Source organism: Pseudanabaena sp. FACHB-1998, from assembly GCF_014696355.1.
Taxonomy (GTDB): Bacteria; Cyanobacteriota; Cyanobacteriia; order Pseudanabaenales; family Pseudanabaenaceae; genus Pseudanabaena.
On the sequence record NZ_JACJQA010000036.1, the window covers coordinates 1 to 52114 of the forward strand.

Consider the following 52114-nt stretch of genomic DNA (forward strand, 5'->3'; position numbering starts at 1 on the left):
GCGCTCAATCGCATGATTCAACTCGCTAAACCTCTTTCCTATCCTGTTACTCGTTAATTATCTATCCTAATATCCTCTTTCTTTTGCCTTCTTTTGTTTCATGCAACAAAGCCCAAGAAAGCTATAAGTAATATCTTTCTAAGTTGTCAATCTTAATTTACTAAAAATTAATTATGTCTGTTTTGTCTCATTTGCAGAATCTTGCAAGTCGCCTCAACATTGCTGAAATTGAGTCCGACAAAATTGATCGTTCTATCAATACACTTTATAACCGATTAGGAAGTTATTTCGTCAATGGAGACCTTAAAGGGAGGTTTCGGTTTGGTTCTTCAGTTCGCAAAACAATGCTACCAAGAAATGCAGACAATAATTCTGATATTGACTACATGATAGTATTTGAGAATGCGAAGAGTTATAAGCCGCAAGCTTTCATATCTCGCTTGAAAAAATTTGCAGAAATATACTATTCAAGATCTGAAATTTATCAGTCTTTCCCAACAGTTGTACTAGTTTTGGGACATATTAAATTTGATCTAGTGCCAAGTTATCGTAGCCCGTATTGGGGGAATCTGTACATCCCTGCACCGCGAACTTACTATACCGACTGGATGGAAACTGATCCTCTATCATTTAATATAAGGATTGATGAAGCTAATAAAAGAGAAGACTTTTTACTTAAGCCTATGATTAGATTACTAAAATATTGGAATGCTAATAATGGATACATTTATAATTCATACGATCTTGAACAGAAAATAGCAAGTATGAGTTTCTCTAATTGTGCCAATCTCAAAGACTATCTATTCTTGGCAATATACAATCTTAATGCGTTGGACTTGTCTGGCTTATCTGAATATAAGCGTCAAAGAGTTTATATAGCAAAGCAAATTGTTATTGCAATTCGTCAATATGAAATGCTCAACTGTCCTATTATGGCTGTGAAGTCAAAAAACTACTTCCAGAATTACGATAACATATGTTAAAAAATCTATCGCAATGTACAAGTATAACTTGTGGAAAGCGCAAACAATCTACTTAAAGGAATGCGAGTGATTGTTACCTTACTGCTATGCAGACACTCCAAATAACCGTAGATTTATCTCTACCTTTTGAAGCGATCATCGAAATGATGCGATATAAGGATATGTATAATTAAATGGCATCAGTTCCTCCCAGTCCCAAGATTTATCACATTACCCATATCGACAACCTGCCAAATATTGCAGCCAATATGGGATTGGTTTCAGATGCAACCCGCATAGCAAGAGATCTTTCTTGTTCATTAGTGGACATTCCCACTAATGAACAAGAAAGAAGACTCAAAGAGATAGAAGTCCCATGTCATCCAAAAACAATGGTTGGACAGTATGTACCTTTTTATTTCTGCCCACGTTCAATAATGCTTTATATGCTGCACATGGGAAACCATCCAGATATTAGCTATAAAGGCGGTCAGCAACCGATAGTTCATCTGCAAGCCGACTTCCATAAAGTCATTAATTGGGCAAACTCAAACGGCGTAAGTTGGGCTTTTAGTAATGGTAATGCAGGCTCTCGCTTGACTAACTTTTACAATCATCCCTCTAAACTTAACGAGATTGACTGGGGCGCTGTTTCTTCTTCAGATTTTCGGGACGCTAAAATCAAGGAAGGCAAACAAGCAGAGTTTTTGATGTTTAATGTCTTTCCGTGGACATTGATCGAAAAAATTGGGATAATCAATAGTACGATGGCAACAAAGGTTAAGACGACTTTAGCAAATGTCGTACACAAACCAGTTATAGCCGTAGAACCTAATTGGTACTTTGATAGCAGACGCTAAACCCATGATTGAGCTAACTCAAGGCGACATCCTTAAAGCTGACGCTGAAGCGTTGGTTAACACCGTCAATTGTGTTGGCGTTATGGGTCGTGGTATTGCACTACAATTCCGAAAAGCTTTTCCAGAAAATTTCAAAGTTTATGAAGCCGCTTGCAAAGCTAACGAAGTGCAAGCTGGCAAAATGTTTGTATATGACCTTAATCGTTTATATGCTCCTCGCTTCATCATCAACTTTCCCACTAAGCGACACTGGAAAGGCAAAAGCCACATTGAAGATATTAAGGCTGGGCTGAAAGATTTAATAAATGTGATACAGCAACATCAGATTCACTCGATCGCAATTCCTCCATTAGGCTGTGGTTTAGGTGGACTGAACTGGGAAGATGTGCGCCCCCTAATTATTGAAGCTTTTCAGTCCCTACCAGAAGTATCTGTTTTGCTATTTGAGCCTATAGGTGCGCCTCAAGCTAAGTCAATGGTCAAAGAGAGTAAAGTTCCCAATATGACTGTGGGACGGGCTGCTTTATTGGGACTAATGCGCCGCTACTTATCTGCCGTTATGGATCCTAGCGTTACCCTGTTAGAAGTGCATAAGCTCATGTACTTTATGCAGGAAGCTGGCGAATCGCTGCGGTTAAATTACCAAAAGGCTCCCTATGGACCTTATGCTGAAAATTTACGCCATGTTCTCAGTTATATTGAAGGGCATTTTATTAGTGGCTACGGCGACGCTGAAGATCGCCCAGACAAGCCACTAGAGTTAATGCCTAATGCTTTTGAGCAAGCTGAAACCTTTCTTGCAGAGCATGAGTCCACAAGGCTCAGGTTTGATCGTGTTGCAGATTTGATTAAAGGATTTGAAACAACTTTTGGAATGGAGTTACTATCAACGGTGCATTGGGTTGCCACACGAGAGGAAGCGACAACAGCAGAATTAGCTGTCACCAAGATTTATGATTGGAATACTAGAAAACGTATGTTTGAATCCCGTCATATTCATGTAGCGTGGGAACGATTACATGAGGCTGGTTAGCTACCAGAATTCAATACTTTAAATGGGTGATATTTTGATTTATTTGGCGAGCGATCCTACTAGGGCAGTTAAATCAATTAACCGTAAAACAAGACTCCAATAATCTCTTCTAATCACAAATTAAGATGGTGATCGCATAGCGTATATTTTTGCTCAGTAGTCTGTGTCATAGGTTTAGAGGGGCTATTTTCTTCTTTGCTCACCATTACAACTCATCCTTACTTAACTCTACGGAAAGCAGAAAGTTAGTTGCGTCGCAACTAACTTTCTGCTTTCTTAGAGAATTCCTTCCTTTTGAGCCATGGAGATCATCAAATCAACCACACGACAGGAATAACCCCACTCATTGTCGTACCAAGATACGACTTTAAAGAAGTTGGAATTTAACTCAATACCAGCACCCGCATCAAAAATACTAGAGCGCGAATCACCCTTGAAATCCATTGATACGACTTCCTCTTCGGTATAACCCAAAATATCTTTGAGCGCTCCTTCGGAAGCAGCTTTCATCGCCGCACAGATTTCTTTGTAACTAGTAGATTTTTCGGTTTTAAAGGTCAAATCTACCACTGACACATCGGGAGTCGGCACACGAAAAGCCATACCTGTTAGCTTTCCCTTGAGTTCTGGCAAGACAAGCGCCACAGCCTTTGCTGCTCCTGTAGAAGAGGGAATAATATTTTGGCTCGCACCACGTCCACCGCGCCAATCCTTTTTGCTAGGCCCATCCACCGTGGGCTGAGTCGCAGTCATCGCGTGAACTGTGGTCATTAAACCTTCAGCAATCCCAAAGTTATCATTGAGAACCTTGGCGATCGGCGCTAAGCAATTAGTGGTACAGCTTGCGTTAGAGACAATCACATCGGTATCAGGATTGAATTTTTGGTGATTTACTCCCACTAATAAAGTAGGAACCTTTTCAGGCTCTTTAGTGGGCGCAGAAATAATCACCCTCTTTGCGCCAGCGTGAACATGGGCGATCGCCCCTGCATAGTCGGTAAATAAGCCAGTGGATTCCACCACATAGTCTACTTTTAGCTCTGCCCAAGGTAATTCCGAGGGATTGCGAATGGCTGTGCAGGGAACAAATTTGCCATCAATCTCCAGCCCGTCAGCTTTTGCCGCGATCGCACCGTCATAGAGTCCATGGGTAGAGTCATGCTTGAGAAGATAGGCGAGATTATCGGGAGGAACAAGATCATTGATGCCGACAACTTCAATTTCAGGATGCTTAGCAGCAACGCGAACCACTAAGCGTCCAATTCTGCCAAATCCATTAATACCAATTCTGAGCTTAGCCATATTGTGCTTATTTAGCGTATCTATATTGCTTCGCGCTTATGCTAACCTAAGTTATAGGCTCAAAAAGCTGCAAAACCTTGATATGTCAGGGATTGAGCATAAAATCTACAGTAAGTTTTAAACTTTAAACCCACTTCTATTCATAAAAATATGCTAGGAATCAAAACTTTTGGCGCACACTTCGCGTGCGCCAAAAGTTTTAAGAGAGCCTTTCGTTGCTCTAAGTGTTGCGAACCAACACTTAGAAAAAATTTCTTGATTTGGATTTAAGCCTAAAGCGCAGTAGAAAGTCAAAAGCAAAAGGTGGGGCAAAGCCCCACCTTTTGCTTTTGATGGCTAACACTAGTCCTTTGTCTGCTAATCTAAAATTTGGTATCCCTTATACATCCTTTTATACATAAATGCTCTATGTCCGATCGCCAAATCCTGCTTGACTTTGAAAAGCCTATCGTTGAACTAGAAAATCGTATCTCCCAAATTCGCGATCTCGCGAACGAAAATGACGTGGATATGGTTGATCAGATTATCCTTTTGGAACAACGGGCTGAGCTTTTGCGGCGCGAGATTTTTTCGGGCTTAGGGGCAATGCAACGAATGCAAATTGCAAGGCATCCGCGCCGTCCTAGCACCCTTGACTATGTGCAGGCGATTACCGATGAGTGGATGGAGTTACATGGCGATCGCCGAGGCTATGATGATCCTGCCCTTGTTGGCGGTTTAGCGCGAATTAGCGATCGCCCTGTCGTGATTTTAGGGCATCAAAAGGGGCGGGATACGAAGGACAATATGACCCGTAACTTCGGGATGGCTTCTCCGGGGGGCTACCGCAAGGCCGCGAGATTAATGGATCATGCCAATCGTTTTAATTTGCCAATTATTACCCTAATTGATACCCCGGGGGCATATCCGGGGGTATCAGCCGAGGAGCAAGGACAAGGGGAGGCGATCGCCGCAAATTTAAGGCAAATGTTTGGCTTGAGTGTGCCAATTATTTGTACCGTGATTGGTGAAGGCGGATCGGGCGGAGCTTTGGGGATCGGCATCGGCGATCACATCATGATGTTTGAAAATTCAGTTTATACGGTTGCTACTCCCGAAGCTTGCGCGGCAATTCTCTGGCGCGACTCGGCAAAGGCAGGTAAAGCTGCCGAAGCTCTGAAGATCACGGCTCCAGACCTCAAACGACTAGGAATTGTGGACTATGTAATCGAAGAACCCCTCGGTGGGGCGCATCGATTGCCCTTAAAAGCAGCCGAAAATCTCAAGGCGGCTCTAGTCCAAAATCTTGACCGATTAAGTAAGCTAGCCCCTGCGGAACTACAGGAACTGCGCTATCAAAAGTTCCGCAAGATGGGCGTATTTCTCGAAGGATAATCAGAAAAAATGGCGTAGCCATTTTTTCTGATTATGCGGAAACATGCTTTTCCTTGAGACTTTGGAAATAAAGCAATCCTGCTGAAATTAAAAAAGTGAAGTAAGCGATCGCTTGTCCTAGAAATAGGCGATCGCGAAATCCAAACATCGCTTTGAGCAGAATTGCGGGAAATTGATTGTCTGGAAAAATATCATGCACATCCCACACCAAGTTACCAAGTAAACAGGAATGGAACTCGGTGGTTGCGGGAAAACAAATAGAAATTTGTGATAGCTCCGCATAGGCAGCGATCGCTTTATCCAGATGCCCCATCGAACTAATGACTAACCCTGCAACAATGAGTAGCAAAAATATTCCCATTGCTTGAAAGAACACCTTAAGGTTAATCCGAATCCCAAATTGAAAGAGAGCAATCCCAATCGCTACAGCACTCACTAAACCAGCGATCGCGCCCACAATTGGCACAATTCCCGTTTGCAATTTTGCGGAGATAAAAATCACGACTTCAAAGCCTTCGCGTAATACGGCGATCAAAATCAACACAAATACCGCCCAACCTGCATTTTCATTAGCGATCGCCTTACCAATTTGTCCTTCGATTTCTCCCTTAAGCGCCTTAGCATTTTCGGTCATCCAAACCAGCATCCAACTGAGCATGGCGATCGCCGTAATTCCTAAAGCCCCTTGCCACAACTGACCATAAAAAGCCGCTTGCATTGGTTCTGTATTCTCCACCCGTTGAAAGAACCAATTTAATAAAATCCCCACCGCCACACTCGCTAATAGACCAGTGCCAATGCCGCCAAACACCCAAGGATTAAGCACACTGCGATCGGCTTTTTTGAGATATGCCATCACAATTCCCACGACAAGAGCCGCTTCGACTCCCTCCCGTAGGGTAATCGCAAAAATTGGTAAAGCACTACTAAAATCCATATCTAAGTTTTCTCTATAAATATTTAAACCAAGGGAATCAAATTCTTTCTGCATAGCAGAGTCACAAAGAATTTGATTTTTTTAAAATAAGATACCGCGATAAATCTCAGATATTGCTAACTCAATATTTAGAGAATTCAGAGAAATCGAATTCTCTAAACTATCAAAATCACTAAATATCCAACCCTCTGATTGCTTACTATAAAGTTCTACAAAAGGTTTATTTTGTCTAACTAATAGATATTCACAAAAGCTAGGAATAGAACGATACATTCTAAATTTATTAGTACGATCATGTTCTTCAGTGGATGGCGAAAGAACTTCCACAATTAAGATGGGATTAAGAACTTCATCTTGGCGATCGCCATTGAGTTGAATAAATCCATCAAAAACCATTGCATCAGGATATACCCCACGACTATATTCAGGAATCCAAAGCCGTAGATCACTATTTATTGGCTCAAGCTTTGTATTGCGGAGTAGAAATTTAAGAGAAGAAAAAATATTGCCACAAATACGGCTATGGTTAAGCGTTCCGCCTGTCATGGTGATAATTTCTCCATCATGGTATTCACATTTTTCAGTCGAGGTTTCAGCGATCGCTCGATATTCTTCGAGACTGTAGCGGCGCTCAGTGGTGGCAATCATGGGGTTGTACTCTCAATTTCAAGATGACATTCAAGACAACATCTCTATTGTATACTTCCTTCCCCGTCGAGAATGGCAGCGCGAAGCGCTGCCATTCTCGACGAGACGTAGGCTTAATGAATAACAAGAGGCTTAAGCCTCTTGTTATTCATTAAGCCTTGCAAAACATGCGTTCATAGAGTTTAATTTATAGAAGATAGCTCAACCATTAGATCTGCCAATGAAAATCTTTGTTTATCACACACCTGAATTAGTGCCTGAAACTGGAAATCCTGACTGCGCGATCGCTGTGGACATTTTGCGGGCTACTACGACCATTGCCACGGCTTTGGCGGCGGGAGCCGAAGGAATCCAAGTATTTTCCGATCTTGATGAGTTGATGCGTGTCAGTGAGGCACATCCGCCAGAGTTACGGATTAGAGTTGGGGAACGTGGTGGTAAAACTGTCGAGGGTTGTGATCTGGGGAATTCGCCCTTTGACTTTACGCCTGATGTGGTGAAGGGTAAGCGGATTTTTATGAGTACGACTAATGGCACGCGATCACTCCAAAAAATCCAAAATGCGAAGAGTGTATTGGCTTGCGCGATGATTAATTTGGGATCAGTATTGAGCTACCTTCGCGAAACTCAGCCTGAGACGGTATGGATTGTTGGTTCTGGCTGGGAAGGGAGCTATTCTCTCGAAGATACGACCTGTGCGGGGGCGATCGTCGCTAATCTGGAAAATGAGGCTGATTATGGCAATGATGAGGCTGTTGCTGCCGCAACTCTCTACAAGTCTTGGAAAGATGAGGTTGAGGAGCTATTTTATCAAGCAAGTCATGGTAAGCGCCTCTTAAATCTTAATGGGGCTGAAGATATTGCCTACTGTGCGAAGATTGATGTGGTTAAGGTATTACCCAAACAATCCAGTGCGGGCTTACTAGTAGCTGCTTAACATTTAACTGTGAATTAAAAAGCAAACCCAGTAAGGATTTTCAAAACACAAAATGGCTAAGGCATTTTGTGTTTTGGTATCAATGGCAGTAGATTGGATAAGCCTTAGAATTTTTTCTTGCTGTCATGCCATCGATCCTATGCTCCCCTCCGCTAAATCCCTTGGCAAAACAAGTGGTAAATATTTCTGAATCTTTAACTAAGCTAGAGCGTCTTACTCCTCCTCTGAAATGGGCGGGTGGCAAGCGTTGGCTAGTGCCATATTTACAAAAACCTTGGCAAGTTTATAGTAACTATCGTTTAGTAGAGCCTTTTTGTGGTGGGTTAGCGATCGCGTTAGGCTTACAGCCAGAAAAAGCATTGCTCAATGATATTAATCCCCATGTGGTGAACTTCTATCAATGTCTCCAAAAGGGATTGAAGTTAGATATAAAAGTTCAAAATGAGCGAGAGTTTTACTATGCTCAACGACTAGAATTTAATCGGCTAATTCAACTAGGTAAGGCAGACACACCTAAAGCTGCCCAGTTATTTTATTATCTCAATCGTACGGGCTATAATGGTTTGTGTCGCTTCAACCGTAACGGGGGCTTTAATGTTCCTTTTGGCAGACATAGAACTATTAATTACACTAAAGATTTCTCGCCTTATAAATCAGCATTTGCAGAATGGAAGTTTACCAATTTAGATTTTGCCAAGATTCCACTTACTTCCAATGACTTGATCTATGCCGATCCACCTTACGATGTTGAGTTTCGTCAATATGCCAAAAATGGTTTTGAATGGTCAGAACAAGAACGTTTAGCCCATTGGTTAGCTCAACAAAATAATCCTGCGATCGCCTCTAATCAGGCAACTACTCGAATTCTGGAACTCTATCAAGATTTAGGATTTCAAATTCATATTCTCAATGCCCCTCGTCGGATTAGCTGCAATGGCGATCGCGTCCCTGCTAAGGAAATGCTTGCTTATAGAGGATTTGAGAAGGGGCTAGAACTATCATGAGTCTTCGGAATACGGAAACTGGTGCAGTTTTAGAACAGATGGTAGTACATTCTCTAATCTATGGGGGATATCTCTATCAATCACAGCAATATATTGGTAGTCGTCCAGGAGGAGGCAAGCACAAGATTGATGTCATTGCTAATCGTGGCGATCGTAATGTTCTGATATCTCTCAAGTGGCAACAGGTCGGCGGAACCGCCGAACAGAAAGTCCCCTTTGAGGTAATCTGTTTGATGGATGCCATGGAACAAAATCCCAATTATCAAAAAGCCTACTTAGTACTTGGTGGAGAAGGCTGGACATTACGAGACTTTTACATTTCAGGGGACTTGCAACAATATCTACCCTACGGCGATCGCGTAGAGATAGTTACCCTTGAGAGATTTATCATGAAGGCAAATACAGGCAAGCTGTAAGATTCTTATCCCGTATATTTCTCGACTCTGGCTCTATATAACAACTTTTCGCCTTGCATATAGCCCACATAGCGCACGATCGCAATGTCACCCTCCGCCATATTATCCATTCCTTCCATTAACTGATGCCGTTGCGGATCGTAGGCAACTTCTGCACCAACGGAACCAATCATTGTAATCCCCCATTTCTCCAACAGCGCATCTAGCGGACGTAGCAAAGGCAAAATATTTTTGGCAGGCATATTGAGATTATTCTGTGCGGCATGGGCTGCCGATGGTAACTGCAATAGCAAAGATTCCAATTGCTGAATCGTTTCCCTTTCAAACTGCGATCGCAATTCTTGGCTTTGAAGTTCTAACTGTCGCTGTAATCTTTGATATTCTTCCCTAAGAGTAAGAACGGGGGATAAGGGAACCTCTGAATCGCTCGGCTCAATAATACATAGAGAAATCAAATCCATACTCTCAATTTCCAATACTTCCGCAACTTTTGCCAAATCTGTATATCGTAGATTTGCTGCATTGCCTTTCCGAAGGGTATCGATCGCCCTTCGGGATACGCCCGTGCGATCGCTTAGGGATTGAAAGCTAGGAATACCAACTGCTTGCATTTTTTGACGTAATATCTCGGTGCGATCGCTCATAGGTTTCAGTTATCGTGATTTATCTGTAAAGTTTTTCTATTAAAATCAAACCCATCAAGGGTTTTAAAAGCTTGTCTAGCTTCATAATCTAGGAGCTAGATAAACTTAAAAATCCCTGCTCAGCAGGGATTTTTAAGTTTATCTAGCTCCCACATGGAGAGTTTTGCAATTTAATAAAGAATCCGATTTTTGATGGTGCGGCTTCGCCGCACCCTCAAAAATCGACTCTTTAGAGCGTGTTTGAGAAGTTTTTTACCCCCTCTAACTCCCCCTTTCAAGGGGGAGAATTCAGGTTTCCCCCCTTTGAAAGGGGGGATTAAGGGGGGTAAAAGCAGAAATTTATGCTAGATAGGAGACTTCTCAAACACGCTCTTATTAAATTGCAGTGAAGCTCTAAAGGATAGGTGGCGCTTTGCGTCACTCATCCTCAATTGGATTAAAGCAATAAATCGGAATTCAAAGTTACTGCAAGGTCAGTATTAGGATTGACCGAAGACAATGTGACACTATCTCTTCCTAAAAACAGACCAATTAGAGTGCTGATACCAGCACCACCTAAGATTTCCTCAGTAGCGAGGGCGCGATCGCCTGTGACCGCAGCAATGGCGGCGGCAGCAGCAGCACCAAGAGCAGCATTCTGGACGATTTTGCCAACACTTAAGCCTTTATCAACTTTCTCGGTAGTAGTCACTACTCTGGAAGTACCATTGATTGCAATTCTTCGACCATTGGCAAATACTAACTCATTAGCGAAGAACTGAGAACCACCAGATACTGTTCGCAATTCTCCAACCACCTGAGTTCCCGAAGGAATTAAAATCATCCCTTGAGAATTGGAAATATTCTGAGCCACGCTCAAGGACAAAGGAACCTTTTCGTCGGGACCAAGCAGGATTTTCTCCTTAGAATATTGAACCGCGATCGTATTGCCTGCGGGAATACGCACTTGATTTTGGACGGGCGGTGTTACGGACTGTCCAACGATGTAGGGAGAGGCGATCGCTGTTACTTGCCCAGAACTAGCTAGTGCTTGGTAAATAAAAGCAGCTACCTCGGCTCTAGTAGCGGTTTGGTTGGGATTTAAAAACACGGTACTCGGGTAATTAACCACCATCCGATTTTCCGTTGCGGCCGCTACGCTATTTCGGGCATAGTTAGGAATGCTCGCTGAATCGGAATAAGCCTGTAAGATCGTTTCAGGTGCTTGGCTAGGGGCGTAATTGAGTCCATTCGCCAAGGAAACCAGAATTTGCACACGGGGAATATTTTGAGTAGGTTCAAACACATTTCCGGGATAGCCAGACATAAATCCAATGGTGTAGGATTTCTGAATCGCATTAGCCGCCCAATAATTTGAAGCAACGTCAACAAAGTTTACCCCCCCACGAACTGGTGCTTTATTGATTGCTTTGCTAAGCATGGCTGCAAATTGCGCCCTAGTGACGGGATCGTTTGGACGAAATCCTCCATCAGGAAATCCTTTGATAATATCTCTTGCGGCTAGCTCTTGAATAAAAGGCTGCGCCCAGTAGTTTGTGGGTACGTCATTAAATGAGGTCTGAGCAAATACAGAAGCAGTGCTAATGAAGGGAAGCGCAGAGCTACTGACAAAGCTAACGGCGACAAGTAAGGCGGTACTAGAAAATCTAGTTTGATGTGTCATTTTGAGTGTTTCTCCTATATACATTCATGCATATTTCATGAACGACTGTATATCGAAGCGAAAAGTTCCTAGAACTTGAGAGAATATTCCTCAATTAAATTTTCTAATTGGGCATAAATCCTGCTTATTTAAATCCTAAATCAAACAAATCAAACATAAATAGTCATAGTTCATACTTTTACCTCTGAAATCAATCAAATAAGTCAAACAAATCAAGCATTTAGACTTTTTAAATCCCCAGAGAAGAAGGGCAGCCCTTCTCCTCTGGACTACTGTGTGCACGGTAGCTCCTCGGGTGGGCTATGTGCCAACCTTAGTCAAATTGGCAACTTTCCATTTTCCATTTTCAAAACGTAGCGTACAAATATAGCGATCCTTAGAAGCCTGAGACTGAGAGCGATCAATTTTGCCATTGACATAGAGAGTGGGACTTTCGGAAATTTCTACGGTCACACTAGCTTGATTGTCTTGAATCCCAAAGGAACCTGCACGCACCACACTATATTCGCCGAAGCGATAAAACGCATTATTGCTCTGCAACCAATCCATCGATCCTTTGCGCTTTTCGTAGGCTTCCCCCGTCGTTAGCTCTCCTAGCAATTGGCGATCGAAGGGTGGCGCAAATAATTGATTTTTGCTTGCCACCAAATTATTAACGATCGCCACTGCCTCAGACTCAGATAAAGGCGCGATCGGGGATGTTGTTTTTGCGGGAGATGTGGGGGTTGATGTTGGACTAGATAGAGGTGTAGGGCTAGCAGATCCCGTTTCGGAAGGAGATGGGCTGCTAGACGCGGAAGCTACAGCTTTCGGCTCCGCAATTGCTGAAGATTTGGGTGAAGATTTTGGTGCAGGGGATTGGCTGTCATTGGCGATAGGTTGAATCGAGGGGTTGCGGGTTGCCATAACCGCACCGATCGCGATCGCTGTGGCAAATGCGCCAACCCATACCGCAATCCATAAGCCTTTATTACTAGCATTATTACTGCCATTGCTATACCCTTGAGCATTGCTAGGATCGGTCGAGGCTTGCACAGTTCGCTGGGGGAGATTTTCGTAATTAGCTGGTTCACGAGTTACGGCAACGGTCGGCTGTGGCTGGGAAATAGGAGTGGGAAGCGGTGAGACTAGGGGCTGGGGTTGAACAAATTTAGGGGTTGAGACTTGCGTGGGTGGAATTGGCGTGGAATTGCCTCTAGGCAAAACTTCTGTACCTAAATCTCTGCTTAGATCGGAAGAATTACTACTATTTGTACTAACAATCGTGGACTGCAAACCATTTACTAAAGGTTCGTTCTGGGTATTAGGCAATGAATTAGGCAAAGATGGTTTACCTAAATTGGCTAGAACTTGGCGAACTTCGGACGCGGTTTCATAGCGATCCTTGTAGTGGTAGCGAGTCATTTTGGTTAACACATCCACCAAGCCAGAACGGTTCGGCACAAGATGTTGCCAAATTAATTCCCCTGTTTGATAGTCTTCTTGCAATTCGCGAGGTTGCAAACCCGTCAGCGCTTGAAGGCAAATTACGCCGATCGCATAGAGATCGCTACTAGGTCGAGGCTTGCCTTGAGCTTGCTCACTTGGCATATAGCCCACAGTGCCGATCGCTACGGTGGCTTGAGTTTGCGCCTCCTGTAAAATTTGATTTTGAATCTGCTTAATCGCCCCAAAATCAATCAGCACCAATTTTCCATCGGCTTTGCGGCGAATAATATTATCGGGCTTAAGATCACGGTGAATAACCCCGTGACTATGGATATATTCCAGAATGCTTAAGAGGTCATCTAATATTTGAATTACTTGATTTTCTGGGAGGCGATAACCACGTACTAACTCCAGTTCTAGCGATCGCCCCTCGATAAATTCTTCAACCAAATAAAATTCGCCCGCCTGATCGAAATAGGCAAGTAAGCGAGGAAGGCGATCGTGATTGCCCAACTGCGCCAGAATTTGCGCCTCACTCGTAAATAACCGACTAGCTATTTTCAGATATTCGCGATCGCTACTTGCGGGTTTAAGATGCTTAACCACACAAAGGGGTTCGTTAGGAATGCGCGTGTCATGAGCTAAATAGGTATGCCCAAAACCGCCTTCTCCTAGCTTGTTCGCAATGCGATAGCGTCCATCAAGTAATTGACCAATCATGCTTGCCTACTCCAACTTTGCAATAAATATAGCAAACCCCAGAGAGTGGCGGCACAAGCGCCGCTACTCTCTGGCGAAAGAGTAAAGATAAATGGCGGCGCGAAGCGCCGCCATTTATCTTTTTAAGACTGACGATAGCGATAAAGGCTTACTAAACAAGCCTTTATCGAAATTATTTGGGTTTGAGACAGCCCAAATCACAGGATAAGGACTCGTTGGTTTATGATGGTTAAGCTGTGGACTAGTAATCTACTAGCCGTTCCAGTTGTTTTGATGATTTATGGCTAGATACACTCAACATTTCGTAGTTGAAATCGCTCCCGAAAACCTGCACCCAACGATTATCAAAACGTTGGAGTCTTGTAGCTTGGTAATTACCTATGAAACTGATGACTATGTGATTGCTCAAGAAATAGAGACTAATGCGTCATTTGCCAAAATGGTTACGGTAGAGGTCTTGATCCATCGTTCTGAGATTGAGGGCAATCAGGCAAAATTGACTAGCGTTACCAAAAATGCCGAACTGCCACTTCGGATTAATAATTACTGTCATGGAATCTCTGATCGTGTTTCTAAAGCATTCTGTGACAGTCCAGAATGGAAGCTATTAGAAGTTACATCAGGATATTAGACAGTATTAATGGGAATAAATGGCAAATTACTATCGTGTACTCGCCGAAAATCGGCAAGCTAGATTTAATTACGAAATTCTCGAAACCCACGAAGCGGGAATCGAGCTACTTGGCACGGAAGTTAAATCGATCAAGGGGGGTAAGGCTAATTTACGGGATGCCTATGGCATTGTGCGGAAGGGGCAGATCATGCTGCTGAATATGTATATTTCACCGCACCATACCACTAGTGCCTACTTTAATCATGAGCCAACTCGCACCCGTCGTCTCTTGTTGCATAAGGACGAAATCCGCAAGTTGATCGTCGCCGTGCAGCAAAAGGGCTTAACCTTAGTGCCGCTTAAGGTTTATCAAAAGGATGGCTGGATTAAGGTGGACTTAGCATTAGTCCGCCAGAAAAAGCTCCACGATAAACGTGATGACATGAAAAAGCGGGACGATAAACGCGATATCGAACGAGTCATGAAAAATCATTAAAAAAGCGGCGCATTGCGCCGCTTTTTTAATGGGTTGCCATCATTTCTAGTTGATAGAGGCTAGCGTATAAGCCTTGGTGGGCAATGAGCTGCTCATGATTGCCTGATTCTACGACCTCGCCTTGCTTTAACACCAAAATGCGATCAACATTGCGAATGGTCGATAAACGGTGAGCGATGATGATCGTGGTGCGATCGCGTAGTAAGCGATCTAGAGCCTGTTGGATTAAAAACTCGGTGCTGACATCGAGGCTAGCAGTCGCCTCATCCAGAATTAACACACGCGGATCGCGAATCGCGGCTCTAGCAAAAGCGAGTAATTGCTTTTGTCCACCCGATAGATTTGTCCCCCGTTCGCGCACTTGCGTAGCATAGGCTTGGGGTAGCTCTTGGATAAAGCGATCGACATTCATTAACTCGGCAGCTTCAATTACCTGCTCGATCGCATAGTCTTCACCGAGCGTAATATTTTCCTTAATATCGCCCGAAAACAGGAATGCATCCTGCAAAATCACCCCCACATAGCGCCGTAACTCAGCTTGAGTAATTTCGCGAATGTCAATGCCATCAATTAAAATTCGACCCTTAGTTGGTTCATACAGGCGGGAGATTAATCGAATAATTGAACTTTTGCCTGCACCAGTAGGGCCTACAAGCGCGATTTTTTCACCAGCTTTGAGGGTGAAGTTAATATCCTTAAGCACGTACTCATCGGGCTTATAGCCAAACCACACATGATCAAAGCAAATTTCGCCATTCCCATCAAGGGGCAAGGATTTAGGATATTCAGGATCGCGGATGTCGATGGGTTCTTGCAAAATGGCATTGATCCGTTCAACTGCCGTAAATCCTGCTTGAATGGTGGTGAATTTTTCAGCTAGTTGGCGAATAGGGTCAAAAAGTCTTTGGGAGAAAAGTACAAAAGCCGATAGTTCGCCAAAGGTGAGATTGTTCTGGACAATTTTGCCCCCGCCTAGCCAGAGAACCCCAGCGATCGCCACCAGTGCAATCCATTCCAGTGTCGCTGACACTGCCGAATCATGGAAAACTGTGCGATTGACTTCATCTACATATTGCTCATTAACCTTGAGATGTTGCTCCGAGTTAAACTTTTCGCGGCGAAATAGCTGAACGATATTTGCGCCGATAATATTTTCTTGCAAGATCGAATTTAGTTCGGAGAGACGTTCGCGAGCCTTGAAATTCGCCTTGCGATATTCGTACTGAAAATAAACAATTAAAGCGGTGACGGGTAAAACCATGGCGACTAATAGCAAAGCTAAGTCCCACCGCAACAAAAACATAAATATAGCGATCGTGGCGATCGCCGCAAAATCGCTCAGCACACCCACAGCGCCCGTAGCAAAAACATCGCCTAACGCCTCAACATCACTAGTTAAGCGGGTAATCAGCTTACCAACGGGGGTACGATCAAAAAAGCTGGTTGATAGAGAGGTGACATGGCGAAATAAATCTTGGCGAATATCTGCCGTAATTTTTTGACCAACCTCCTGCACCAAGTAGCCCTGCCATGACTGAAACGCTAGTCGTATGGCAATAGTTAGCAATAGGACTAAGCAAATCCACCTTAAACCAAGCAAATCGCCGCCTTTAATTGGTCCATCGATCGCTTGCTGCACCAAAATTGGTTGCACAGCACTGGCGATCGATAGAGGCACAAGTAAAAGCAGCGATATCAGAAGTTTTTTAGAGTTTTGCTTTGCGTAAGGCAATAAACTCAACAGCAATCGCCAATCATTACTCTTGAGACGATTTACAGATTGAGCGTTAGCAGAGCTAGCTTTGGAGGTGTTAAACACTATTCGAGGTCTCTGTTACCGGGGTTACGCGATGGATCGCTGTTAAGGAAGCCAAATACAAACAAACTGATGAAAAATATGACAGTGATGTAGACCACTATTTTTAAAGTGAGCATAAATAAATAATCTCCGTATAAATATCTAAGAATTTATCCTATGTTCAATCTTATAGGAAAAGATGGGAATTCCTTATACTTCCTTAAGATTGAGTATTTAAGATTGAGTATAAATACTCAATCTTAAAAAAATGAGTGGCGATATTTCGCACTAATACTCATTTTTTGGATCTGAGTTTTGTGCTAAGTAACTGACGTGATTATAGAACCAGAACCTATGGCGCACAGTGTACGCCATAGGTTCTGGTTTTTTACATTTAAACAGGAATAACTTGCCCTAAAAGTTTCGATCGCTCGATATATAAGGAAATTTGACAGGCGATCGCCAGTAATAATTTTTCTTCAAAATCTGAATAGCCAAGGGTCATTTCTTGAACATTTTGCTTTGTAAGTGAAATATCTTGAACTTTACGATTTATTAACTGAAAAACCCCAATTGTCTGTTTTTGAAAATCAAATAGCGGCACTGCCAAAACCGATCGAGTGTGATACTCAATATCGTAATCAAAAGTTTTGTGATGGCGATATCGCGCATCGTCAGGCAAATCATGGGCATCGGAAAGGTTAAGCGTTTCGCCCGTCAGCGCCACATAGCCGACGATACTGTCTTGATTGAGGGGGACGGCAAAATTTACTAAAGAGCGATCGGGTTGAGAGTCATTTTGCGATACTTCAAAGCAAACGGTATGAATGGGAGTTGATCGATCGATCAGATAAATACTTCCCGCATCACTATTAGTCATAGTGCGGGTGCATGTTAAAGCTAATTCTAAGAAACTTCTTAAATCACTTTGTTCAGACAGCGATAGAGACAAAAATAGTAAATTGTCCAACAAACTTTTGTGTTTTTGTAGCTGCTCTGTTAGATGCGAATTGGAGGGGGAGAGATTTTCAGATGTTTCTGGTTGCCAGCCTAAATGCGTCATGGATGTAGCCAATATCTTGGTAATGTCTTACTCAACCCAATTGCCTTAAAACTAAGAGGAGTTTATATACAAATTTAAATAAAGGCTTACAAAATGGGGAAACGAAAGCTTCGCTATTTTTACAGTTTTTGCCGCTACTTAAAGTTTGAAACTTTTGCTTAGTTTTAAAATCATGATTCTATGCGAATAATACTAGCAAAATCCTAGTAAAGCACAAAAATCTAGCTGTTGCCATAGCCGAGTCGGCTATGGCAACAGCTAGATTTTTATAAAATCAAAAAATGAGGTTTGCTACTTTTTGTTAATCAAAGAATAAGGGCGGCGCTTAGCGCCGCCCTTATTCTTTGATTAACAATAGCTAGAAATTAAAGTTAAACAGTACTCATAACTTCGTCTTCATCTTCATCCTCTTCTTCGTCATACTGCAAGTCGTCGATAGGATAAACATCTGGCCAAGCAGACGCGCCATGCTCGTACACATCAATACCAATGCGATCAGCTTCAGGATTTACTCGCAGTAAACCTAAAGCATTAATTGTGCCAAACATTAAAAATGAGAACACAACCACAAACATCACGATCGCTGCTTCACCCCCAATCTGTACTCCCAGTAAGTCAAATCCTCCCCCCAAGAATAAACCCGCTTTTTGATTAATGGTTAAAGCTGGATGCCCAAATAATCCCACAGCAATGATTCCTAACATCCCGCAAGCACCATGAACGGCAAATGCTCCTACAGGATCATCAATTTCAAACCACTCAATTACATCTACTACCACCAATACAAGCACACCTGCCACTAAACCAATTAGGGCGGCGGCCCAAGGCATCACATAGGCACAACCTGCGGTGATACCGACTAAGCCTGCTAAAGAACCATTGAGTCCGCAAAACAAGTGCCACTGGCGAATACGAAAGTAAATATATAAAAGTGCTGATAGCGCTCCTGTAGCCGCCCCGATCGTTGTGTTCACCGCAATTAAGCCCACCAGCCCTGTATTACTCAGGCTTAATGTCGAACCACAGTTAAACCCATACCAACCAAACCACAAAATCATGGTGCCAATTGTGGCATAGCCAAGGTTATGAGCTGGTGGAATTTGTCCCCACACACGGTTGGGTCTTGGACCCAGTAAATATGCCCCAACTAGCGAAGCCCATCCCCCTACCGAATGCACCACCGCATCCCCTGCAAAATCATGGAAACCAAGCTTATTAAGCCATCCACCACTATTCCAAACCCAATGGACAACTAGGGGATACATCACTGCGCCCATGATAAAGGCATAAATTAAATCGCCGCGAAAGTCTGTACGTTCCGCCATGGCTCCCGTGGTGATCGTACTCGCAGTAGCCGAAAAGGCAAATTGGAAAAAGAAGAGGGTAAACATACTAACTGGTGCAGTAGAGCCAGCCGCGCCAATCGTATATTCGATCGCCCCATTATTTAAACTAAGGGCATTATTTAAAAAGAATCCATCGACCCCGTAAAATCCATTGCTAGTTGAGCCAAAGGCGATCGCAAAACCTGTTGCCCACCAAGCTAAAAGCGTAATTCCTGCATCAACAAAGTTTTCAGCCAAGGTATTAACCACCCCTGTCTGCCTGACCAACCCCGCCTCAAGCATGGCAAAGCCACATTGCATAAAAAACACTAAAAAGCCTGTGATCAGCACCCAACTCGTATCAATCGATAAGCGCAGTTCACCTGTGGTTTTAGCTAAGGAATCGAGAGTAGGTTGCTCGATCGCGTGGGCGATCGTGGGCGTAAATGCTGCAAATATCGCTGCCCCGATCGCGATCGCGCAAAACCGCGCTAAATGATTCTTTTTTTTTGTTTTTGTCATTGCCATGATGATATCTATAACACCGTGATGGAGATTATTGAGTGTTTAACAGTTAATGTTTTTTATCACTTTGCAACCACTTAAAACTTAAATTTTTACGATAAAAATCATTTCATAATTATTATCATCAAGAATTAATGTTCAATTAGGCAAAGCGATTCTGTATATAGCTTTACGCCTCTAAAAACTAGTAATCTTTAGAAAAAGCTCTGCGAGTTACAGAGTCTTATAGAATATAAAATTACTAGAAACTCAAAAATAAAATCTAGTAGCAAATTGACGTAAACATAGCCCTAATTTCTTATACGTTTAAGGATGACCGACAAAAGTGTCGATTAGTACAGTATTCAAGCCTAGGATTTAAAAAAGGGGTTGCGAAATAAGCCTTGTTTTAAGTCTCGACTATCACTCTATAGCTGTAACTACTGAAATGTTTACGGTGTGATGCTATCAAGAGGGAAGTATGTGATCACTGTCACAGGAGTAGTGGTTAAAGATCGCCATCTTAGGGTGAGTCTAGTCACTGCCAAACTACTCAAAAAGGAAGATACTTTGATCACTAGCGACGTATCTACATAATTTCACCCGCAAGAATGCCTCCTGCGGGTTTTTTCATGGTATAAAAGCCCTATGACGCACGCTGCGCGTGCGTCATAGGGCTTTTAATTGGGTTTGAGCGCAAAGCGCTGTAGTTGATAAGAAATAATTCGTTACAATATTGGAAGGGTTTGTCACTACGGTAAGGAATTGTATGTATTTAACATGGCTAGACAGTAATTCATGGTTAATCGAGATGGGTGGCAAACGGATTCTGCTTGATCCTTGGCTTGTGGGGTCGCTTATGTTTGGCAATGCTGATTGGCTCTTTAAAGCTGAGCGCCTCACCCCTAGAGACATTCCTAGCAATATTGATTTGATTTTACTGTCGCAGGGATTGCCCGACCATGCCCATTTACCAACCCTGCAACAACTCGATCGCCAAATTCCTGTAGTTGCTTCACCTAGTGCCGCCAAATTAGTTAAGGAGCTAGGCTACACCCAAATTACCGCCCTTGCTCATGGGGAAGCTTTTACGATTCCGCATCTTTTAGAAATTAAAGCCGTTCTCGGTTCGCCCACTGGCCCAACGACTATTGAAAATGGATATCTTTTAAAGGATTTAGTGGAAGGAACTTCTATTTACTATGAACCTCATGGCTATCATGCGCCGACGCTTGCCGAATTTGCGCCGATTGATGTAGTCATTACGCCCACTATTGATTTGAAATTACCTCTCATTGGTACGGTAATTAAAGGTCAGCAGGGAGCCGTAAAGGTAGCTGAGCTACTTAAGCCCAAGGTAATTGTGCCAACCTCAGCAGGTGGTGACTTGACCTATAGCGGATTTTTGCTTAATTTCCTCAAGGCTGAAGGAACAGGTGACTCTCTGCGATCGCTACTTGCTGCTCAAAACCTAGAGACGCAAGTAATGGAAGTAAAACCTTGGGAAAGAGTAGAAATAAATTTTCAGCTCGCGCAAGCTTCTTCATAAAAGTGTTGTTACATTTTTATGAATTGAAAATCCTTCTCATTAGATATAGCCATAGTCATTTGTATTAGGACAAATCAAAACCCCAATATTGTGAGGAGGCGCTTTGCGCCTCCTCACAATATTGGGGTTTTATGTCTCGATCTAGCCATTCTTATTAAGACACAAACCCAGAAGACGAGTGGCGGCACGAAGCGCCGCCACTCGTCTTCTGGGTTTTGATTTGTCCTAATGGCAAGTGACCACAGCTATAAATTAGTTAAACAACTGCTTGATGAGCAACATTGCTATTGATTGATTCTCCCATTGATTCTCTGAGAGCGCGAACAGTAGCAATCATAGAAACTACATCGTTCAATTGATTCACAGCCGAACCAACACCAACACCCGCAGCACCAGATGCGATCGCCATCGGAGCTGTGATATTGCTCAAGCCAGAAGCGCAAAGTACAGGAATAGAAACAGCACGGCTAATGGCATGGGCAGCCGCAAGGGTAGGAGATGCCTTTTCGATCGCTCCAAGTACACCTGCATGGGTGGGAGCCGAGCTTGTGCCACCTTCGGTTTGGATGATATCTGCTCCGATCGCTTCGAGCTTTTCCGCAAGACTAACTTGCTCATCGAGGGGCAAAGTATGAGGAACAGTTACGGAAATGGCTGTGTGAGGCAACAAGGCTCTAGTTTCTGCGGTCAAAGCAATAATTTCATCGGCAGTAAATACACGACCTTGAGCATAGAAGCTATCGTAGTTACCGATTTCCACGAGATCAGCACCACTCGCTACAGCTTCTACTAATTTGCTAGCTTCAACGGCGGAGACACATACAGGCAAAGAGCAATTAGCCTTCGCGATCGCAATTAGCTTAGCATCAGCCGCAATATCCACAAACGTAGCGCCGCCGCGATCGGCAGCTTGCACGACCATTTTCACAGAATCAGGATTGAAGTTGTGCAGACCGCTAATAATCTTAAGGGCGTTGCGGCGGCTGAAAGCAGTTGCTAAAGCAATAGGTAAACGGGACATAAGCTTGGTCATCCTAATAGACTTAATATTTAGAGCGTGTTTGAGAAGTTTTTTACCCCCTCTAACTCCCCCTTGAAAGGGGGAGGATTCAAGTTTCCCCCCTTTCAAAGGGGGGATTAAGGGGGGTAAAAGCAGAAATTTATGCTAGATAGGAGACTTCTCAAACACGCTCTTAGATGTACGAATACTTTAACGCGATTTTGTGTAAAACCAAAACCGAGCAAATTTTTGAAAGCTTGACAAAGCCAAGCTTTCAAAAATTTGCTCAGGCTTCAGTGGTAATTCCAAAAAAATGTCGCTGAATTATGAAGCCAAAAGTAGCGTCGCCTAAAGGAATCTGACCGTTAAGGACATATTCATGCTTCCGCCAAAGGCTTTGCAATTCCTGCTCTTTGACCTCAATCTCGTCAGCAGGTAATCGGTTTAAATGGCGATCGTAGCTCAGCAAGTCCCTAGTGCGATTTAAATTATCCGAGGAAAAGACTGAAGTAATTTCCCAATCTTCTAATTCTCCTTCCACACATACCCACGTAGATTGACACCCATCGGACAGCCAAGTCAATTTACGCAAAACCTCGCCATCTAAGGAATGCTCATAGTCCAATTGATCGTTACTAGTATCGATCGCTATAAAAATAACTTCACCAAAAATCTCGGATAGCTCTTGGGTCAAATATTCCTCTCCCTCAAAAGCACCGTCTACTAAACTATCGCCAAAATCACAGACAATCCAATCCGAATTAGGAATTCTCTCAAATTGAGAAAACTTTTCTTTCAATTTGATGGGAGGCTGTTGGGTTTTCAGAAAGTAAGCGTTAAAAAATATACTCATAGCATGAAGCCTTAATCCAAGCAGTTATTTGGAGAGAGTAAAAGTGTAAATACGTTTACTCTCTCCAATAACTTTTTGAATATCGAAAGGCAAGTAAACAAAATAAATTTTACAATTCATGAAAATTTAATTAGGACTTACGCCAAGCTAGCGAATTTATTGGGTTTGGGGTAGATGTGTCGCGGGCAAAGCCCGCGACACATCTACCTGATCGTAAGTCCCTATTAATGCTAAATCTCTAAGTAGCGAAGCGTAATTAAAAAACACAACCAAAAGCTGTGAAGCACGCTTAGCGTGCGCCACAGCTTTTAGGGCTTGCATCTAGCTACCTAGAAGTGGTCAAGTTTATTAATCCGTAAAACCCTCGAAGAGAAAGGCGGCTCATCGCGCCGCCTTTCTCTTCGGGGAGTTTATTCAAAAACTTCATTGCTTGGTCAATATTTTTGTCAAAATTGTCCTATACTAGGTAGGCTGTCAAGTTTTCAACAGTAACAAGGAAGGAGCTATGTCCCGTTATAGAGGTCCGCGCCTCAGAATCGTCAGAAGACTAGGAGAACTACCTGGTCTCAGCCGCAAACAACCCAAGCACGCATATCCACCTGGACAACATGGACAAGACCGCAAAAAGCGTTCTGAGTATGCTGTTCGTCTCGAAGAAAAGCAAAAACTACGTTTTAACTACGGTTTAACCGAAACTCAACTATTGCGCTATGTACGTCGCGCTAGAAGAGTTAAGGGTTCTACAGGGCTAGTATTGCTACAACTGCTAGAAATGCGTCTAGACAATACCGTTTTCAGACTCGGACTAGCGCCAACCATTCCTGCGGCACGTCAATTGGTAAATCACGGGCATGTCACTATTAATGGCAAGAGCGTAACTATTCCTAGCTACGGTGTAAAGCCTGGTGAAGTAATTAGCATCAAAGATAACGAAAAGTCTCGTAAGATCGTCGAGCGTAACCTCGAATTTCCCGGCTTGTCGAATATTCCTAGCCATTTAGAGTTTGATAAAGCAAAACTAATTGGCAAAGTCAATGGCATTGTCGAACGCGAATGGGTGGCATTGCAAGTGAACGAACTGCTGGTTATTGAGTACTACTCACGCCAAGCTTAAGGTTGAAGCAATCAGCTACGGGCTATCTCGCTCTTGGAATTCTTTATTTTTAAGACCAGCTCTTAGACAAGTCGCTTGTAGCTGAAAGCCTTCAAACTGGGTAAACTGCCAATTGAGTAAACTCTATAAGGTTCATCTTCACTGCGAATTATGCAGTTAAATATTTCTGCTCCAGAAACCCTCGATTTAAATGTTCCTAAGGATTTTGTTAGGGGTTGTCCCCGCAGTGTCCGTATGGATATCGATCATCTGCTTCTAGCGATCGAGGCGCTGGATTTAGAAGCAGTTGAGGTCATGCTTGTTTTAGTTGATCAGTTAAACTTACAAAAGACTATTCCTAGTCGAGTAGCTTTTTGGCGGCTGCGAAATACTAATCCTTTGCGCCGTAATTATCAACGTGCAAGCCTAAGCTGGGATGAGCTAAAGGCTTTAGTAAAAATTGTCTGTACTTTAGCAAAGCAGTTAGATACTGGTTTGCGTTTGTTGCTGAGTACCCATCAACAGGTGACTGAAGGCAAGATTGAGTCACTGGGTCTACAGCAAAATCAAGCTTATTTAGAGACGTATATAGATCGCTTCAAATCGTTGTATATCGGTCGAATGCGATCGCCTTCACCTTTAAGTGATGAGGAGATTCGTGAGTTAGCCCTCCAACTATTAACGCGATTATTGTTATGTAGTGGTGTGGCGGGAGAATTTCGCCTTTGGAATAGTCTGTTTGACGGAGCGATCGCCTAATGATTCAGCGTAGTTATAATTTGCCAAGTTGTACTTTGCTAATTGAGGGTATCAGTACTGGCGGGGATGTACTATCAATTTTGACGAGTTTTGGTTGTCGCTTTAATCATCAGTCTGAACCAATTATTGGTGGGCTAGAGCTTCTCAATGCCCTAATTAAAGTGGTAGGAGCCTACGCTCAAGCCCTGAAAAGTAGCACGACCTTAACCATTCCTGAGGGCTTAGTGAGTTTGCAATCCGATGGCAAGCATGTCCATATGCTGGCGGTCAAACTTAACGAAGCCGATGCCAGTAATCCCAAAAAGTTAGAAATCAAGCTTAATACGATTCAATTGTTTGATTTGATGGAGGTTCTTGATCGCCTCTGTTGTGATCCCACCACTTTGCCAGACCTCAGACTGGTGACTAAAATTTCTGACTACCGCACCCAGACTCAACTAAATAGCCAAGCAGTACCTGCGATCGCTGGTGTAATTAGTTTAGCGATCGCTGCCACAGTCATATATTTTATCCCCACACCCAAGCCTCAACCTAAGCCTGCTCAGACTCTCCCTGTCCCAACTAAGGCGTTGCCGAAGGACTTAACAACACCTGCTGCTAGTCCATCACCAACTAGTACTCCAACCAGTACAGCCAGTCCTGAAAGCTCACCAACACCTTCACCCACATCTACAAGTTCGACAAGTCCTGAAAGCTCACCAACTGCTAGTCCTAGAGCAAATTAATTACTTAATAAGTGTTGCTTATTTTTGTGCAGAAAAGGGAAGTGCTAAGCACTTCCCTTTTCTGTAGAGAGTTTCGTAGCTTTATATACATAGCTAAAGGTGGATCTGAGGCTCAATTGATATAGAGATTTTTGCGTTCTTTGTGTCTTAGGGTTGATGGCTGAGTTACTCGATCCGACCAAGCTTTTATTTGATTTACATCGCGGTACAGAAATAGCCGAAACCTTTTCTGGGTGTTTAGATCCAGAGGCGATCGCGCATCGAGTTACTGATGGCATTGTGGAGCGCTTTGATTGTGCCTTTGCCCGTGTGTGGTTATTGGAGCCAGAACGTAATTTTTTAAAGCTTGTTGCCTCGTCGGGGATGTATACGCGCCTTGATGGGCGATTTGCCAGAGTGCCGATGGGGGCATATAAAGTGGGGAAAATTGCTCAAAATCGCGTTTCTTTTTTAAGTAATAACTTAGCGGATGAGCCTTGGGTGGGCGATCGCCAATGGGCTATGAGCAATAATATTCGTGGATTTGCGGGATATCCTTTAGAGATCAAGGGGCGCGTCGTGGGCGTTTTGGCAGCCTTTAGTCATCGAGCGATGCCGCCTGAGTTTTTAGAATTTTTACGAATGCTCTGCACGATCGCCGCGATCGCCATTGATAGCGCCTTTAAGCACCAACAGGAAAAACAAATTTGGCAAAATTTAAGCCAAGATTTGAATTCACTTCCTTTGGAACAGGTATCGCTGTCTGATCGCTTAGCCCATATTCTGAATTCCAATCGCTTGACATTAGTGGGTACAGAAAGATCGCTAAATCTGAGCATTGAATATGTATTTTTGAAAGCGGCAGAAATCTTGAATCACATCGGTGGGGCTTATTGCCGTCTGATTTACAGCGATGTGTCTATATCCCTTGAGGCAATTATTGCCAAGACCGCTAATCAGATTACCGATCCGCAAAACTGGATGCGATCGCTATTTAGGGAATTATTTTTAATCGTTTCCAGCTTGGGCGGTGCGATGAAAATTCATCCTACAGAATTACAAATTACGATTACGATTCCCTTGGCTAAAGAGTCTAATCCTCTGTCTGAGCGCGAATTAGAGATGATGCAATTATTAACTCAAGGATTGCGCGATCGGGATATCGCTCAACAATTAATTATTAGTGAAAGCACGGTCAAGTTTCATATCAATAATATTTTGACCAAACTCAAGGCAAGAACACGTTTTCAGGCTTTGCATTTAGCAATGGTCAATGGTTGGCTGATTTAATTACAGAGCTTGCGCTCAAATCTGAGTAATAAATTTTTTGAAAGTGTTGCTTCACAACACTTTCAAAAAATTTATTGGTTCGTTTGCTTGACGGGACGATCGCAAAAAAACAACAATGGATTAAATCAATTTAATCAAGATCAGTCAAATTACCCTAAGCTAAAAGCTAAAAGCTAAAAGCCACAAGCCTTATAAAAACTATGACTAGAACCGAACGCGACTCCATGGGGGAAATGTCCCTGCCCGATGATGTTTACTATGGTATCCAAACCGTTAGGGCGATCGATAATTTTAAAATTAGTGGACTAAAGCCCCTCCCCACCTTTGTGGATGCTTGCTTGCTGATCAAAAAAGCAACTGCATTAGTTAACGCTGAACTGGGTTGTATTCCTGTCGGGATGGGCATGGCGATCGCGGCGGCGGCGGATGAAATTTTAGATGGAGCTTTGCGCGATCAATTTGTGGTGGATGTTTACCAAGCGGGGGCTGGTACATCGCATCACATGAATATTAATGAAGTACTAGCCAATCGCGCCCTTGAAATTTTAGATGATGTGAAAGGCAATTACCAAAATGTGAATCCTAATGATCACGTTAATTATGGACAATCAACAAATGATGTGATCCCCACAGCGATTCGGATTGGCGCATTATTAGCCCTTGATCATGTGTTATTTCCTGCCTTGGCAAACCTCAACGAACAGTTACGCATTAAGGCGATCGCTTTTTCAGATATTGTTAAATCGGGACGCACCCATTTACAGGATGCCGTTCCCGTCAGACTTGGTGATGAATTTCAAGCCTATGCCCAAATCATTAGCGAGCATGTTAAACGGATTCACCAAGCAGCGAATGATCTAAAAACCTTGGGCTTAGGGGGTAGTGCTTCAGGTACAGGGTTAAATACTCATCCCCAATATTGCGATCGCGTTGCCGAAAAGCTGAGCGAAATTACAGGCTTTGATCTAAAGCCCGCCAGTAACCTCATGGCAGCAATGCAAAGTATGGCTCCCTTTGTGAATGTATCAGGAGCGATTCGTAACCTTGCTCAAGATACCTGCAAAATTGCAAACGATTTGCGCTTGATGGATTCAGGACCTAAAACAGGTTTGCGGGAAATTCAGTTACCACCCGTTCAACCCGGTTCATCGATTATGCCCGGAAAATATAATCCTGTAATTGCCGAGATGACGAATATGGTCTGTTATCAGGTGATTGGTTATGACACCGCGATCGCCTTTGCAGCACAGGCTGGTCAATTGGAATTGAATGTGATGATGCCTCTGATTGCCTATGATTTGATTCAAAGCATTGAGATTTTAGGTAAGGCGATCGATACTTTAGCGACTAAGTGCATTAGGGGGATTACTGCACAGGAAGATCGTTGTCTTGCCTATGCTGAAGGTAGTTTATCTCTAGTGACCGCGCTAAATACGCATATTGGTTATTTGAATGCTGCGGACGTGGCTAAAGAATCTTTAGCCTCTGGCAAGTCATTGCGTCAGGTTGTTTTAGATAAAGGCTTGATGACCGAAGAGAAGTTAGCTGAAGTTCTCAATCTCGAACAAATGAGTCGTCCCAATGGTTAATCCCAAGGCACAAAATGGCGTAGCCATTTTGTGCCTTGATTGCAATTGCCTAAACTTGACTTGAAATTATGGCTATAGATCAATGATTACTTCCATTTATGCAGCACTGTCATCGCTTTTGATTGTATGGCTGTCCTTCAATGTCGTTAAATTGCGTCAATCTGGGCGCGTCATACTGGGTGATGGCGGCAATCCTGATCTACAGGTAGCGATCCGTGCCCAAGGTAATGCCACCGAATATATTCCCATTTCGCTGATTTTACTCTTGTTATTAGAACTGAGTAAGGGTAATGCCCTGATGTTACATATTGGTGGAATCGCTTTGCTAATCGGGCGATCGCTCCACGCCTACGGACTAACAACCAGCAATTTAAAGCTGCGGGTATCGGGAATGGCTTTCACCTTTAGCAACATCATCTATTTGGCGATCGCTAATCTTGTGAGTCATTACTTTAGGACATAGAATGGGCGGCGCTTTGCGCCGCCCATTCTATGTCTAACTTTATTAAATCAGAAAGGAGAAAAAATGTTAGCAGTAGCAGTTTTAGCGGCGGGTAAGGGAACACGGATGAAGTCTGCCTTGCCAAAGGTATTACAGCCTCTTGGCGGCAAATCCTTAGTGGAGCGAGTTCTCAATGCAACTGATGCTCTTAAAGCCGATCACCGTATTGCGATCATTGGTTATTGCAGCGATCAAGTTCGGGCGGCTCTTGCCGACTATCCCCATTTAGAATTTGCCGAACAAGCGGAACAATTGGGAACAGGTCATGCGATTCAGCAATTATTGGAACCCTTAGCAGATTTTGCAGGTGAATTGGTCGTGCTGACGGGTGACTCGCCGTTAATGCGAACGGAAACCATCCAAGCCTTAATTGATAGCCATCGACAACATAAAGCTTCGGCAACCGTACTCACCGCAATTTTACCGAACCCTACGGGCTATGGTCGCGTATTTTGCGATCGCGACATGAAGATCGAACGCATCGTCGAGCATCGTGATTGCAATCCCGAGCAACTTCTCAATCAAAGAGTAAGTACAGGAGTCTATTGCTTTGATTGGCAAGAATTAGCTCAAGCTTTACCCAAACTCACTACGAATAATGCTCAAAAAGAATACTATTTAACGGAAGTATTTGATTATTTAAAATCAGTTTATGCCAGCGATTTGGAAGATCCCGATGAAAGTCTTGGTATTAATGATCGCCTTCAATTAGCCCATGCCTACGATGTTTTGCAAAAGAGAGCTAGGGAAAAATGGATGCGTGCAGGTGTGACGATGTTACTTCCTGAAACGATTACCATTGATGATGAAGTGGAACTTGCTCCCAATGTAATTATCGAGCCACATTCCCATTTGCGCGGTAATACCAAAGTTGGCTCAGGTTCGATCATTGGTCCTTCCAGTATGCTCTCGAATAGTATTGTGGGCGAAAATAGTACGATTCAGTTTTCAGTGATTGAAGATAGTCAAATTGCGGATCACTGTCGCATTGGACCTTTTGCGAGGATTCGAGGCGAGTCAGTAGTGGGCGAAAAATGTCGCATCGGCAACTTTGTGGAACTCAAAAATGCCAAGGTCGGCGATCGCACTAATGCCGCTCACTTGAGCTACCTCGGTGATGCGACCCTTGGCAAGCAAGTAAATATTGGGGCTGGCACGATTACCGCTAATTATGATGGCTTCAAAAAACATCAAACTATAATTGGCGATCGCAGCAAAACGGGTTCTAATTCCGTACTGGTTGCTCCGATTCATATTGGCGAAAATGTAAATATCGCCGCAGGTTCAACGCTAGTGGAAAATGTGGAAAATAATTCCTTGGCGATCGCCAGAGCCAAACAAGTGGTGAAAGCAGATTATTACGATCCAGAAGGGCGCAAAAAATAATATCAAATCCCAAAAAAAGAGTCACGGTGCTTTACACCGTGACTCTTTTTTTGGGCTTGATTAAAAAAGCTCAACAAAGTCAGCGCTTAGCTCCGACTTTGTGAGGAGTTATTTGATTTTGTCCATAATTGAGAAAATCGGCAGATACATCCCAACAATAATCGAGCCCACCATACCGCCGAGAACAACGATCATTAAAGGTTCCATTAAGCTGGTCAGAGCTTTTACCGCTTCCTCCACTTCATTCTCATAAAAGTCAGCTACCTTCATCAGCATCTTATCAATTTCACCAGTTTCTTCACCGATGCTCACCATCTGTAATGCCATCACTGGAAATACTTCTGTCTTTTCCATCGCAGGCGCAATTTGTCCACCTTCCTTTACTGCATTTCGAGCCGAATCGATCGCATTAGAAATTACCAAATTACCTGCGGTTTCCGCCGTAATTTCTAAGGAACTCAAAATCGGCACACCTGCACGGGATAGGGAACCAAAAGTACGCGCAAACCTTGCGACCGCAGTCTTAACTACGAGATCGCCAAACAAAGGCAACTTCAAAAACAAGCCATCAAAATACAGCTTGCCCGCAGGAGTTGCATAAACGCGATTGTACACAAACCCCGCTACGGAGAAAGTGATGGGAATAATTAGTACGGCAGGACTCTTTAGGAAGTTACTGATATTAACTAAGATCTGAGTAAAGGCAGGTAACTCACCACCTAAGCTCTTAAATACCCCATCGAAAACAGGGATGATGAAAATACACATGGCTAAGAAGATTAAAACGGCGATCGAACTAACTACAATCGGATAGGTCATCGCTGATTTAATTTGGTTAGTCAATCGAGCGGAATCTTCCAATAAAGTCGCTAAACGAGCCAATACGTCATCAAGCACACCACCCGTTTCCCCAGCTTGGATCATCGCGCAATAAAGCTTATCAAAGATCTTGGGATGTTTTCGCAAAGCATCGGAGAAGTTAGTACCCTGTTGCACATCGTCTAATACTTCCGTCAAAGCAACCTTCAACCTTGGGTTAGCACATTGATCGCACATAACCCCCAAACCCCGCACCATTGACACACCTGCATTAACGAGAGTAGCTAATTGGCGGGAAAATAGAGCTAAGTCCTTAACGGTTACCTTTTGCATCGAAAGTGAAAAGGCGGCTGGGTCGAAACCACCTTTCACTTCCTTAATATCTTGAACGACAAAACCCTTCTGTCTCCAAGTGTCACGGGCTTCTTTGACCGATTCCGCAACCATTGTCTGTTGAACGGCTTTACCCTTCGAGTCTTTTAAATTGCCCTTAAATTTTGCCATGATTGCACCTCTTTTTAGGACTTTATTAGGATTTTTTTAGGAATTATAGATAGAAACAATGAGAGAATCACAAGCTAACCACTGATTGATCGCGATCTGACCATATCAGGCGATCGTAAATCACCCGCCGCAGCTTTGCGCTTCATTACAGGCGCAGGGTTAGGACCAACTACACGCAATAATTCTTCAGGTCGGGAAGTCTTAGACATGGCAGCCTCAAAGGTAATATCACCGTCAAGATATAATTTTGCTAGTACTGACTCAAGGGTTTGCATCGATTCCTTACCGCCAGTTTGGATAAAGCCATACATCTGAGCAGTCTTACCTTCCCGAATTAAGTTGGAAATCGCTGGGGTGACGATCATGATTTCCTGAGCCATGACTCGACCAAATTGCCCCGGTTGCGGATTGTGACGCTGAACAAGGGTTTGGCTTAACACAGCTACAAGGGAGTTAGAAAGCTGAACCCGAATTTGTCCCTGTTGCTCAGGGGGAAACACATCAACGATCCGATCTACGGTTTGCGATGCCGAGCTAGTATGTAATGTACCGAATACAAGGTGTCCTGTTTCAGCAGCAGATACCGCAAGCTGAATCGTTTCTAAATCCCGCATTTCCCCTACAAGAATTACATCGGGATCTTCGCGTAAAGCGGCTTTAAGCGCATTAGCAAAAGACTTAGTGTCCTCACCCACTTGTCGCTGGTGAATCACGCTTTTCACCGATTCGTAGACAAACTCGATAGGATCTTCAACCGTAAGAATATGTTCGGCGCGAGTTTTGTTAATCGTTTGAATCATCGCCGCTAAGGTTGTGGTTTTGCCCGATCCCGTTGGTCCTGTTACGAGTACTAGTCCCCGAGGCTTCTCGCTTAGTTCGCGGACAATGGGAGGCAAGCTGAGATCATCCATGTCAGGAATTTTGGAAGATAGCGCCCGTAAGCAAGCAGCAATGGTTCCTCGATCTTTATATACGTTTACCCGAAATCTGGCTAAGCCCTTAACCCCATAGGAACAGTCTAGCTCCCAAGTTTGTTCCAAGGTTTTGCGCTGGTTATTGTTAAGCATTGCAAAAATCAAACGCTGACATTCTTCAGGGGACAGGGGGTCGCGATCGGTGCGCGTAAGGTGGCCATTGATCCGAATGTAAGGGGGAAGCCCTGCGGAAATGTGAAGATCTGAGCCTTTACGCTCTACCACTTCTTCCATTAAGTCTTCGATGATGTAGTCCATTACCATGGCGGTTTATTCTCCTAATCAAATCCTAATCAAATCCTTAATAAATGCATCTTTCCCTAGATCAAGCGGGAAATGTGCGTGAAGTCTAAATTTTCAATAAAATAATTAGCCCAATCAATAATCAATAATTTTGAGACCTGTGTGTAGCACAGGTCTCAAATAATATGCATTAGAAAGTTCTAGGGGTGGTGCAATAAGGACATTCCACTGTTTCGGGAGTGAGCATAGCATCACAGTTGTCACATTCCAATCCTTTGCCTCGGCGGGCGCGTTCTTCAGCTTCACGACCTTTATCGGTATAGACTACGCGCAGGACTTCATCAAGGGTGGTCGAACCTAGTCTGACGAGATCGAAGGCATACGCCATTAAGGTTTTCATCCCTTCTTGCACAGCGATTTCCTTGATTACCTCAGTGGTGGCTCCTTTGTTGATCGCACTTTGGAGTCGCTCAGTCATTTTCATGATTTCGTAGACACCTGCACGACCTTTATATCCAGAGCCGTTACACTTTGGGCATACTCTTTGTCCGGGGAGCATTGCTTCACGGTTAACAATGTTGGCGCGATAGAAGGTTTTTTCGAGGTCGCTGCTGGGTAAGCCAAAGCGATCAAGTTCTTCTTGGTTAGGGTTGTAGGGGATACGGCAGTTGTCACAAACTTTGCGAACAAGACGCTGAGCAAGTACACCGATAATGGCGGTGCTTGCCATGAATGGCTCGACTCCCATTTCTTCGAGACGCGCAATACAACTTGGTGCGTCGTTGGTATGGAGGGTTGTGAGAACTAGGTGACCTGTGAGCGCTGCTTCGATCGCTGTTTTAGCAGTTTCAGCGTCACGGGTTTCACCCACGAGAATTACATCAGGATCTTGACGGAGGAACGCGCGGAGAATACTGGCGAAGGTCATTCCTTTTTCGCGTAGCACTTGACATTGGGGCAAGCCTGGGAGGTTATATTCAACGGGATCTTCTGCGGTACTGATGTTAATTCCGGGATCATTACATTCAGCAAGAGTCGAATAGAGGGTAGTGGTTTTACCTGAACCCGTTGGGCCTGTAACCAGAATTAATCCATAGGGGCGTTGAGCAAAGCTTTGCATTAACTCCAAGCTTTCAGGATCGCTGATCAGTTTATTCAGACCCAGTTGCGTATTGGAGTTGTCGAGAATTCGCAAACATACTTTTTCGCCGTTTTGGGTAGGGCAGGTATTAACGCGGAAGTCTACCCGACGACCTTGGAAGTTGCGCTTGAGCTTTCCGTCTTGAGGAACGCGCTTTTCGGCAATGTTGAGGTTAGAGATAATCTTGAATCGGGAGATAACCGCATTAACAATGTTGCGGGGTAGACGTTTGTTTTCGCTGAGGAAGAAGTATTCACGCAACACGCCGTCTTTACGTAAACGGATGCAGAGATCTTTTTCCTGTGGCTCAATGTGAATGTCTGAACATCCTTCTTTGAGAGCTTTCACAAGGATTTTATCAACAAGGCTGATGATGGGAGCGGAGTTTTCGCCGCCAACCATGAGTTCATCGCCTTGGTCAGCGTCGGTAATATCTTCATTGAAGACATCGTCTTTGATTTGGAGATCTTCGTCGCTGATTGCGCCTTCAGCTTTGGCACTCTTATTAACTTGGAACTGCACAATACTATCAAAGACTCGGTGGAAATCTTCGCGGGCAATGACTCGACGGCTGATCGTTATATTTTTAAGGAGGCGCGTAATCTCGTTCTGGACTTTGAAGCTATCGGGAGAGACTACAGCAAGGGTGACGCTATTCTCAGTTTTGACTAGCGGTAATATCTCGCAGTCGCGACAAGTGGCGATGGGAATAATGTTGGAGTCAAGGAGGGCGCTGAGTGTACCGATGTCAAATTTATCAATTTCTACATCAGGATCGATGGGTTCGATGCCATAGAGAACGCGCAGCTCAAAAAGTTGTTGCCGTTTGTAATAGCGGGTAATGTCGGGAGAGAGTTGCTGTCCTAGGATTTGCTCTAGGGCATTGATAAATGGAACATTTTGTTCTTGGCTATCCTTGACGGCTCGATCGAACTGGTCGGAGGTGGCATGTCCTGCTTGAATTAATCGGCTCTCGAAGGGAGTGCGTCCTCCACGCTTAGCAAGAGCTTTGGTTCTGTTAGTCTTTAAGCTTGTGGCAGTAGTTGGTGCTTGATCTGATGTATTCATAGCCCAAGAGTTCCTAAGAGTTCATTACCCGAATGAGTTTAAAAACACATATTTTAGAGACTTTAGCAAGCAATGTCTGTAAATTTATAGTGCTTTTTCAAGTTTTTATATATTAGTCTGCGATCGCCTAGAAGTAGAGATGTTTGGTTGGCGTTTTCTTTGCAATGATCGTAAAGAAATGTGTCAATAAGCTATTCGGTTCTACTCGATCGCTGAGCTACTTAGGGCGATCATAGCTGTTTATATAGCTACATGGGGCAAAAATACCACAACTGTTTCATAGTTTGTACAAAAAATTAAAAGAGTGATAGTGGCGCTTTGCGCCGCTATCGCTTCAAGAAATTTAAAAGTGCTGCGAAGTAGCACTTTAAAAGTGCTGCGAAGTAGCACTTTTAAATTTCTTGAAGCATTACTTGAGAATTTGCCAACGGATTTTGGGATTTTGAGCAAGCAGTTTTGACATGGCGATCGCCCCTTGATGATTTAAGTGGCTAGGGTCAGAAAACAACTCTGCTTGGGTTTGCAAAACTTGGGACAGATTGAGATAGGTAAACCCTTCTCTGAGGGCAAGTTCTTCCATTCGCTGATTAAATGTTCCTTCGTAACGAGTCCGAATAGGATCGAGGTAGGTGGCATGTAAAGGCATATTGACCACCAAAAGCTCGACATTATTACGGCGGCAAAAGTCTACGACATTGGCAAAAGCATCAAACTGTGCGCCAGTGGTTTCAAAATTACGATAATCAAGATCGTAGTCCCCCGGTACTTGCGGATATTTTAAGAAATAGGTGTTGGGGTCAAAGGTGACATCAAAGGCAACAAAGCCTTTAGAATCAATGGACGTAACCGTATTGGGCATCGTCGATGCAATAAGCGCTTGACTATTGCTCAGCACCGTTGTGGCGCGATCGTAGCTTTTTACTACGGAAGTTCTGACCTCTTGCCGTTTAGAGGCCGTAGCAAACAGTCCATTTAAAGCTTGGACAATTGGGGTCGGTGATGAGTTGTTGACGGCAATATTAGATGGAATTGGTTCGGGGTTAAGCCCATTATTTTTGAGATTTTCCTGTACCTGTTTATAGCCAGAGGAGGCTGTGATTTCGTCATAGGTAATGTCACTACGATTGCTATTAAAAGCTCTCAGTCCATCCGCCCAAATAATCATGCGAGGCAGTTGGGGACGGGACAAAATTTGGGTGAGTTGAATGTTCACCACTTTAGCGGTTGCGCCATCAATGCCAAGGTTAAATACACCAATACCTTTGTAACCCTTGCTAATCAGAGCATTTTCGAGGGTGCGCGGCTCTATCCCGCGCAAAGCTCTGGAGCTACCCACTACTAATACATCGGGCGATCGCTTTCTGTTGGTAATTTGCCAATCAATTAACGCTAATTTTTCGTTAAACAACGCAATATTAAAGTTAAGGGCAGGTTTATTGGGAGCGTTTTTATCCGTCGCTACATCTTGCACATTAATTTTAGGATCGGCAACTACCAATTTATTGGGTTCATTAGGTTGAGCAAATTGATTAAGATTGCGATCGAGCCATATGCTTACGCCAATCCCGATCGCCAAGCTCGCAGCACATGCTGGTAGGGAAAAAGTAGCAGGCGCACTTTGTCCCAACCATTTCAACTGAATCAGCCCTTTAACAAAACCTAATAGGCGCGGATCAATGTAGTCCGATAGCCTGAGCCAAGGCTTTGCCTCCGACTCTTCCTCATAGTCCACATCAAGGCTTGGATCGGTAAAAGTTTCAGGCTCAACAACCTCTTGATTTGTAGCAGGTAAACCGATCGCTAATAGGTCAATTTCAAACGACCAATTGGGCTTCTTTTGTCCAACTACACGATTAGAGACTGTGACCGATTGAAAATATTCTGCCGATCGCACATTCCGCAAGGTATCGAGCATCGGTAAAGCCATTTCCGCTTGCAAGATCGGAGTTTCTGACTCACAGAGTAGATTGAGGCAGTTGTTTTGCAGTAATAATTTCAGTTTGGTTTGAGCAAACTTAGATTCTTGATGAAAGTTAGTCAGCAAAGTAGCGATGATTTCCGTAGCTACTAAAGCGGACTGTGCGATCGGTAATTCCACACCTAACGCCCATAGACTACCATGCAATTTCAACCGACGGATGCCTTCGGCAAATAGCACTGAACTTTCCAAATCCTGTGTGCTAGGGGCGATCGCCTCTAAAATCTGAGTCGCGCAATTTACATCCCCATCCTTACTATATAAATATAAACAATCCCCCTTTTGTTTCGTATGCGAAAGCTTTAATCCAGACAAGCTCTCTGGCAAGTGGTCGGGCAATCTAGCGGACAAAACCTTAATTTGGCTATCTTGACGCTCTTGGATTTGAGCTTGGCTCTGCTCTTGTATCTGCTGATTTTCTTCAATATCTACCAATGGGCGAATGGGTAAACCTACGTTAGCGCTGGATGCTTCGCCTAAGTCTGGATCGGAGTCTATAGAAGATGATTTAGCATCTAAGGAGATGATTTCCATTGGATGTTAAGAGAGCGCCAGAATGAAAATTTTGCTACAAGGTTAGCACGGTCAATTCACTACATCACAAAAAGTTTCTCTTGCCTTTTAATAATTAGGGGTGGGCGGCTTTGCCGCTCACCCCTAATTATTAGAGAAATCTGTCCCCCGCCTTTTTTAAGTCTGATTACAGGATGAACTTACTGCCGATCGCATTACCCCCAAAACTGTCGAAATAATCACACATTTTCGGCGATCGCCTACTTTAGAAGAAAAAGTAATTCGCCCTAGCTCCCCTAACCCGTCAACATTCCCCTTAGCATCAAACTTGACCCGATAAACATCTGGCTCAGGAACAGCCGAAAGTTTAGTAAAAGTTGTCCTTGGTTGCGACTCTATATCTTCAACAATTCTGACACCTATATCAAAACTTTCCCAAGGTAAGCCATCCCAATAAGCTGCCGTAGTATTAAAGGTAGGAGTCTTATGAACAGCATACTGAGCGCGATTAACTGTATTCCTAAAGCTAACTTGCCAATTTAGCTGTTCTTGTTTGGACTTACTTTGTGCTAAGCGGAGAGAACTAAGCGCGATCGTTTGTGCAGAGTTCAGGCTTTGATTACTCGAAAATCCCAACCACGAAGGCGAGGCGATCGCGGTTAATATTCCCACAAAAGCTAAGGCAACTAAAAGCTCAAGCAAAGTAAACCCCGATCCTAAGTTATGAGATCTTTTATGAAAGCGACGATGACGACGCGCAGGTGGAAGACGAGACTTTGGAGATAAATTGTTGTGCAGATATCGTAAATATCTAGCCCTTGTTATCGGCATAATATCTTCTATTTTTTTTGTAGGTTTTAGATGTTTCCTTTGATTGTAACGAGTTTTTCCAGTTAAAACATAGAAATTTTCAAGATTTCTATCTATGACTACCATCTACTCCCTTCCCACCGAAGAAATATGCATATGAAACCAAGAAATAGCTATGCGCGGCGAAGCCGCGCATAGCTATTTCTTGAGTGGGAAGGGAGTAGTGGCGCGAATCGTCACTAATTCTGGGATTAAAAAAATAAAGCTGTGGCGCACGCGCACACAGCTTTTTTGGGTTTAGCTACTTGATATCCAACGTAAACAGAGTTAGAGCGTTTTGCGTCCTAACTCTGTTTACGTTGTTATTTCCTGACTTAAGTGGCTACAAATATAAACAGAAATAGTTAGTTTGCTTCGCTAGGGGCTAAGTGATATTGTGTAAGTATTCGTTCAAGTAATAAACGAGAGGGATTTGTTTGACTCAGTCAATTAATCTACCTAAGCTAGACGACTTTTTGCAGGAACTTGCGACAATCCAGCAGCAAGGCTCGAAGCGGATTGCGTTTTTAGGCTCCCGCCATGTGCCACTTACCCACCAACTGCTGATCGAGTTGCTAAGTTATGCCTTGGCACTATCAGGCAATACCATTATTACCTCTGGTGCAACAGGCACAAATTTTGCGGCAATTCGCGGCGCACTAAGGGCTGATCCCAACCTATTGACCGTAATTCTGCCCCAAAGTCTCGAAAGACAACCCTATGAATCTCGTGAGCAGCTAGAAAATGTGATTCATTTAATTGAGCATAGCGAGAATGATAGTTTGTCTTTAGCCGAGGCGAGTAGCCTCTGTAACCAAGAAATCATTTCTAAATGCCAGCAACTAATTTGTTTTGCGTTTCATGGCAGTGAAACTTTGCTGCAAACTTGCCGTGACGCTGAAGAACAGCGTAAGGTTGTAACCTTGTTTTATTTCGATTGATTTAAGTAGGATCAACCTACAGCAAATTAGTCATGAGATTATTGAGTAGCAAAAATTATGAGTAAGACGATTAAAGGCAAAGTATTTGTCTTGGATGACAATATTGATACTGACCAGATTATTCCTGCGGAGTATCTTACACTTGTGCCATCAAAGCCCGATGAGTACGAGAAATTGGGGAGTTATGCATTAATCGGTTTGCCCGATCGCTACGATCGCTTTATTCCCGAAGGTGAAATGAAAACGGTGTATTCGATCATCGTGGCGGGAGAAAACTTTGGTTGTGGCTCATCCCGTGAACATGCACCGATCGCCCTTGGGGCAGCAGGGTTAGAGTCGGTAGTTGCTCAGTCCTATGCGCGGATCTTCTTCCGCAATTGCACTGCTACAGGCGAGTTATATCCTTGGGAATCGATTGATCGCTTAGTAGATCATTTTAAAACTGGGGAAGAAGCCACCATCGATTTTGACAATAATCTAATTATTAATGAGACGACTGGTAAAACCTTTAACCTTAAGTCTCTCGGTGATGTGCGTCCTGTGATTGATGCGGGCGGCTTATTTGACTATGCCCGTCAAACAGGCATGATTCCCACTCGCGTTTAGATTTTTTGACCTATGTCCTATCACGTTCGCATCCACGATCGCCAACAAGATAAAGTTTACGAAGCTGATATTGATAGCGATCGCTATATCCTTGATTGCCTAGAAGATCAGGGAATTAATTTGCCTTTTTCCTGTCTCAATGGGGCTTGTACGGCTTGCGCCATGCGCGTTAAGTCGGGACAAATCGACCAGCATGAGGTAATTGGTTTATCCAAAACCTTACAGGATGAGGGTTATGCGCTGATTTGTTCGAGCTATGCCTTGTCTGACTTAGACTTAGAAACTCAAGACGAAGATGAAGTCTATCGCTTACAATTTGGCAATTTCTTTGCTAAACAAAGGCGACGCTGGTTCCAGTTTGGTATACCCCTAGATCATGACTAAGATCATGAATAGGGTGAGACAATCATCCACCAAATCTTCCAATCGTTTTGTGATTTTGGTGGTGTTGCTAATTGCCTTTTTAACGATCGCCAATATGGCGATCGCTTTTCTGCAACCCAACGATAAAGTCAATGGCGAGCTGTGGATTGTGAATCGTGTCATTAGTGGTCAAACCGTCGAAGCCTCAATTGTCAATAACCCCAACACGACTGTGCAGCGTGTGCGCTTGCTAGGAATTAGCGCTCCTCTCAAAGAACAGTCACCTTGGGGCGATCGCGCTCGTCAGCGTCTATCGGATTTGGTTAAAGAGCAGAAGGTGATTTTAGAGTTTGATATTGAGCAGAAAGATAAATCCGATCGCTTGCTTGCCTATGTTTGGAAAGATAATTTATTAGTTAATCAGTATTTAGTCTCCGAAGGTTTGGCGATCGCTGATTCCTATGCCCCCAATGTGAAATATGACGCAAGGATCAGTCGCGCTCAATCGAAAGCAAGGCTACAAGAGCTAGGGATTTGGGATACCCAAAATCCATTACGTCTCAGTCCTAGAGACTTTAGCCGCCAGCTAGGTAATTAAGTCAAAACCCAAGAAGCAAGTGGCGGCGCATCTCGCCGCCACTTGCTTCTTGGGTTTGGCAAGTGCCTACAGCTAAGTAACTAGGCGAAATTAAATATAAAACTCCAAAGCCTATGGCGCACGCTGCGCGTGCGCCATAGGCTTTGGGGCTGGGTTTTTAATTATGCCCAGCTATAACTAATTGGCGGTAGCTAAGTTGTAACTTGTGCCAGAGAAATCTGCCCCAAATATTTGGGCATTTTTAAAAACAGTATTGTTAATATTAGCTCTGCGTAGATTGGCATGAGTCAATGACGCATTAGTAAAATTAGTCCCCTGCAAATTAGTGTCATTGAGAATCGCGTTAGTGACAAAAGCATTGGAAAGATTAGCATTTTCCAATTTTGCCCCCGTTAGATCCGCTCCTTCAAGATTAGCTTTGCTAAGATTTGCACCCCGCAAATTTGCACCCATTAGAGAAGCCCCGATTAAATGAGATTGACTGAGATTAGCCCCCGCAAGGTTTGCGTTAGTTAAGTCACAACCTCCACATTGCTTAGTTTGGAGTAGTTGTTGCAATTGACTTGGATCGTAAGCTTCAGCAGGCATAGCCCACCAAATAGTACAGACAACTGCGGCGATCGCGATTAATTTAGTTTTCATGATGCCCTCCTCTCTTCGAGGAATGCTATGACTTAATTATTGCTTTAATTTCTATTTGTGTCCTCATGCTTTTGTATTATTTATTACTAAAATATAGTGGCTTTATAGAAGATATCTAATAAGTTTTAATCGATCTATTTATACAGAAATGGCTTATTAAAATATCAAAAAATTGCAAATTGTTTAATATTACTATCTATAGATGTTTAGCAAAGTGACAAATTCATACAAATACATATACAATGCTTGATTTAATTAGGTTAACTCAAACTCTAAAGTAGCAATAGGAAAGCTTTTATACTCAAATCTAATTTTGGTTTATGCTATTTAATTTGTTGGATTCTTGGATGTTTTTCTTTGCCAATTAACTAAGTATAAATACCTTTCTAAAATTAGTTTGTTCCATTAATTTACTCTGAGACGATTCATGAATTCTGCTCACATCTCCACAAACAAATCCGTTGGTTTAATTGTAATTTTGGGGGCAACAGCTACAGGCAAAACAAGTTTGGCGATCGCTCTGGCAAAACAACTCAACGCACCTATTTTGAGCGCTGATTCGCGCCAAGTTTATCGTTACTTAGATATTGGTACAGCCAAGCCCACTCTTGAGGAACAGCAAGGCGTACCGCATTATTTAATTGACATCGTTGAGCCTGACGCAACTTTGACGCTGGCGGACTATCAAGACCAAGCCCAAAATTTAATAGCTAAGTTTCATGCGGAGGGTATCACCCCAATTCTTGTAGGAGGGTCGGGGCTATATATCAAGGCGATCGCTTCAGGGCTAAAGATTCCGCGAGTGTCGCCACAACCAGAACTGCGATCGCAACTTGAGGAACTAGGTCAAAACTACTGCTACCAAGTATTACAACAGGTCGATCCCCTTGGGGCTACCAAAATTCATGCCAATGATCAGGTACGAACCTTACGATCGCTTGAAGTGTTTTATGTAACGGGTCAGCCTCTGTCGGCGCAGCAATACGAGCAGCCGCCCAGTTATCCCATTATCCAAATTGGCTTAGAATGTGCCGATCTTGATACCTATCGTCAATTGGTCAGCGATCGCACTGAGCAGATGATCGAGCGTGGTTGGTTAGAGGAAATTCGCGTTCTCCAACAACACTATGGTGGGGATCTACCGCTTTTAAAAACTTTGGGCTATGGGGAAATGTCGGACTATTTAGCCACTAAAACCGACCTAGAGACCGCCAAATTACTCACCATTACCCATACCTGTCAATTTGCCAAGCGTCAGCGCACATGGTTTCGCGGCTCTGGCAATGGCAATCTCCCGATTCATTGGCTACCCACAGGCAGTAGTTGGCAACAGGCGATCGCTTTGATAGGTGAGGCACACGAATCGCCGCACCTATAATCCTTGAGTTTCAATGTCTATAGTATGGTTATGCTTTTGTGAATTGAGATAAGCCCTAGAATATATTTATCGCGCTTAGCAAGAGCTAGCCCTATGAAATTTGCGATCGCCTTCTTATCTCTTTGGTTCATATTTGGCATTCTCGAATGGTTATTTCCGCTCCGAAAAGAGCAGAAGCACTTTCGGCAAGGTTGGCTAACGGATGTAGCCCATTTTTTCTTTAATCATATTTTGATTAATGTGGGGACATATCTAATTGCTGTGATTCTCTATATTTTCTTTAAGGGCGCAATTTCGCCTGCATTGCAAACAGCCGTCCGAAGTCAGCCAATTTTCTTGCAATTTGCGGAAGCATTTTTTATAGCCCAGTTATCCTTCTATTTCGTCCATCGTTTAGCCCATCAAAACTCTTGGCTATGGCGCTTTCATGCCATCCATCACAGTAGTGCCGAGCTAGACTGGTTAGCCTCCGCCAGACTCCATCCCGTAGAAATGATTGTTGTGAATCTTGCTGTAGGTGTTCCCTTATTTCTATTGGGATTCACTAGAGAAACCTTTGGAGCTTATCTAATCTTTGGCGCAGTTTTGCCAATTCTCAATCACTCAAATACTAGATTTCAATTTCCTTACCTCAATCGCATCATTGCGACCCCAGAATTCCACCATTGGCATCACAGCAACGATCGCGAAGCCCGCGATAAAAATTTTTCGGGCTTTCCGATTATCGATTTAATGTTTGGTACTTACTACCTCCCCAAAAATAAAATGCCCCAAACCTACGGAGTCGATGAGGTGATTCCTCAGACCTACTGGCAACATTTACTCTATCCTTTCAAATAAGAATTAGAAAAGCGTTGCGAAGCAACGCTTTTCTAATTCTTATTCTATAGCTGTTGCCATTCTTGTTAAGACACCAAACCAGAAGCGAGTTGCGGCGCTTCGTGCCACAACTCGCTTCTGAAATTTTAATTTTTAATGCAAGTGACTACAGATGAACTAAAGGTCACTAAGTGACCTTTAGTTCATCTGCTTCTAGAATTGCTTTATCGCGAATGCGGCAGGAATCACATACACCACAAGGAATTTCGCCGCCTTGATAACAAGACCAAGTTAGATCAATTGGTACGCCTAACCTTCTGGCTCGCAACACAATATCCGTTTTAGAATCCATCACTAGAGGCGCAACTAACTTAGGTGCATTGCCCTCCACGCCCACCCTAGACGAGAGCGCCGCCAACTTTTGGAAAGCTTCTAAATAATCAGGACGGCAATCGGGATAACCCGAATAGTCCACCGCATTAATTCCCAAATAAATTGCTTCGGCTCCTTTGGATTCCGCTAAAGATAGGGCGATCGCAATAAATACCGTATTGCGTCCGGGAACATAGGTAATCGGAATTTCTCCCGACTTGACACCTTCTGTCGGTACAGCAATATTCTCATCGGTCAAAGCGGAACCGCCCCACTGAGCAAGATTTACATCAACTATAAAATGTTCGCTAATATTTAAGGCGGCGGCAACCTGTCGCGCCGCTAATAATTCGCGTTCATGACGCTGACCATAGCGAAACGATAGGGCGATCGCCTCATAGCCATCGGCGATCGCCTGTGCTGCTGCTGTTGCTGAGTCTAGACCACCTGACAATAAAATTACGGCTTTTTTAGTAATATCAACATTTACCATTGCTATCATTTCCTTATTTTGCAGCGATTTGCAATCAATCGAATTTCAAGGCAGGTTTTAAAAGTGTTGGGTTGCAACACTCTTAAAACCTGCCTTGGGAGTTATCTTACCCCTAATAATTTATGAGTTTGGAGGCTCACCCGCCAATCGGAATGCTCTAATACATATTGCATGACTAAGTGCTTACTACTAGGTGTTTCCCATTCTGGTTGTAAATATTTGATTACCGTTGATGCGACCTTGGCGGCTTGTGCTTCTGCCCAAGCCAAATCTGAATGCTCCTTGACGACTACTTTCAATTCATTCGCTTCGCCATAAATGCTGTTATGGGGATGTTTGAACTGCTTGGGAGAGAAAGTTACCCAATCAAAGTGACCACTAAAAGAATGGGAACCTGATGTTTCCAGATGCACGCGCATTCCTTTCTCTTTTAACTGCTTCGTTAACTCCGTTAAATTATGCATTAAAGGTTCGCCGCCTGTAATTACCACGATCGCAGGATTGGCGGTGATCGCTTGTTGGACGAGATCGGCGATCGCTATGGAAGGATGGCGTTTAATATTCCAAGATATTTTGGTGTCGCACCAAGAGCAACCAACATCGCAACCCGCTAAGCGGATAAAAAATGCATTAGCTCCCATCCATGTGCCTTCCCCCTGCACTGAATGGAAGGTTTCCACGATTGGGAGTTTGTCTAAAAAAGCAAGATTGCTATCGAAGTTATCCATGAGTAAATTGCAGATTTCTGGCTCAAAATAGAGTTGTGGCATATCGTGCCACAACTCTATTTTGAGCCAGAAAGACAGTTATTAAGTCGCTGGTTTTAATGTATTGACGATCCGCATTAAGGATTCAGCATCAGCGATGTCTGACAAGGAAAGATGGTAGATCAACCTTAGATGTGGGGCGAGGCGATCGCGTCATGGTTTCTCGCATATTCTCTCGCTCCGATGGGCTAGAAACATGATCAGGCTCAAATCTAGGATGGGGATGGAAATCTCCAACTTCGGCTTGGGGTGAAACTTGCGTTAAATGCTTGACGGGACGCTCTTCTAGCAATCGATCTAATGCGCCACTAAGCTGTAAAGCATGGTGCTGATGACGGACGGACTGCTCCTTCCAATGCTGAATTGCTGCTTCATATTCCGCCGTCCTAGAAGCCTGTTGCAATACCTGTTTTTGTAACTCTTCTATTTGCTGTTCTAACTCTTGCACTTTCGAGAGGTCACTCACATATTCATTTTCTAAACCACGCAAAGATTGGTGCAATTTCGCTTGATTAGAAAGATGTTGAATTAATTCTTCCTCAAATTGATCCCTTTGGGCTGTCACTTCGGTGAGCTTTGTTTGGGCGATTTCAAGGGTTTTTGTGGATTCCTTGAGCAAGATTTGGGTGGATTCTAGTTCTTCGGTGATGGTTTGTTGCGAAATCTCTAGAGCTTTGTTTTGATATTGCAATTGCTCAATTAGTTCCGATTTTTGACTGACTTCTTGCGGATATCTTTGGCTAACTTTCTCAGTTTCAATTTCTAGAGCTGTGGCAAGACGATGCTGAAATTCTTCTTCTAGTTGCAACACATGGATTGCAAGGCGATCGCTTAACACACTCTCATCGACTACAGGATTCGCCTTTAATGCTGTAATTTGACTTTTTAAGTCCTCTAATTGTGTATGCAGTTCTGCAACTTGCCGATCGCGATCGGTGGTAACGCCAATAATTTCCTGTTCGAGCTGATCGACATATTCACACTCAAATTGGTGTTGCGATCGCAGGGCTTCTAATTCCTGTTGGAGGCGATCGCGATCGGCGATAACTGCCGTTATATCTGGGTTCTGAATATTATTAGCAGGAGCATCTAACGACCATTCATCGGAAAAAGCATCCAGATTATCTATATTTTCAAGAATATTAGCTATTTCGGAGATTTGGTCTTCATCAGCTAGCACACCTCCGCGCAAAAGAGCCTCAAGTTCATCGTCATCATTCACAGTTTCGACCTTAACTAAAACTTCTCGTAGTGCTGCTTCGCGTTTTAAATCACTCACGGATAACCTCACCCACAATACCGAGGTGTTTTTTACTAGACAAACATTACCAGACTTTGTCAAGTTTGCAAGTTTTTTAATAAATACCGTGATGCTTCGCGCCAAATCCAAAACAAGAAAATTTTGAAAGGTTTTGCGAAGCAAAACCTTTCAAAATTTTCCTATGGCTCTATATCGCGCCTAAAGCCTTTAGCAAAGCTGCAAATTTAATCGTGGTTTCACTTTGCTCATTTTCGACTTGTGAATTTGCCACAATCCCCGCCCCAGCAAAAATTCTCGCCCGATCGCCTTGAATATATCCCGCCCTAATGCCAACGGCAAAAGTACCTTCCCCCTTGCCATTCAGCCACCCAATCGGCGCAGCATACCAACCCCGATCGCAGGCTTCCCATTGCTGCATAAAGCAGACCGCCCGATCTCTCGGTTCGCCGCCCACCGCCGCCGTGGGGTGTAATTGCTGCAAAATATCGAGAGCTATCAACCAATTAGGATCATTAATCTGAGCCGTAATCGGTGTGTGTAAATGCTGCACATTGGATAATTTGAGTAAACTTGTGGTTACTTGGGGATCGAGAACCGCGCCCATACTCTGCAAGCGATCGCAAATCGAACGAATGACAATTTGATGCTCACGCATATCTTTTTCACTATTGAGCAAGCGATCGCCTAAGATCTGATCCTCCTGCACCGATTTACCACGCCCAATCGAGCCAGCAACCGCATCACTGCGTAGCCATAGGTGATCTCGCTGAGCTTGAAATTGTAAGACCACCTCTGGCGTTGCCCCCAAAAAAGTCTTTCCCACCCCACAATCCAGCAAAAAAGAAATGCATTCAGGATATTCACACCGCAAGACGTGTAAAACCTGAAAAGGATCGAAATTGCGATCAGCAAGCACATCGATCGCCCTAGCCAATACAACTTTTTCAAAATGCCCCTGATGAATGAGTGTCAAGGCGCGTTCGACAATCTCCGTCCAGATTTGCTGCCCCTGCACCTCGACAATTTTGCTCACCTCATGGACTGTGGGCGCTTCGTAATGCGTACTTTCAAGCAAATGCGATCGCACAGCCTCGATGCACCCTCGCACTTCGTCAGCATTGTCCCAAGGTTGAATGTAATGGTTAAGGGTTAAAGTACAAACTTGCTGACTTTGCTGTGAGTCATGCCGCACCATCCAACGGGGGATAAAAAATAGCAAAGTGGGAAACTCAATCACAGGCTGATAGTCATGAGGCGGCGAAATTTCTAGCCAATCCTTACCATTGTTATTGTCATTACTGCCGTTGCGATAAAAGGAAAAAGCCCCAAATATATGGATCGAAGTCGCCGAAGCTGAGCCAGTGCAGTCATGACTATGCGCGGTAACCGCATTGGCTAAATGTCCCTTAATAAACTTTTTTGCACAGGCAAAGCGATCGCTTGAGTCATCATTGGGGACTGATATTTCGGCAACCGAACCCGCCGCCGCCAAAACTAAATCTTCATTTGGTTGTTCCCAATAAAATGTTGGTTGCTGAGCATCCGCCTTACTCGCCAACAACAACAAAGGATTATGGCACTCCCAATTTTGAGAGTAACTAAATAAAATCGGTGACCCTGTGATCTGCGCTTTAGCGATCGCTTTAACAATCCAATCGTGCAGAGATTTAGAATCTAAGCTGCTATAGGTGACAGTCTGACGAACTTGCATGGTTATATTTTATAGCAGTCGTCAGCACAGTTAATATCTAAATAAAATGTGAATACCCAAACACCTCCTCTGATACATCAAAAATAATCAGCTTCAGTTGATATTCTGCTATAGCTAGTTTAGCGAATTCACGCCGAAAGAATGTATTCCAAGCGGTGTCTGGGATTGCTAATTATAAAAGTCGGTTTGGTGGCAAATTTTTAGGCTATAGTTTTTACAAATTTGCACTCTTAACTCATTAGTGCAAATTCAAGAGTGCAAATTTAAGGTTTACAAATTTATGCGGTTACTTCAGTTGCAGGAATATGCACGTTATTAGCAAAAAAATTTTGCGCCAGTTCTGGGAGAATCATCCTGATAGCCAGATCCCATTGACCAGATGGTTTAAGATTGTGGATAGACAGAGTTTTAGCAATTTTGCAAGTTTACGTTCTGTTTTTCCTAGCGTGGATCAAGTAGGTGACTTAACGGTTTTTAATATTGGTGGCAATAAGTACCGCTTAATAGCATCAGTTCATTTTAATCGTGACAAAATTTATGTTCGATATGTATTAACTCATCGAGAATATAACAAAGGAGAATGGAAAAAATGAGCTTATTAACAGAAGATGTGCGGATGTCTTGGGGAGTTATTCGTCCACTTTTTTCAATTCGTAATGAAAGTGATTACGATCGCGCTATTGAGAGATTAAATGGGTTGATTGATGAAGTAGGTACAGATGAGCAAAGTCCTCTTTACGAACTATTAGATACTTTGGGGATTGTGCTTCATACATACGAGGAAAAGCATTATTCAATACCTGATAGTAATGGAGTTGAGATGATGCAGTTTCTGATGGAAGAACATCAATTAGGGTTAGCAGATTTGCCAGAGGTTGGTACGCCAGAAATGATTTCGGCAATAATCAATGGTCAACAGGATCTGAGTGTAAAACAGCTAAAGTCTTTATCGAAAAGGTTTCAGGTATCACCCGAAATTTTTATCTAGTAGATTTTGGCTTTCGCTAACAACGACTTTTTTAATAAACATTGGTTTGAGTCCATTTTTAGCAATGGTGCGTTGGGCTAGTGCAGATTCGTTGTTGTCTGCATTTTGATCTTCTTCTGACAGGGTGTTAGCGATTCTTATTGCTTCTGTTAATAGCTGTGTCATAGTTTTTAGTTGGATTTTATGTTTTTTGTTGAGGCGATCGCAACTTACTTGTGTAAAGCCATGCTCAGATAAAATTTGACAGACTACTTTTGCAGAAAGAACTCGTAGTTTACCCAATGGCTACCTCGATATGTGTCACATAAATTTCTGAATACATTCTTGCTAGAATTTCTTGCGGACTTGCCATTTCAAAAAACAATTTGATCGCTTCAATCAGGTTCTTTCTGGCTTCTTCTACTGAGTCGCCTTGACTAGCAATATCTATCTGTGGACAAAGAGATACATAGCCTTCTCCTTCACGTTCAATGATACAGGTTAGTTGTTTGAATTGTTTCATGGCTTATAACTGTAGTAGCTTTCTCAAACTATCAGCGATCGCCTGAACAGGTGTAAGTAATTTAGCCGCTTTGCTGACAACGCCAAGAATGTTATCAATCAGTTCATCAATTCTGTGGAGATCGCCATCTTTCTTGTTGGCAATTTCGCCGATGTTATCTAGATATTTCAAGGCTTTCTGTTTATCTTTATCTGATAAATCGGGTGATTTGGCGATCGTGGTTTGTAACTGGGTGAGGAGTTCGACAAGTTGAGGTGCTTCAGGAGCATCACTGTTATGTAGTTGCTGAATGGTGACTGTCACTTGTCCATTAATATCACGCCCAGCAATTCCTTTTTGATCTTTGCCTGCTACCCCTGAAATATTGCCAACTGCTACACCAGATACATCTCCACCTGCATTAATATCAGTCTTTTTATTTCCAAACATAGAATCCTGCACAATTACGCTAATCAAACTGAAATTATTTCCTACCTTAGCATCTTGAGATGAAGTTTTTTTTGTGTTTGCTCTACTGACTTCTAGGGTAGATATTTGGCGATCTTTATCTGATAGAGTTTGTTTGAGTCGTTTGATTTCACTTTCCAGTTGTTTGAAATTTTGATTCTCTCCTTTTGAAAAAAATGATTGAGCTAGTTTTTTTGTCTGTGTAAAGAAAGAATAAAGTCTAGATTTTGGAACCTGCTGCCCACCAACTACTAGACGGAGAACAATATCACCATCACCTAAATTTTGTAGCGATCCAAACTGGATTTGAGCATCCTCATATTCACTTAGTAGTTTCTGTAGAGCAAATGTGAACGCTTTTGGATCGTCACCATCCCGAAAGAGTAAATCTAAAGTGTCTAAGTATTGCCGAATTAGCTTAGCAAAATCTCCTTCTTGAAAAAAACCACTTGGAGGCTTGCGATCCCCCCATGCCATGGTAACTTCTTGCTTTAAATCTTGTTCCCAAATGTTTTCATCAGACTTCATTTTGAGGAAGATATAATCGCAAGTTACTCTGTCAAAATTGGTGTCCGCATTAATTCCCCAATTTTCAATACAAGCTCCAGTAAGGTTGGCTCCTGAAAAATCTGCGCCCAAAGCTTTTACCTTGCTGAGATTAGTGTTAATTAACGTTGCATAGCGTAGATCAGTATTATTTAGGTTTGCATTGTATAAGTTAGCATCAACTAGATCTGCTCCCACTAAACACCCTCGTTCAAAATTAATATTTTTAAAGTCTTTATTACGACCCAACTTCCTATTGGCATAAAAGTTCACAACTCCATTAGTTATAGAAGTAGAAAAATCACAGTGGTGAAGTTCAGAACCTTGCCAATCCACATAATCACAAATTGCATTAAAAAAACTAGTTTCACGGAGTTTGGAATAAACAAACTTTGTACGGGTTAAATTCGCACCTTCAAAGTGTGTTCCAATGTCCTCACTAATGCTGTTAACCATAGAAGAGATTACTGAAAAACTATATAGCAGCAAAATATAGCAAATAAAGCTCCACCCTATAACAGATGCTATATCACCTCTCAGAAAAGTCTGATATATAATCGTAATGATAGCAATAACTGCAAATACAAATGTTCCCACCACCACAGATGAAAGCGCAACTTCCTGCGTAATCATAGATGCTAAAATGGAAACAATCGCTATTACAATCGCAGAGGGAAAAACAAAAACAAATGTACTTGTATCCCCAGCCATAAATGCAATAATACCTAAAACTACAAAAGCAAATGCTACTGTAACTAAGCCCACAATAAAAACTACAATTATGGTCAAATTCACTAGCTGCTTTCGACTTTTTCCAGTAATCACTGCTGTAAAATTTGCCCCCTCAAGAATTGCATCTCGAAAATCACAACCGCGTAGATTTGCGCCTGTAAAATCTGCATCCGTCAAGTCTTGTCCACGAAAAGAGCGATCGCTTAAATTTTGATTGACAAAAGATTTCGCCATATATTAGGACAAGGTATTTTCTAGGGTGATTTTAATCAAATCATAACTTTTTGATAGCTGATATAGCAATCCTAAATGAGTTGTGGAAAAAAGCCATACTTAAAAATCTTCTCAAAGCAAAAGACTTGAAGATGAGTGACTAACTCAAATAACCTCTTCACATTGTCAAAGTT

50 protein-coding genes are annotated in these 52114 nt (G+C 43.1%); 25 read left to right on the forward strand and 25 right to left on the reverse strand.

What is annotated here, in order from left to right; translation table 11 throughout:
- Nucleotides 1-173 precede the first annotated feature (173 nt).
- The 3 genes from H6F42_RS15415 (at nt 174) to H6F42_RS15425 (ending at nt 2855) form a co-directional block, all read left to right on the forward strand.
- Nucleotides 174-983, forward strand: coding sequence for a nucleotidyltransferase (locus H6F42_RS15415; protein ID WP_190400263.1), 810 nt, complete (start codon nt 174-176; stop codon nt 981-983).
- Between the two features lie 173 nt (nt 984-1156).
- Nucleotides 1157-1822, forward strand: coding sequence for a DUF4433 domain-containing protein (locus tag H6F42_RS15420; RefSeq protein WP_190400264.1), 666 nt, complete (start codon nt 1157-1159; stop codon nt 1820-1822).
- A gap of 4 nt (nt 1823-1826) precedes the next feature.
- Nucleotides 1827-2855: a macro domain-containing protein gene (locus H6F42_RS15425; RefSeq protein ID WP_190400265.1), complete on the forward strand. Its 1029-nt coding sequence runs from the start codon at nt 1827-1829 to the stop codon at nt 2853-2855.
- A gap of 276 nt (nt 2856-3131) precedes the next feature.
- On the opposite strand, the gene gap is transcribed toward H6F42_RS15425, so the two are convergent.
- Nucleotides 3132-4157 (reverse strand): type I glyceraldehyde-3-phosphate dehydrogenase, encoded by a 1026-nt coding sequence (gene gap, locus H6F42_RS15430; protein WP_190400266.1) that lies wholly within the window; start codon nt 4155-4157, stop codon nt 3132-3134.
- A gap of 408 nt (nt 4158-4565) precedes the next feature.
- Here gap and H6F42_RS15435 point away from each other — a divergent pair, with 408 nt between their 5' ends.
- Nucleotides 4566-5531 carry an acetyl-CoA carboxylase carboxyltransferase subunit alpha gene (locus H6F42_RS15435; RefSeq protein WP_190400267.1) on the forward strand — a complete coding sequence of 322 codons (966 nt, stop codon included), beginning with the start codon at nt 4566-4568 and terminating at the stop codon, nt 5529-5531.
- A 31-nt stretch (nt 5532-5562) separates the two neighbouring features.
- On the opposite strand, the gene H6F42_RS15440 is transcribed toward H6F42_RS15435, so the two are convergent.
- Both H6F42_RS15440 and H6F42_RS15445 read right to left on the reverse strand, forming a co-directional pair.
- Complete coding sequence (locus H6F42_RS15440) at nt 5563-6522, reverse strand: FTR1 family protein (RefSeq protein ID WP_347272317.1); 960 nt, start codon at nt 6520-6522, stop codon at nt 5563-5565.
- Between the two features lie 27 nt (nt 6523-6549).
- The gene (locus tag H6F42_RS15445; protein ID WP_190400268.1) at nt 6550-7116 is read right to left on the reverse strand and encodes a Uma2 family endonuclease; all 567 of its coding nucleotides are present in this window, start codon (nt 7114-7116) and stop codon (nt 6550-6552) included.
- A gap of 220 nt (nt 7117-7336) precedes the next feature.
- Between H6F42_RS15445 and H6F42_RS15450 the strand changes: the two genes are divergently transcribed.
- The 3 genes from H6F42_RS15450 to H6F42_RS15460 all read left to right on the forward strand — a co-directional run bounded on the left by H6F42_RS15450 (nt 7337) and on the right by H6F42_RS15460 (nt 9473).
- On the forward strand, nt 7337-8053 hold the full coding sequence (locus H6F42_RS15450; protein WP_190400269.1) for a 2-phosphosulfolactate phosphatase family protein: 717 nt from the start codon (nt 7337-7339) through the stop codon (nt 8051-8053).
- Between the two features lie 125 nt (nt 8054-8178).
- A complete protein-coding gene (locus H6F42_RS15455) occupies nt 8179-9057 on the forward strand; it encodes a Dam family site-specific DNA-(adenine-N6)-methyltransferase (protein ID WP_190400270.1) in 879 nt (292 codons plus the stop codon).
- Nucleotides 9054-9473 (forward strand): PD-(D/E)XK nuclease superfamily protein, encoded by a 420-nt coding sequence (locus H6F42_RS15460; RefSeq protein ID WP_190400271.1) that lies wholly within the window; start codon nt 9054-9056, stop codon nt 9471-9473. Before H6F42_RS15455 ends, H6F42_RS15460 begins: the two co-directional genes overlap by 4 nt.
- 5 nt (nt 9474-9478) lie before the next feature.
- Here the strand turns inward: H6F42_RS15460 and grpE are convergent, their stop codons facing one another.
- The 3 genes from grpE to H6F42_RS15475 form a co-directional block, all read right to left on the reverse strand.
- The gene (gene grpE / locus H6F42_RS15465) at nt 9479-10117 is read right to left on the reverse strand and encodes a nucleotide exchange factor GrpE (RefSeq protein WP_190400272.1); all 639 of its coding nucleotides are present in this window, start codon (nt 10115-10117) and stop codon (nt 9479-9481) included.
- 436 nt (nt 10118-10553) lie between these two features.
- Nucleotides 10554-11780 (reverse strand): S-layer homology domain-containing protein, encoded by a 1227-nt coding sequence (locus H6F42_RS15470; protein WP_190400273.1) that lies wholly within the window; start codon nt 11778-11780, stop codon nt 10554-10556.
- 300 nt (nt 11781-12080) lie between these two features.
- Nucleotides 12081-13928 (reverse strand): protein kinase, encoded by a 1848-nt coding sequence (locus tag H6F42_RS15475; RefSeq protein ID WP_190400274.1) that lies wholly within the window; start codon nt 13926-13928, stop codon nt 12081-12083.
- A gap of 280 nt (nt 13929-14208) precedes the next feature.
- Here H6F42_RS15475 and H6F42_RS15480 point away from each other — a divergent pair, with 280 nt between their 5' ends.
- The gene (locus H6F42_RS15480) at nt 14209-14559 is read left to right on the forward strand and encodes a hypothetical protein (protein WP_190400275.1); all 351 of its coding nucleotides are present in this window, start codon (nt 14209-14211) and stop codon (nt 14557-14559) included.
- Between the two features lie 19 nt (nt 14560-14578).
- Complete coding sequence (gene smpB / locus H6F42_RS15485) at nt 14579-15037, forward strand: SsrA-binding protein SmpB (RefSeq protein ID WP_190400276.1); 459 nt, start codon at nt 14579-14581, stop codon at nt 15035-15037.
- Between the two features lie 25 nt (nt 15038-15062).
- Here the strand turns inward: smpB and H6F42_RS15490 are convergent, their stop codons facing one another.
- From H6F42_RS15490 to H6F42_RS15505, 4 genes are all read right to left on the reverse strand, one after another.
- The gene (locus H6F42_RS15490) at nt 15063-16856 is read right to left on the reverse strand and encodes an ABC transporter transmembrane domain-containing protein (protein WP_190400277.1); all 1794 of its coding nucleotides are present in this window, start codon (nt 16854-16856) and stop codon (nt 15063-15065) included.
- Nucleotides 16856-16972: a photosystem II reaction center protein I gene (locus tag H6F42_RS15495; RefSeq protein ID WP_071590106.1), complete on the reverse strand. Its 117-nt coding sequence runs from the start codon at nt 16970-16972 to the stop codon at nt 16856-16858. The genes H6F42_RS15490 and H6F42_RS15495 overlap by 1 nt, the downstream gene beginning before the upstream one ends.
- Nucleotides 16973-17229: 257 nt before the next feature.
- Nucleotides 17230-17898 carry a GAF domain-containing protein gene (locus tag H6F42_RS15500; protein ID WP_190400278.1) on the reverse strand — a complete coding sequence of 223 codons (669 nt, stop codon included), beginning with the start codon at nt 17896-17898 and terminating at the stop codon, nt 17230-17232.
- Between the two features lie 371 nt (nt 17899-18269).
- Nucleotides 18270-19745, reverse strand: coding sequence for an ammonium transporter (locus tag H6F42_RS15505; RefSeq protein WP_190400279.1), 1476 nt, complete (start codon nt 19743-19745; stop codon nt 18270-18272).
- A gap of 751 nt (nt 19746-20496) precedes the next feature.
- On the opposite strand from H6F42_RS15505, the gene H6F42_RS15510 reads away from it, so the two are divergent.
- Nucleotides 20497-21276 (forward strand): MBL fold metallo-hydrolase, encoded by a 780-nt coding sequence (locus H6F42_RS15510; protein ID WP_190400280.1) that lies wholly within the window; start codon nt 20497-20499, stop codon nt 21274-21276.
- A gap of 256 nt (nt 21277-21532) precedes the next feature.
- On the opposite strand, the gene H6F42_RS15515 is transcribed toward H6F42_RS15510, so the two are convergent.
- Nucleotides 21533-22297 carry a DUF561 domain-containing protein gene (locus H6F42_RS15515; RefSeq protein ID WP_190400281.1) on the reverse strand — a complete coding sequence of 255 codons (765 nt, stop codon included), beginning with the start codon at nt 22295-22297 and terminating at the stop codon, nt 21533-21535.
- A 265-nt stretch (nt 22298-22562) separates the two neighbouring features.
- A complete protein-coding gene (locus tag H6F42_RS15520; RefSeq protein ID WP_190400282.1) occupies nt 22563-23129 on the reverse strand; it encodes a hypothetical protein in 567 nt (188 codons plus the stop codon).
- Between the two features lie 505 nt (nt 23130-23634).
- On the opposite strand from H6F42_RS15520, the gene rpsD reads away from it, so the two are divergent.
- The 7 genes from rpsD (at nt 23635) to glmU (ending at nt 30452) form a co-directional block, all read left to right on the forward strand.
- Nucleotides 23635-24243 carry a 30S ribosomal protein S4 gene (gene rpsD / locus H6F42_RS15525; RefSeq protein WP_190400283.1) on the forward strand — a complete coding sequence of 203 codons (609 nt, stop codon included), beginning with the start codon at nt 23635-23637 and terminating at the stop codon, nt 24241-24243.
- Nucleotides 24244-24393: 150 nt separating this feature from the next.
- The gene (locus H6F42_RS15530; protein WP_190400284.1) at nt 24394-24981 is read left to right on the forward strand and encodes a DUF3038 domain-containing protein; all 588 of its coding nucleotides are present in this window, start codon (nt 24394-24396) and stop codon (nt 24979-24981) included.
- Nucleotides 24981-25706: a DUF4335 domain-containing protein gene (locus H6F42_RS15535; protein WP_190400285.1), complete on the forward strand. Its 726-nt coding sequence runs from the start codon at nt 24981-24983 to the stop codon at nt 25704-25706. Before H6F42_RS15530 ends, H6F42_RS15535 begins: the two co-directional genes overlap by 1 nt.
- Before the next feature lie 156 nt (nt 25707-25862).
- On the forward strand, nt 25863-26975 hold the full coding sequence (locus H6F42_RS15540) for a LuxR C-terminal-related transcriptional regulator (protein ID WP_190400286.1): 1113 nt from the start codon (nt 25863-25865) through the stop codon (nt 26973-26975).
- A 200-nt stretch (nt 26976-27175) separates the two neighbouring features.
- A complete protein-coding gene (locus H6F42_RS15545; protein ID WP_190400287.1) occupies nt 27176-28564 on the forward strand; it encodes an aspartate ammonia-lyase in 1389 nt (462 codons plus the stop codon).
- Between the two features lie 82 nt (nt 28565-28646).
- Entirely contained in the window at nt 28647-29027 is a 381-nt protein-coding gene (locus H6F42_RS15550; RefSeq protein WP_190400288.1) for an MAPEG family protein, read from the forward strand.
- A gap of 63 nt (nt 29028-29090) precedes the next feature.
- On the forward strand, nt 29091-30452 hold the full coding sequence (gene glmU / locus H6F42_RS15555) for a bifunctional UDP-N-acetylglucosamine diphosphorylase/glucosamine-1-phosphate N-acetyltransferase GlmU (protein ID WP_190400289.1): 1362 nt from the start codon (nt 29091-29093) through the stop codon (nt 30450-30452).
- A 108-nt stretch (nt 30453-30560) separates the two neighbouring features.
- On the opposite strand, the gene H6F42_RS15560 is transcribed toward glmU, so the two are convergent.
- The 5 genes from H6F42_RS15560 to H6F42_RS15580 form a co-directional block, all read right to left on the reverse strand.
- Nucleotides 30561-31775 carry a type II secretion system F family protein gene (locus H6F42_RS15560; RefSeq protein WP_190400290.1) on the reverse strand — a complete coding sequence of 405 codons (1215 nt, stop codon included), beginning with the start codon at nt 31773-31775 and terminating at the stop codon, nt 30561-30563.
- A gap of 74 nt (nt 31776-31849) precedes the next feature.
- Nucleotides 31850-33007, reverse strand: coding sequence for a type IV pilus twitching motility protein PilT (locus H6F42_RS15565; RefSeq protein WP_190400309.1), 1158 nt, complete (start codon nt 33005-33007; stop codon nt 31850-31852).
- A 175-nt stretch (nt 33008-33182) separates the two neighbouring features.
- Nucleotides 33183-35201, reverse strand: a complete 2019-nt coding sequence (locus H6F42_RS15570) for a GspE/PulE family protein (protein ID WP_190400291.1) — start codon at nt 35199-35201, stop codon at nt 33183-33185.
- Between the two features lie 409 nt (nt 35202-35610).
- The gene (locus tag H6F42_RS15575) at nt 35611-37713 is read right to left on the reverse strand and encodes a D-alanyl-lipoteichoic acid biosynthesis protein DltD (protein WP_190400292.1); all 2103 of its coding nucleotides are present in this window, start codon (nt 37711-37713) and stop codon (nt 35611-35613) included.
- A gap of 156 nt (nt 37714-37869) precedes the next feature.
- Entirely contained in the window at nt 37870-38523 is a 654-nt protein-coding gene (locus tag H6F42_RS15580) for a type II secretion system protein (protein ID WP_190400293.1), read from the reverse strand.
- A gap of 455 nt (nt 38524-38978) precedes the next feature.
- On the opposite strand from H6F42_RS15580, the gene H6F42_RS15585 reads away from it, so the two are divergent.
- From H6F42_RS15585 to H6F42_RS15600, 4 genes are read left to right on the forward strand one after another with little or no spacing between them, the layout of a single operon-like run.
- Complete coding sequence (locus tag H6F42_RS15585; RefSeq protein WP_190400294.1) at nt 38979-39482, forward strand: DNA recombination-mediator protein A; 504 nt, start codon at nt 38979-38981, stop codon at nt 39480-39482.
- Nucleotides 39483-39539: 57 nt separating this feature from the next.
- On the forward strand, nt 39540-40088 hold the full coding sequence (locus H6F42_RS15590; RefSeq protein ID WP_190400295.1) for a 3-isopropylmalate dehydratase: 549 nt from the start codon (nt 39540-39542) through the stop codon (nt 40086-40088).
- 12 nt (nt 40089-40100) lie between these two features.
- Entirely contained in the window at nt 40101-40472 is a 372-nt protein-coding gene (locus H6F42_RS15595; protein ID WP_190400296.1) for a 2Fe-2S iron-sulfur cluster-binding protein, read from the forward strand.
- Entirely contained in the window at nt 40465-41049 is a 585-nt protein-coding gene (locus tag H6F42_RS15600) for a thermonuclease family protein (protein WP_242018472.1), read from the forward strand. Before H6F42_RS15595 ends, H6F42_RS15600 begins: the two co-directional genes overlap by 8 nt.
- A 177-nt stretch (nt 41050-41226) precedes the next feature.
- On the opposite strand, the gene H6F42_RS15605 is transcribed toward H6F42_RS15600, so the two are convergent.
- Nucleotides 41227-41691, reverse strand: a complete 465-nt coding sequence (locus H6F42_RS15605) for a pentapeptide repeat-containing protein (protein ID WP_190400297.1) — start codon at nt 41689-41691, stop codon at nt 41227-41229.
- 427 nt (nt 41692-42118) lie between these two features.
- Here H6F42_RS15605 and miaA point away from each other — a divergent pair, with 427 nt between their 5' ends.
- The gene (gene miaA / locus H6F42_RS15610) at nt 42119-43069 is read left to right on the forward strand and encodes a tRNA (adenosine(37)-N6)-dimethylallyltransferase MiaA (RefSeq protein WP_190400298.1); all 951 of its coding nucleotides are present in this window, start codon (nt 42119-42121) and stop codon (nt 43067-43069) included.
- 93 nt (nt 43070-43162) lie between these two features.
- Complete coding sequence (locus H6F42_RS15615; protein ID WP_190400299.1) at nt 43163-43909, forward strand: sterol desaturase family protein; 747 nt, start codon at nt 43163-43165, stop codon at nt 43907-43909.
- A gap of 166 nt (nt 43910-44075) precedes the next feature.
- On the opposite strand, the gene queC is transcribed toward H6F42_RS15615, so the two are convergent.
- The 4 genes from queC to H6F42_RS15635 all read right to left on the reverse strand — a co-directional run bounded on the left by queC (nt 44076) and on the right by H6F42_RS15635 (nt 48492).
- Nucleotides 44076-44753, reverse strand: coding sequence for a 7-cyano-7-deazaguanine synthase QueC (gene queC / locus H6F42_RS15620; RefSeq protein WP_190400300.1), 678 nt, complete (start codon nt 44751-44753; stop codon nt 44076-44078).
- Between the two features lie 101 nt (nt 44754-44854).
- Entirely contained in the window at nt 44855-45481 is a 627-nt protein-coding gene (locus H6F42_RS15625) for a 7-carboxy-7-deazaguanine synthase QueE (protein WP_190400311.1), read from the reverse strand.
- Nucleotides 45482-45611: 130 nt separating this feature from the next.
- Nucleotides 45612-46799, reverse strand: a complete 1188-nt coding sequence (locus H6F42_RS15630; RefSeq protein ID WP_190400301.1) for a hypothetical protein — start codon at nt 46797-46799, stop codon at nt 45612-45614.
- A gap of 169 nt (nt 46800-46968) precedes the next feature.
- A complete protein-coding gene (locus H6F42_RS15635; protein WP_190400302.1) occupies nt 46969-48492 on the reverse strand; it encodes an isochorismate synthase in 1524 nt (507 codons plus the stop codon).
- Between the two features lie 305 nt (nt 48493-48797).
- Between H6F42_RS15635 and H6F42_RS15645 the strand changes: the two genes are divergently transcribed.
- The gene (locus H6F42_RS15645) at nt 48798-49085 is read left to right on the forward strand and encodes a type II toxin-antitoxin system HigB family toxin (RefSeq protein WP_190400303.1); all 288 of its coding nucleotides are present in this window, start codon (nt 48798-48800) and stop codon (nt 49083-49085) included.
- On the forward strand, nt 49082-49480 hold the full coding sequence (locus H6F42_RS15650; RefSeq protein ID WP_199289063.1) for a transcriptional regulator: 399 nt from the start codon (nt 49082-49084) through the stop codon (nt 49478-49480). The genes H6F42_RS15645 and H6F42_RS15650 overlap by 4 nt, the downstream gene beginning before the upstream one ends.
- Here H6F42_RS15650 and H6F42_RS15655 read toward each other — a convergent pair.
- The 3 genes from H6F42_RS15655 to H6F42_RS15665 all read right to left on the reverse strand — a co-directional run bounded on the left by H6F42_RS15655 (nt 49460) and on the right by H6F42_RS15665 (nt 51941).
- Nucleotides 49460-49645 carry a hypothetical protein gene (locus tag H6F42_RS15655; protein ID WP_190400305.1) on the reverse strand — a complete coding sequence of 62 codons (186 nt, stop codon included), beginning with the start codon at nt 49643-49645 and terminating at the stop codon, nt 49460-49462. The two genes, H6F42_RS15650 and H6F42_RS15655, sit on opposite strands and share 21 nt — an antisense overlap.
- A 109-nt stretch (nt 49646-49754) precedes the next feature.
- Complete coding sequence (locus tag H6F42_RS15660) at nt 49755-49982, reverse strand: type II toxin-antitoxin system HicB family antitoxin (RefSeq protein WP_190400306.1); 228 nt, start codon at nt 49980-49982, stop codon at nt 49755-49757.
- A gap of 3 nt (nt 49983-49985) precedes the next feature.
- Nucleotides 49986-51941 (reverse strand): pentapeptide repeat-containing protein, encoded by a 1956-nt coding sequence (locus H6F42_RS15665; protein WP_190400307.1) that lies wholly within the window; start codon nt 51939-51941, stop codon nt 49986-49988.
- Nucleotides 51942-52114 lie beyond the last annotated feature (173 nt).

Excerpts from the sequence above, each read along its gene's own strand:
- H6F42_RS15415 (WP_190400263.1), top strand. The coding sequence starts at position 174 with ATGTCTGTTTTGTCTCATTTGCAGAATCTTGCAAGTCGCCTCAACATT.
- H6F42_RS15420 (WP_190400264.1), top strand. The coding sequence starts at position 1,157 with ATGGCATCAGTTCCTCCCAGTCCCAAGATTTATCACATTACCCATATC.
- H6F42_RS15425 (WP_190400265.1), top strand. The coding sequence starts at position 1,827 with ATGATTGAGCTAACTCAAGGCGACATCCTTAAAGCTGACGCTGAAGCG.
- gap (WP_190400266.1), bottom strand. The coding sequence starts at position 4,157 with ATGGCTAAGCTCAGAATTGGTATTAATGGATTTGGCAGAATTGGACGC.
- H6F42_RS15435 (WP_190400267.1), top strand. The coding sequence starts at position 4,566 with ATGTCCGATCGCCAAATCCTGCTTGACTTTGAAAAGCCTATCGTTGAA.
- H6F42_RS15440 (WP_347272317.1), bottom strand. The coding sequence starts at position 6,522 with ATGCAGAAAGAATTTGATTCCCTTGGTTTAAATATTTATAGAGAAAAC.
- H6F42_RS15445 (WP_190400268.1), bottom strand. The coding sequence starts at position 7,116 with ATGATTGCCACCACTGAGCGCCGCTACAGTCTCGAAGAATATCGAGCG.
- H6F42_RS15450 (WP_190400269.1), top strand. The coding sequence starts at position 7,337 with ATGAAAATCTTTGTTTATCACACACCTGAATTAGTGCCTGAAACTGGA.
- H6F42_RS15455 (WP_190400270.1), top strand. The coding sequence starts at position 8,179 with ATGCCATCGATCCTATGCTCCCCTCCGCTAAATCCCTTGGCAAAACAA.
- H6F42_RS15460 (WP_190400271.1), top strand. The coding sequence starts at position 9,054 with ATGAGTCTTCGGAATACGGAAACTGGTGCAGTTTTAGAACAGATGGTA.
- grpE (WP_190400272.1), bottom strand. The coding sequence starts at position 10,117 with ATGAGCGATCGCACCGAGATATTACGTCAAAAAATGCAAGCAGTTGGT.
- H6F42_RS15470 (WP_190400273.1), bottom strand. The coding sequence starts at position 11,780 with ATGACACATCAAACTAGATTTTCTAGTACCGCCTTACTTGTCGCCGTT.
- H6F42_RS15475 (WP_190400274.1), bottom strand. The coding sequence starts at position 13,928 with ATGATTGGTCAATTACTTGATGGACGCTATCGCATTGCGAACAAGCTA.
- H6F42_RS15480 (WP_190400275.1), top strand. The coding sequence starts at position 14,209 with ATGGCTAGATACACTCAACATTTCGTAGTTGAAATCGCTCCCGAAAAC.
- smpB (WP_190400276.1), top strand. The coding sequence starts at position 14,579 with ATGGCAAATTACTATCGTGTACTCGCCGAAAATCGGCAAGCTAGATTT.
- H6F42_RS15495 (WP_071590106.1), bottom strand. The coding sequence starts at position 16,972 with ATGCTCACTTTAAAAATAGTGGTCTACATCACTGTCATATTTTTCATC.
- H6F42_RS15500 (WP_190400278.1), bottom strand. The coding sequence starts at position 17,898 with ATGACGCATTTAGGCTGGCAACCAGAAACATCTGAAAATCTCTCCCCC.
- H6F42_RS15505 (WP_190400279.1), bottom strand. The coding sequence starts at position 19,745 with ATGACAAAAACAAAAAAAAAGAATCATTTAGCGCGGTTTTGCGCGATC.
- H6F42_RS15510 (WP_190400280.1), top strand. The coding sequence starts at position 20,497 with ATGTATTTAACATGGCTAGACAGTAATTCATGGTTAATCGAGATGGGT.
- H6F42_RS15515 (WP_190400281.1), bottom strand. The coding sequence starts at position 22,297 with ATGTCCCGTTTACCTATTGCTTTAGCAACTGCTTTCAGCCGCCGCAAC.
- H6F42_RS15520 (WP_190400282.1), bottom strand. The coding sequence starts at position 23,129 with ATGAGTATATTTTTTAACGCTTACTTTCTGAAAACCCAACAGCCTCCC.
- rpsD (WP_190400283.1), top strand. The coding sequence starts at position 23,635 with ATGTCCCGTTATAGAGGTCCGCGCCTCAGAATCGTCAGAAGACTAGGA.
- H6F42_RS15530 (WP_190400284.1), top strand. The coding sequence starts at position 24,394 with ATGCAGTTAAATATTTCTGCTCCAGAAACCCTCGATTTAAATGTTCCT.
- H6F42_RS15535 (WP_190400285.1), top strand. The coding sequence starts at position 24,981 with ATGATTCAGCGTAGTTATAATTTGCCAAGTTGTACTTTGCTAATTGAG.
- H6F42_RS15540 (WP_190400286.1), top strand. The coding sequence starts at position 25,863 with ATGGCTGAGTTACTCGATCCGACCAAGCTTTTATTTGATTTACATCGC.
- H6F42_RS15545 (WP_190400287.1), top strand. The coding sequence starts at position 27,176 with ATGACTAGAACCGAACGCGACTCCATGGGGGAAATGTCCCTGCCCGAT.
- H6F42_RS15550 (WP_190400288.1), top strand. The coding sequence starts at position 28,647 with ATGATTACTTCCATTTATGCAGCACTGTCATCGCTTTTGATTGTATGG.
- glmU (WP_190400289.1), top strand. The coding sequence starts at position 29,091 with ATGTTAGCAGTAGCAGTTTTAGCGGCGGGTAAGGGAACACGGATGAAG.
- H6F42_RS15560 (WP_190400290.1), bottom strand. The coding sequence starts at position 31,775 with ATGGCAAAATTTAAGGGCAATTTAAAAGACTCGAAGGGTAAAGCCGTT.
- H6F42_RS15565 (WP_190400309.1), bottom strand. The coding sequence starts at position 33,007 with ATGGACTACATCATCGAAGACTTAATGGAAGAAGTGGTAGAGCGTAAA.
- H6F42_RS15570 (WP_190400291.1), bottom strand. The coding sequence starts at position 35,201 with ATGAATACATCAGATCAAGCACCAACTACTGCCACAAGCTTAAAGACT.
- H6F42_RS15575 (WP_190400292.1), bottom strand. The coding sequence starts at position 37,713 with ATGGAAATCATCTCCTTAGATGCTAAATCATCTTCTATAGACTCCGAT.
- H6F42_RS15580 (WP_190400293.1), bottom strand. The coding sequence starts at position 38,523 with ATGCCGATAACAAGGGCTAGATATTTACGATATCTGCACAACAATTTA.
- H6F42_RS15590 (WP_190400295.1), top strand. The coding sequence starts at position 39,540 with ATGAGTAAGACGATTAAAGGCAAAGTATTTGTCTTGGATGACAATATT.
- H6F42_RS15595 (WP_190400296.1), top strand. The coding sequence starts at position 40,101 with ATGTCCTATCACGTTCGCATCCACGATCGCCAACAAGATAAAGTTTAC.
- H6F42_RS15600 (WP_242018472.1), top strand. The coding sequence starts at position 40,465 with ATGACTAAGATCATGAATAGGGTGAGACAATCATCCACCAAATCTTCC.
- H6F42_RS15605 (WP_190400297.1), bottom strand. The coding sequence starts at position 41,691 with ATGAAAACTAAATTAATCGCGATCGCCGCAGTTGTCTGTACTATTTGG.
- miaA (WP_190400298.1), top strand. The coding sequence starts at position 42,119 with ATGAATTCTGCTCACATCTCCACAAACAAATCCGTTGGTTTAATTGTA.
- H6F42_RS15615 (WP_190400299.1), top strand. The coding sequence starts at position 43,163 with ATGAAATTTGCGATCGCCTTCTTATCTCTTTGGTTCATATTTGGCATT.
- queC (WP_190400300.1), bottom strand. The coding sequence starts at position 44,753 with ATGGTAAATGTTGATATTACTAAAAAAGCCGTAATTTTATTGTCAGGT.
- H6F42_RS15625 (WP_190400311.1), bottom strand. The coding sequence starts at position 45,481 with ATGGATAACTTCGATAGCAATCTTGCTTTTTTAGACAAACTCCCAATC.
- H6F42_RS15635 (WP_190400302.1), bottom strand. The coding sequence starts at position 48,492 with ATGCAAGTTCGTCAGACTGTCACCTATAGCAGCTTAGATTCTAAATCT.
- H6F42_RS15645 (WP_190400303.1), top strand. The coding sequence starts at position 48,798 with ATGCACGTTATTAGCAAAAAAATTTTGCGCCAGTTCTGGGAGAATCAT.
- H6F42_RS15650 (WP_199289063.1), top strand. The coding sequence starts at position 49,082 with ATGAGCTTATTAACAGAAGATGTGCGGATGTCTTGGGGAGTTATTCGT.
- H6F42_RS15655 (WP_190400305.1), bottom strand. The coding sequence starts at position 49,645 with ATGACACAGCTATTAACAGAAGCAATAAGAATCGCTAACACCCTGTCA.
- H6F42_RS15660 (WP_190400306.1), bottom strand. The coding sequence starts at position 49,982 with ATGAAACAATTCAAACAACTAACCTGTATCATTGAACGTGAAGGAGAA.
- H6F42_RS15665 (WP_190400307.1), bottom strand. The coding sequence starts at position 51,941 with ATGGCGAAATCTTTTGTCAATCAAAATTTAAGCGATCGCTCTTTTCGT.